Genomic DNA, 56,093 nt, shown 5'->3' with positions numbered 1-56,093 from the left:
GACTACCAGCCCGTACCGCCGACCGGTGCGCCGTTCGAGGCGGTGGAGTTCGAGGGCATGACGGTCACGCCGTACGTGGCGAGCAACGGCCGGATGGCGTACTCGCTGCGGGCTACCGCGATGCGTGCCCCGGCCGGTGTTGCCGGCAAGCAGAAGGCGGCTGCGTAGCCGCTTCAAGGTGGGCGGGGCTGTCTGATCTTGGCGGAACGGCAGCCCCGCCCCTCTCTGTCTTCCCCCTGCTCGTGACGAGAGAGGTAGTGACGTGTCCAAGCGTAGGCGTCCGGCTGGCCGTGACTGGCCCCGGTGCAGCGTGTGTCAGTCCCGGTTCGACCCGGCCACCGGTGGTGAGGGCCGGTGCGGTAGTTGCGTCAATCAGCTCGTCCTTCCGCTGCCTGCGGTGCGGGACGCATCGGGCCGGTTCGTGTCCCTGCGGGGTGCCAAGTGATCGGGCGGCCTCGCGGTGAAGTGGTGACGACTTCGGCGGGTGACCTGTTGATCGCCCGGCCGAAGCGGTTCGAACTGCCGGTCTGGGCGGTGCTGCTTGGTCTGCTGCTGCGCTGGTCCTGGCGGGCGGCCTGGTGGTGCCTGCGTCACCCGGTCGCCACCGGCACGGCGATCCTGGCTGTCTGGCTCTACGTCGAGCACGGCTGGCCCGGCCTGGTCGTTCCGGCGGTCCTGCTGTCGGCGGCCTCGGCGGTGTGGCGCTGGCGGCACGAATCATCGTGGTGGACCTGGTTCGCGGGTCCGCTGCTGGGCTCGTTCCGGCGGGTGTTCGTCTACCGCCGGGTGTGGCGCGAGGCAATGACCCTGTGCGGGCTGTCCGCGAAGTACGACCATCGGATCGTCCTGCCGGAACTGTTGGCCGTCCGCTCAGATCCGGCGCTCGACGTGCTGACCATCCGGATGGTCCGAGGTCAGACGCCGGAAGAGTTCCAGGCGGTCACGGCCAACCTGGCGTACGCCTTCGGCCGGCGGCATGCCCGTGTCTACGCCGAGCGCCCCGACGATCCGCCGATCCGTACCGGCCGGGCCGCGTGGCTGCTGCGGGCGGTCGACCGGGTCCGGTTCCGGGACCGTCCGACGGTCGTCTACCTGGCCCTGGTACGAACCGATGCGCTGCGTACCGTCGTCCCACCGTTCCCGGTCCCGTCGGTGCCGGACTTCACCGCGCTTCCGCTGGCTCGGCGGGAAGATCTGCGTACCTGGTCGCTTCACCTGCTGGCGACACACGTCCTGGTCGGCGGTGCGACCCGGCGCGGCAAGGGCTCCGTGCTCTGGTCCCTGGTTCGGGCTCTCGGCGGCGGCGTCGCCTCCGGGCTGGTGCGGCTTTGGGTCATCGACCCGAAGGGCGGGATGGAGTTCGCCATCGGCCGGCCGATGTTCGCCCGGTTCGCGTGCAAGTCCTTCGAAGCGATGGCGGACCTGCTCGACGAGGCCGTAGAGGTACTGCGGGAACGGCAAGCCCGGCTGGCCGGCCTCGTCCGGGTACACACCCCGACCGAAGCTGACCCCCTGGTCGTGGTCGTCATCGACGAGATGGCCGCGCTGACGGCATACCTGCAAGACGCCGACCTGCGCAAGCGGATCGCGTCGTCGCTGGGGGTGCTGCTCTCCCAGGGGGCCGGCGTCGGGGTCCTGGTCGTCGCCGCGTTGCAGGACCCGCGCAAGGAGGTACTGCCGTTCCGTGACCTGTTCCCGACCCGGATCGCGCTCGGCCTGACTGAGGCGTCGCAGGTCGACATGGTTCTCGGTGACGGTGCCCGGAACCGGGGTGCGCTGGCCGACCAGATGCCCCGATGGGCCAAGGGCGTCGGGTACGTGATCCTCGACGGCACCCCGGAACCGATGCGGGTCCGCTTCTCCTACGTCACCGACGACGACATCCGGGCCATGGCCAGCCAGTACCCGGCACCGGCCGATGCGGCGGACATCCTCGCCCAGGTCGGCCGGGAAACCGCCACCGAACCGGCCCGCGTGCCGCTGCCCCGGCGCCCGTCCGGGCCGCTACTGCCCGAATCGCTGCGGAACCTGCTCGACCGGGACAACGGCGGTGAACGCCGATGACCGCCCCGTCCCGACGGCGGTTCTACCGGCTCCGCACCCCGGAACCCACCACGGCGGTATCCGTCCGCGTCGACCCCGACCGGCCCGACCCGTACCCGATCTATCTCGCCGTCGGCGCGGGCCGGCGCCGGATGTCGCTGACCCCCGACGAGGCGTGGGCGCTGTGGCGCTGCCTCTCCGAAGCGGTCGCCTCCCTCGGCGACCCACCCGACCACATCCGCACCGACGTCCGCCCGCACCGGAGGTAACCGTCGTGAACCCCTTCACCCGACTCGCCAACAGACTCCGTCGCCCGATGCGTGTGCAGATCACTGGGCCGGCTGACCAGGTCGCCGCCGCGCTGCACGGGATCGCGGGAATGGTCAACCGCCGTGGCGACATCGTCGGTCCGCGCATCCGTCTCGACCTGACCATCCGGGAGAAGTCGAACGGAGGTCAGCAGTGATTCGCCACCGGGTCGAATCCGTCGCACGGGTGCTGATCCTGCTCGCCATCGGCGGGATGGCCGGCGCCGCTGCCTTCACCCACGTCCACGACCTCACCGTCGCCCACGGCCAACCCGACTGGATCGGCTGGGCCAACGCGGTAGCCGTCGAGCTGATGGCCATCTACCTCGGCCTGGAGATTCGCGCTCGGCGTCGCAACGGCCGGCCCGTCGGCCTGGTCGGCGTACTCCTGGTCGGGTTCGCCCTGCTGTCCCTGGCGGCCCAGGTCGCCGAAGCCGAACCGTCGGTGTGGGGCTGGATCGTCGCCGCCGTTCCCTCGCTGGCGTTCCTCGCCCTGGTCAAAGTCGTACTGTCCAGCGCACCCGTGACAACGGAACCCGCTGCCGACCCGGCGCCCGTCGAACCGGTGGCGGCCGTCGTCGAGCAGCCCGACCCAGAACCGGAACCCGTTCGGCAAACCGAGCCGACCGACCATCTACCCGTCCCCGTCCCCGTCCCCGTCCCCGTCGTCACGTCCGAACCGGTCCCGTCGGCGGTCCGGCCTCCGCTGGGCGTGGTCCGCGCGGATCGTCCCCAGGTCGTCGGGATCGTGCGATGACCGCTCCGACGTTGCCCGGCCTCGCCCCGGCCGCCCCGGTCGTCGAGCCTCCTCGACCGGGGTCCCGGGCGGCACGGATGGGCCTGCCCCGTGCGGTGGACGTACTGCGCGACATCGCCACCGAATACGGGGTCTGCATCCGCCCCCTGGCCATGCGCCGCACCGACCTCGCCACCGGGTTGACCGAGGTGATCGACCTACCGTGCGGCGCGACCCGGGAAGACAAATGCCCACCGTGCGCCAAGAAGAACCGCCGACTGCGGCAGGCGCAGATCCGGGAGGGCTGGCACCGCGACGACGAGCCGCTACCGCCCCCGGAACCTGCGACAGAGGAACAGAAGGCGCTGATCCTGCTGCGCGGGCACCTGGAGTTCTCCCGCGACGAGGCATCCCGGGCGTCCCAGCTGGACCAGGTGGCCGACCTCGACGAGGCAATCCGGGAGGTGGAAGAGGCGATCGCAGCGGAAGGGCTCCGGGGACGGGTCGCACCCCCGCACTCGACCGGCGACGACGACCAGGGCGACGAGGACACCGGCCGGCGACGGAAGCGGTCGACCAAGCGGCGGCAGGATACGCCCGAGCTGCCTCGGCGCAAGGTCGAACGGCGCACGGTCGGGAAGACGTACACCGCCCCGGACGGCTCGACTCACCGGCCGTCGATGTGGTTGACGCTCACGCTGGACTCGTATGGCCCGGTCCGCTCGGACGGCACCCCGGTCAACCCTGGCCGGTACGACTACCGCCGGGCGGCCTGGGACGCTGTCCACTTCCCCCGGCTCCTCGATCGGTTCTGGCAGAACCTCCGGCGCTGTGAGGGCTGGAACGTCCAGTACGCCGGGTGTGTCGAGCCGCAACGACGACTCGCCCCACACGCGCACTTCGCCATCCGGGGCACCATTCCCCGGGAGGTACTGCGGACCGTGGCGGCGGCGACTTACCACCAGGTGTGGTGGCCGTCGACCGACGTGCAGCGGTACACCCTCGACCGGCTCCCGGTCTGGGATGAGCAGGCGTCGGCGTGGGTCAACCCGGACACCCACGAGCCGCTGACCACCTGGACGGAAGCGCTGGACGCGCTCGACGACGACCCGGACGCGGAACCGGTACACGTCGTGCGCTTCGGCGCCCAGGTCGACGCGCGTGGGGTCATGCCTGGCACCGAGGACGCGGAACGGACCATCCGGTACGTAACGAAGTACATCACCAAGCACACGGGCGACTGCCACAAGATCACGACTGGTCGGCAGCGAGCCCACCTGGACCGGCTGTGGCAGGAACTCCAAGTGACCCCGTGTACCGACCGGTGCGCGAACTGGCTGCTCTACGGCGTCCAGCCAAAGAAGGCACACGCGCGACTGAAACCGGGTCGCTGCAAGGGCAAGGTGCACCAGCGGGACACCCTCGGCATCGGCGGCCGGCGCATCCTCATCTCCCGTGACTGGTCGGGCAAGACGCTCTCCGACCACAAGCACGACGCGCGGGCCTGGGTGCGGGCGCTGCTCGGCGTGACGGTCGGCCTGGACGGGGTCGACGACCAGGGCGCCACCGTCGAACCGGTCCGGCACGCGTGGGAACTCGCCCGACCCGACGATCCCGACGTAGGGCCGCTCGCTCACCGGTTGCTGCGGTCGATCAGCGAGCGTGCCCGCTGGCGCTCCGAACTCCTCGCCGCGCGGGACCGGGCTGCCCAGCTACCGGGGGACGGAGCGGCGACGGCAGCAGACGGCACAACGGGGGAGGGGCTGTGATGGTGGCGAACGATGGACTCTGGACGATCCGGGAAGTGGCGGCGTACCTGCGGGTGCCGACGGAGACGCTTTACCGCTGGCGCAAGGTCAAGTACGGTCCGCCGGCGGCCCGGGTCGGTCGACACCTGCGGTACGAGCCGGAAGCAGTCCGGTCGTGGGTACGTCAGCAGGCGGCGGCCTGATGGGACACGTGGAAGATCGCTGGTACGACGTCGTCCGGCACCCTGGCGGCCGTAAGGAACGGGTCAAGTCCGACCGGTTCGGCAAGGGACTCCGGTACCGGGTCCGCTACATCGGGCCGGACGGCCGGGAGCGAAGCCAGTCATTCCCCGACCGGGCTAAGCGGGACGCTGAGGCGTTCCTCGTCTCGACCGAGACGGACAAGCTCCGTGGCTCCTACGTCGATCCCGTCGCCGGTCGGATGACCTTCGCCGAGTACGCCGAAACCTGGCTGCGGACGAGGTCGTTCGACGAGTCGACCCGGGAGGTCACGGAGTTTCGGGTACGCAAGCATCTGCTGCCATTCTTCGGCTCTCGGCAACTGGCCTCGATCAAGCCGGGCCACGTCCGGGAGTGGGATGCCAGCATGGTTGGCAAGCTGGCCCCGGCGACCCGATCCGTGATCTTCGCGCACCTGCGGACCATCCTCGGCGCGGCGGTCGATGACGAGCGGATCGCCAAGAATCCGTGTTCGGCAAAGTCGGTCAAGGCCCCGCGACCGGTGCAGCGTCGGGTGGTGCCGTGGCGGTACGAACAGGTTTCGGCAATCCGCGGTGCCCTCGCCCAGCGGTACCGCGCCATGGTCGACCTGGGCGCCGGCTGCGGGCTGCGGCAGGGTGAGATTCTCGGCCTCGGGGTCGATGACATCGACTTCGACGCGGGATGGGTGCACGTCTGCCGTCAGGTCAAGCTCGTCCGTTCCCGGCTGGTGTTTGGCCTTCCGAAGAACGACCGGGACCGCCGGGTACCGCTGCCCGACTCCGTTGCCCAGGCACTGAGTCAGCACATCGACGACTTCGCCCCGCTGTCGCTCACGCTGCCGTGGGAGAACCCGGCCGACGACGAGCGGGTCACGGTGCCGTTGCTGTTCACCACCACCCGGCGCGGTGCGATCAACCGGCGCACCTTCGACGGCAAGAGCTGGCGCCCGGCTGTCGAGGCGGCCGGCATCACGCCGACCCGGGCGACCGGGATGCACGCGCTACGCCACTTCTACGCCTCGGCGCTGCTCGACGCGGGGGAGAGCATCAAGGCGCTGGCGTCGTACCTCGGCCACGCTGACCCCGGGTTCACGCTCCGGGTGTACACGCATCTGATGCCGGCGAGCGAACAACGCACCCGCCGCTTTATTGATGCCGCCTTCCGACAAGAAGACGAAACTGATTCTTGATTCGATGTTGGCTTCGGCGCTGCGCGTGCCCCTGCTCGCCGAGCTTGTCGGTCATCCTCAGTAGCATCCCGCTGCGGTAGCCGTTGCGGCTGGAGAGGATGAGTTGTGGGTCGTTCGCGTAGTGGTACGCCGAGCCTTTACCGGATCGCCGAGTACTGGATGAACGGCGATCGTTGGAAAGAGGTGTTCCCGGGCATCTCTGACAAGGGCGGGGCTTGGGCGCATCCCTTCTGCTTCAGGTGCTGCTGGCCGGCGCCTCGCCAGGCATCCAACGCTACCCTGGGCGGCCGGTGGAACTCGGCCAGTGGTTGGTTGGAGAAGGCGCACCTACATGCTCACAAACGTGGAGGGACCGTCCTTCCAGAGAATTTAGTGCCACTCTGCCCTGTCTGTCACAGGCTGATGAGGAGTATTGAGGATCAACGAGAGAGTGTCTCGTTCGTCAGAGACGGTCCTGCTGCGGATCCTTTGTGGTCGTGCTACTCAAGGTCGGTCTTTGAGCGCGACTTCGGTCCCCTCGGACTGTCGAAGTCGGTCCTTGTGCGTGAAGCCTACGGAAGATTCATCGAAGTTCAGCGATTTATGTGGACGTTGGATCCCCTTGATCCGGAATCCCTCGATCGAGGCAAGAGAATGATCATCAGCCTGCACGGTGCTCTCGGGGTGTCGCTGGCTCGGGAGGTTGACCCAGAGTGGGCTAAGGGATCTGGGATCTGAGCGACCCTTCGGTAGCCCAACGGCCCGGCGACGGCCCACAGTGGTTGTCGCCGGGCTCCGCCCCTGGCCAGCAAGGCTGTCACGGTCATAATCCGGCGTACAGGTCGACTCGTCCGTCGCTCACCAGGTCAGAGCCGTGATCATGGCTCTGACCTGGTCGTTTGTTCTGGCGCTGGTTGCCGTTTGATGGTCAGCGTTGGGCGTCGTTTGACGCCCTGAGACGCCCGGGGCCCTGATCTTGGCGGTGTTACGGTCCGGATCGACTCGACTCAGGCGATGACCTGATAGCGGGCGAGTATCGACAGGACCGTTTCGACGCGGGCTGTCAGGACTTCGTCGGCCGGGTGGTGGACCTGTACGGAGGTGATGGTGGAGCCGGAATCGTTGGCCAGCTCCAGACGGAGCGTGCTGGTTCCGACGAGGGAATAGCCGTACCACCCCTGCGGGTCGTCGGCGTCCGTATCGTTCAGACCTGCTTCGACGGCGTTCCAGTCCCAGTCGTCTGCCTCGTAATCGACCAGGGCGGCTAGCGACTCGATCAGGGCGCGGACGTTCGCCGTGAGGATCCAACTGACGGTGCTTGCAGATGCGCTCGTTTCGAGGCTGCCGGTCATCTGGCCAGAGTAGATCGGTGGGAGGTCGGCCCTGCGGTCCATCCGCACCGGACATGCGCGGACGATGGGCCGGCGGGCCGGTGGCAAGCCAGCCGGGGGTGTGGACTGGCGCGGGCACCCGGAAGCCGGCACCGCGACGGCTACCAACCTCTCCGTACCGCCTGGCGGTGGTCGAACACGCCGAGTTGCGGTCTGATCCCTCCTCGGCTCGAACCTGGGCCGACCGGCAGGATGACCGGGTGGAACGGGACACCCTGGTCACGCTTCCCGTGCGGGGACAGGCTGACACTTCCAACTCTTCCTCACGCCTGACGGCACCCGTGTCGTCGCCTGCCTCGCGGTCCGCCGGGCTGGGCGGAGAGGCTGCACGCCCGTAGCTCGCTGCCCGACCGTCCCAGCTCGGCACGCGCGGGCGGCTGCCAGATTCTTGTCGCCGGCTACCGGCGGCTGCCAGGCTTCCCGAATGACCTTGCTTCTGATGATCGAGACTACTCCCGGTGAGTATTCGCTGCTGTTGAATGCAGGGACGACGCCGGTTGACGACCTGGTCGAGGAGCTCAATCACGAGCCCAACGGATATTTCTGGGAAGGCGTGGCGCAGGTTCTCGTCAGCACCGAGGCTCAGTCGCTCGAAGGTCGATTCGCCTATGCCTCCGAGGGGGGCACGTTCTGTGCTCACGGCACCGATCGAGGGGCGCTGGAAGAGCTGGAAGCGCGGATGAACGCGGTCGCCACCGACGCCGAACGCATGCGTCGACTGGTCACGGAGGCCGAGGCGAGCGGTTTCGAGTTCGACGACTGACAGTCAAGGTAGCCAAGTCCCCACCGCATAGCCCGGACGCCCTGGCGACGCCCCGAGTACGCCCTGATCTTGCGCTCAAGTGACCTTGCCTCGGCCCCGCGGCGGTGGATCCAAGCTCAGTACGGCAGGTCGATACTCCGGCGGCGGGCGAACTCGCGGTGGACGGTCATGATCGTGTCGAGCCAGCAGGCGAGCATCTCGTCGGCGCGGTGCACCCGGGCCATGCGCACCTCGTATTGTCTCGCGTCGACTCCGCAGGCGGTGTCGACGCCGGGCCAGGCGGCCAATGCCTCCTCGACCAGGTCGGGGTCGGACTCCTGGCGGGACTGGGATGGCTCGACGAGTAACCCCACGTCCTCAAAGAAGCTCAGCCCCCAGAGCAGGCCGTCGCCGGTGCCGACCCCGATAGCAGCGCAGAGCTGGGCGCGACTGATGCGGAGGGTGTGACCCGGCCACGGCTCCTCGACCGTCGTCAGGGCCGCTGGGATACGGTCGAGGACCGCGCTGACCGGTGCACAGGCGGCAAGCTGGGAGCCCCAGTACCAGACCCTACGCGGATCGTCGGTGCCGCCGGCTGGCTTTGCATCGGGCACCGCATAGGCGGGCAGTGCAGAGGTCATGCACCGAGTCTTCCGCATCCCGACGCAAGGGCCCCGACGTGCCCGGCGACGGCCCAGGGCGCCACCGATGCCGATGCCGATGCCGCCGGCGCACCGAGGCAAGCTGACGCGGCCCAGGGCCCATCGTCGTCCTCACCAGCGTCATCGCTCTGATCATCTGCAACATCCCGGTCGGCATACTGCTCGTCGATTCGGCTGACTGGGGCGAGGTCGCCTTCGTCCTGATCGTCTTCGGCCCCGGCGCTCTGGTGGCACTCGGTTGGCTGGTACGTCTGGTGCAGTGGCGGCTCGCCGCGCGTGCCCCCGGTACCCCCGTCCTGGTCACCGCGCATTTCACGCAGTCCCCGATCCCGTTCGGCCAAGCCGTACCGGCATCGGTACCCGGAGCGGGCTGCGCAGCGAGGCGAAGGGGGTACGCCGTCTGGCTGACCTGGCGCCGGTCCGGACGGCGTGTACCGGCACCAGCGTGTCGTCTGGGAACCCTGGCTGCGCGAGCTGACCCGGCCGCATTCCGGGTGAACGCGTGCCGTTCTCCGGCCGGGGCAGAGTCGACGGTGGCCGGGGCGAGCCCCGGGGCCGTCTGCGTAGTCCGATCACAGCGGACTCACGCTTTCCGCACAACCCCTGCCTATGCTTCAGCCGGTGTCCGAGGCGACAGCGGGGGCGGTCATGGGCAGGAAGACGGTCACGGGCCTGGTCGGGCTGGTCGTCGCGGTGCCGCTGGTCGCGGCCGGCGTCGTCGGGCTGCGGCTGCTGCACCGGCTCGCGGAGCCGCCGGGCCGGCCGGTCTGCTCGGCCGCCGAGGCGGCCTTCGCGGCCACGTTCGCGACCGATCCGATGCTGACCCGGGCGCCCGCCGGGATGGAACTGGAGTCGACCGGGTACGCGCAGCCGTGCGAGGGCCTCGGCGGTGACCTCGGCGCCGGCGACTGGCGTGGCGGTGCGGTCACCATCTGGGCGTACCCGGCCGGTGCCGGGCCGGACCGGCAGGCTGTCGAGGACTTCTACCGGAAGCTCGCCAAGTGGCGCGGATGGCCTGCCGGTGACGACGACGCTCCGGCGGGACCCTGGTTCATGACCATCGACGGCAGGCGGGTCGAGTTGCGGATCGACCCCGGCCATCGGCACGACGGGCGGACGGTGTTGCGGGTCTCGATGACGTACCGGATCGAGCCTCGGGACGGTGCCGTCCGGGCCACGGATCGGGTGGTTGAATGACGGCCGGACGAAACCGCCGGTGAGGAGGGCCATGGCGCTGACCAGTCGTCTTGCCCGGCACGCTGACATACCGGAGCTCCTGCCGTTGATCGACGCCGCGATCAACGAGTTGCAGAAGGGCTTCCTCGACCCGTCGCAGATCGCATCCAGCCGCTCGATCATGGGCATCGACACCCAGTTGATCGACGACGGGACGTACTTCGTGGTCGAGTCGGCCGGCCGCCTCGCCGGCTGCGGTGGATGGAGTCGTCGGGCCACCCTCTACGGCGGTGACCACTCGCAGGGCCGCGACTCCGCAATGCTGGACCCGGCCCGGGATCCGGCGAAGGTCCGCGCGATGTACACGCATCCGGACTGCACCCGCCGTGGCGTGGGCCGGCTGATCCTCGCCCGCTGCGAGGAGGCCGCCGCAGCAGAGGGTTTCCGCACCCTCGAACTGATGTCGACGCTCGCCGGCCGGCCACTCTACGAGGCGGCCGGCTTCGTACCGGTCGAGGAGGTCGAGGACCCGGCCGGTGGCGTACCCGTGCGACTGGTTCGGATGCGTAAGCCGATCGCGGCCCCGGCACCCTGAAGGGCGTGCCGGGCCGGCCGGCGGCCGCCGACGCGCGGAGCACGCCGACGGCCGCCGGATCACTCAGCCTGCGCCGACGGCCGCCGGATCACTCAGCCTGCGCCGACGGCGCGTTCGAGCAGGGTACGGTGCCGGATCATCCATCCGGCGGCCCGCGCCCGCCAGGCGAGTGCCCAGACCGGTGCCGGGTCGGTCGACTCCGGCGTGATCCCGGCCCGGATCGCCTCGGCGGCACAGTCCCGGATCGCCAGCTCGATCATCCGGCTGACCAGGCCGACCCGAACCGCCGCCGGCAGCTCGTAGCCGTCCAGGAACAGCCGTAGCTGCCTGGCCCGGCCCGCCGCGTCCGGCAGGTGGTGGCGTTCGGCGATGTCGTCGTCGTGCAACTGGGCGTTCCACCACGCCGTCACGGCCACCTCGTCGAGCCGGTCGACCGGCCCGGCCAGAGTCCAGTCGATGAACGCCACCGGTCGGCCGGCCCGGGCGACGATGTGCCACGGTCCGGCGTCGCAGTGCCCGATCACCGGGTCGGGACCCTCCCGGTGCATCCACCACGGCTGCCACCTGGCGTCCGGCGGTGGCCGGAAGCTCGCGGTGGCGGTGTGCAGTTCGCGCAGCAGCGTGCCGACCTGCCAGATCCCCTCGTCCGTCCAGGCCCGGGGGTGCATGGTGTCGCCCTCGACGTACGTCAGCATCTCGTTGCCGTTGTCGTCGATGCCGGTACCGACCACCCAGGGGGAGCCGGCGAACCCGACCTCCTCCAGGTGGTGCAGCAGGGCGTGCACGGTACGGGTCCACGGCCTGGCGGCACGCCGCACGATCGGCCCGGTACGGATGACATGACTTGGTCCGCCCTCGGCCGCGGTCAGCGGCTCGAAGGATGTAGCGGAATCCACGGGTACTCCTCGGTTCAGCGCAATTAGCGGTGAGAGACAACGCCGGATGAGGGCGCGAAAGGCCGGCGGCGGCAGGGGCTGCCACGGCCAGCGGGACCGCTGACGACGCGAGGAGCCGGCGGATCAGCCGGCGCAGGTGGCCGGCGGAAGCCGATGGGGTGAGTGTCCGGAGGTCAGCTCGCGGCGTGACCGCGCGTCGTGGCGGTGGTGGCTACTGCGCCAATGACCGTGCCTGCCATCATCGACCTCCTCGAAGAGTCGGGTGTCGGGAGGCTACGACACCGCCCCACATCCCGCCACCGAATTTCGAGCGCGATCCGGGGGAGGCGGAACCTCCACCGCCGATCCGCAGTGGACCGCGACAGCGACCCGTCGGTGTACCGGAGCAGTGGCCCGTCGGGAGCCCTGCTGGCGGGGCGGGGAGGTGGTGGTCGTGCCGGTGTCGGGCCAGCGGGGTCACGCCCGGGGACCGCCGGGGAGGGCGGCGGAGAGGGCGGCGGAGTCCGGGGCGAACCAGGCGGCGGTGGTGGCCGGGGCGAGCGCGTGCGTGATCGTGACCTGCCCGTGCTCGTCGAGCGGCGGCAGCCGGTCGGGGGCGAACCAGCCGACCGCGACCGACTCGTCGTCGTTGACCCGGGCGACACCGCCGAGCAACCGGCACCGGAAGCCGATGTTGAGAAACTGGCACCGGTCGCCGTTGGGATAGGTGTGCGGGCGCGCCAGTACGCTCGTCACCCGCTCCGGCAGCACGCGTACGCCGGTCTCCTCGAAGACCTCCCGGACCAGCGCCTCGGCGGGCTGCTCGCCGGGCTCGACGATGCCGCTGACGACCGACCAGCGCCCGTCGTCGGCCCGCTGGCCCAGCAGCAGCTCCCCGGCGTCGTTGCGAACCACCGCACTGACACTGGGCAGCCAGAGCAGGTCGTGCCCGACGAGTCTGCGGATCCGTGCGACGTACTCCGGGACGGCCATGCCGAGGACCATAACCACCCGCCGGTCGACGGTGTGGTTCAGCCGCCTGGTCCGGCCGCCGGGCTGGGTGCGTCGGCCGGGTTCGGGGCGCCGGCCGGGTCGGTACCGGGTGCCGGCGCGGGACGGTCGGCCGGATGGCTCGGTGCCGCCGTCGGCGTCATCCCGGGCAGCAGACTGTCCGGGCAGGGCACCTCGACCCGGGTGAAGTCCGCCCGTTCCTGGTCGACGACCTGACGGAAACAGATCCGCACCTCGGTCTGCTTCCGTCCGGCCATCCCGGGCCGGGACATCGCCACGTGCACCCGGAACACCAGCCGCACCCCGGGGGAGTGGCGCCGGTCGGTGCCGTCGACGCTGAGCACCTCGACCCGTCCGCCCCGCGCGGCGGCCTGCCCGAGTGCGGCGGCGCTGTCGTCGACACCGTGCACGAGTGCGTCACCGATCTGGGCGGCCTGGCGTACCGCTTCCTGTCGGGCCTGCTCCTCGATCGAGGGCTGCGTCGCCATACCCATAATGGTGTGCGCGGCGCTGCCGACGAGCAGCAGCAGAATGGCCGACGCGACGATTGACAGGACGCGGCCCAGCCGCCCCGTCACACCCGCCTGTCGCATGCCGCCCACACCGCGAATTGTGCTTCATTCCGCGCCGCGAAGTGCCAGGTCAGCCCGATGAGGCGGGAGTCGGAGCCCTCGGCGGGGGAAATTTTTCCGGCGCCCGCGCAGCAGGTCGTCGTCGCCTTCCCGGGCCGCTGACGGCGGTGAATCCCTTGTCGCAGAATGCCTTTCCCCCGTACGGCGGTACTTTGCCGTTTACCCGGTGACGGTTATCCGGTCGGGTCTACTGTGGAAGTCGCTCTGTCATTTTGCGCGAAACGGTAGCGCCTGGGCGGTTTGCCGTGCACAGTTACCCCATGAGCGACAGCGGGAGTGATGTGCAGTACTTCTGGTGCATCCGTCATCACCGGGTCGAGACCGGTGCCGACGTTTGCCCGGCGAGGTACGTACTCGGTCCGTACGCCTCGGGAGCCGACGCGGAGCAGGCGCTGCAGCGGGTGCGGCAGCGCAACGAAGCGTGGGACGCCGAGGATGCCCGCTGGGCCGGGGAGGAGCGCTAGACCGGCGCGGCGACAGCCCGCGTCGAGGAACTCCGTGGTGCTCCGCGAGGAGACCCCCGAGAGCATGTCCCGCAAGGAGGAACACAGATGGCCGAAGCAACAAGGGCCACCCGCACGGTAGCCAGAAGCGCTGCCGGCAAGAAGACCGCGGCGCGCAGCCGGACCGCAGGTGCCAGCAAGGGCACCTCGGCCCGCAAGGCCGCCAGTTCGTCGGTGGCCAGGAAGGCACCCGCGAAGAAGGCCCCGGCCAAGCGCGCGACGGCGGCGAAGAAGGCGCCGGCGAAGAAGGCAACGGCAAAGCGGGCACCGGCGAAGAAGGCCACCGCGAAGACCACCACCACGCGGGCGGCGGCGGGCCGCACCGGTACGGCGAAGCGCACCACCGCAGCGGTGAAGAAGACCACCGGTACGGCGAAGCGCGCAACCTCGGCGGCGGCGAAGAAGACCGCCGCCGCGGCGAAGCGGACCACGGCCGGCAGGAAGACCACCGCCGCGGCGCGGAAGACCGGCACGGCGGCGAAGCGGACCACCACGGCGGCGAAGAAGGCTCCCGCCAAGCGCGCGACCGCGAAGAAGGCCCCGGCGAAGCGGGCGACCGCGACCAAGGCCCCGGCGAAGCGCGCGACCGCGAAGAAGGCTCCGGCGAAGCGGGCGACCGCGGCGACGAAGCGGACCAGCACGGGGGCGAGCAAGGTCACCGCCCGCAAGGCGCCCGGCAAGCAGGCCGCGGCGCGGAAGGCTCCGGCCAAGGCACCGGCTCGGAAGGCCACCAGGGCGACCGCCCGGAAGATTATGGGTTGAGGTCCGTACCGGAACGCCTCCAGGGGCGTTCCGGTACGGTGCCAGATCCCCGGGTACGCAATCGGCGCCGAGGTCGCCGATGTGCCGGACGGTCTGCGAGGATTCCGGCATGGCATATGACGCGAGTGTGCTGCCGGACGTCACCGGACTCACCGTCGGCATCATCGGTGGCACCGGCGACCAGGGGCGGGGACTGGCCTACCGGCTGGCCCGGGCGGGTCAGCCGGTACTCATCGGTTCCCGCTCGGCGGGCCGGGCGGAGCAGGCGGCGGCGGAACTGCGTACCCTGCCGGGGATGCCGGCCGACGCCTCCATCTCCGGCGGCGACAACGTCGAGGTGGCGAGCCGCTCCGACGTGGTGGTGATCGCGGTTCCCTGGGAGGGACACCGGGACACCGTCGCCGGACTGCGCGAGCCACTCGCCGGCAAGGTGGTCGTCGACTGCGTCAACCCGCTCGGCTTCGACAAGCAGGGGCCGTACCCGTTGCGGGTCGAGGAGGGCAGCGCCGTGCAGCAGGCGGCGGCGCTGTTGCCCGACTCCCGGGTCTGCGCGGCCTTCAACCACGTCAGCGCACCGCTGCTGGCCGATCCGGAGGTCGACCGGATCGAGTTGGACGTGCTGATCTGCACCGAGGAGCGCGAGCTGGTCGGGCTGGTCGGCGCGCTGGCCGCGCGGATCCCCGGAATGCGCGGCATCTACGCCGGGCGGTTGCGTAACGCGCACCAGGTCGAGGCGTTCACCGCGAACCTGATCGCGATCAACAAGCGTTACAAGGCGCACGCCGGCATCCGCGTCACCGACGTCTGACCCGCTGGCGCCACGCGCCGAGTGTAAGGAAGGGCCCCCGCATATCGTTTTTTGTTGTAGCGGGGGCCCTTCCTTACAACCGGTCAGAAGGTGTGTTCGGCGGTGGGGAACTCGGCTTCCCGGACCTCGGCGGCGAACCGTCGGGTCGCCTCGGCGAGGATGCCGGAAAGGTCGGCGTAGCGCTTGACGAACCGGGGCATCCGACCGGACCGCAGCCCGGCCATGTCCTGCCAGACCAGCACCTGGGCGTCGGTGTCCGGGCCGGCCCCGATCCCGATGGTGGGTATCGCCAGCTCGTGCGTGATCCGCTTCGCCACCTCGCCCGGCACCATCTCCAGGACTACCGAGAACGCACCGGCCTCGGCGACCGCGAGCGCGTCCGCCACCACCTCGTCGGCGGCGTCGCCCCGGCCCTGCACCCGGTAGCCGCCGATGGTGTGCTCGCGCTGCGGGGTGAAGCCGATGTGCGCCATCACCGGGATGCCGGCTGCGGTGATCGCCCGGATCTGCCCGGCCACCTGCCGGCCGCCCTCCAGCTTGACCGCGTGGCAGCCGCCCTCCTTCATGAACCGTACGGCGGTGCGCAGCGCCTGGGTCGGCCCCTCCTCGTACGAGCCGAAGGGCAGGTCGCCGACGACCAGCGGGTAACTGGTGGCGCGTACCACGGCACGTACCAGCGGGAGCAGGTCGTCGACGGTCACCGGCACCGTCGTCTCGTGCCCGAAGACGTTGTTCGCCGCCGAGTCGCCGACCAGGAGCACCGGAATTCCGGCCTCCTCGAAGATCGCGGCAGTGTACTGGTCGTACGAGGTGAGCATCGGCCACCGCTCACCGCGTTCCTTCGCGGCCACCAGGTCGCGGGCGCGTACCCGTCGGGTCGCCGGACCGCCGTAGAGCGTCGCCACCTCGGCCGGGACGGACGCCATCTGCTGCTCGGACATCGTCGTCTCCTCTCGCCTCGAGGCCGCGTTCGCGGTCCCCGGGTCACTGCCGATCGTCCCACCGTCCGGGGCGGCGACGGCAGGGAAGAGTGCAGGTTTTCACACCGAGGAGATCGGTTGCCGGAAAGCCGTCAGGGACGCTCGCGCCACCGGTTGGTGATCGGCACCCGACGGTCCCGACCGAACGCCTTGATCGAGATTTTCGGTCCGGGCGCGGACTGCCGGCGCTTGTACTCCGCGATGTCCACCATCCGGAGCACCTTGTCCACCACCTCCGGATCGTGCCCGGCCGCGACCAGGTCGTCCCGGCCCTGGTCGCCGTCGACGTAGCCGACCAGGATCGCGTCCAGGACCGAATAGTCCGGCAGGGTGTCGGTGTCGAGCTGCCCGGGGCTCAGTTCGGCGCTCGGCGGCTTCCGGATCGAGTTCTCCGGGATCGGCGGGGTCTCGCCGCGCCGCCCCGCCTCCGCGTTGCGCCAGTTCGCCAGCTTCCAGACCAGGCTTTTCCAGACGTCCTTGAGCGGGTTGAATCCGCCGACCGAGTCGCCGTAGAGGGTGGAGTAGCCGACCGCGAGCTCGCTCTTGTTGCCTGTGGTGAGCACGAGGTGGCCCTCCTGGTTCGACAGCGCCATCAGCAGCACCCCGCGTACCCGGGCCTGGAGGTTCTCCACCGCCATCCCGGAGAGCGACAGGTTGGCCAGGAAGCCGTCCACCATCGGCTGGATCGGCTCGACCCGGTAGTCCAGGCCGGTCCGCTTGGCCAGGTCGGCGGCGTCGTCCAGGGAGTGCTCCGACGAGTGCTGGCTAGGCATCGAGACCCCGACCACCCGCTGCGGGCCGAGCGCGTCGACCGCGATCGCGGCGACGAGTGCCGAGTCGATGCCGCCGGAGAGGCCGAGCACCACCGAGCGGAAGCCGTTCTTCTCGACGTAGTCGCGCAGCCCCAGCACCAGGGCCTGCCACACCTCGCCCTCGTCGACCACCGGCTCGGTGACGCCACCGGTGGCCCGGGGGCCGGTCGGGGCGGGCAGCCCGTCGCTGACCCGGATCCGGGTGACGGCCATCTCCTGCTGCCCGTCGGCCGGTACCGGTTGCGCCGGCTCGGTGCCGCTGGGTGCTTCGGCACGGCCCTCGGGCAGGTCGACGTCGTGCAGCATCAGGTGCTCGACGAACTGCGGGGCGCGGGCCAGCAGGGTGCCGTCGGCGGCGACGATCATCGAGTCGCCGTCGAAGACCAGCTCGTCCTGACCGCCGACCATGTTGACGTACGCGACTGTCGCCTCGGCCTCGGCGGCCCGGCGGCGGACCAGCGGCAGGCGTACGTCGTCCTTGTTCAGCTCGTACGGCGAGCCGTTGATGTTGACGACCAGCCCGACCCCGGCGCGGCGGGCGACAGTGAACGGACCGCCGGCCTGCCACAGGTCCTCGCAGACGGTGAGCGCGACGTCGACCCCGCCGATCCGGACCACCGTCAGGGTGTCGCCCGGCACGAAGTAGCGGTCCTCGTCGAAGACGCCGTAGTTCGGCAGGTGGTGCTTGAAGTAGCGGGCCACCACCCGCCCACCGTGCAGCACGCCAAGCGCGTTGCGCGGCCCCCGGGTCGGGGTGGCCTCGGCGTTGGCGCTGGCCGGGCCGTCGGCGTCGAGGTAGCCGACCAGCACCGGCAACCCGCCGAGCCCGTCGGCGGCGAGCTCGGCGGCGAGCTGGTCGAGGGCGGCCCGGGAGGCGGCGACGAAGGAGTCCCGGAAGACCAGGTCCTCGACCGGGTATCCGGTGAGCATCATCTCCGGGAAGGCCACGAGATGCGCGCCGGCTGCGGCGGCGTCCCGGGACCGCTGGCGGATCAGCGCCGCATTGCCGGCGATGTCGCCGACGGTGGGGTTGACCTGGGCCAGGGCGATGCGCAAGGTCGGCATGACTCCATCTTGCCGCAGCCGCCCCCGGCCGGCTCGGTGCGGCGGCCGGTGCCGGCGGTGGCGGCGCTCACCCTCTGCCGGCACCCGCCGGCAGGGCGATGGGGGCGCGCCTCCCGCCGCCGATGTTCGCCCGGTGCGCGCCGGACTCGGTCTGCGGGCTATGTTTGGGACGAACGCCCAGCAAGTACGCAGGCCGTGCGAGCATACGCATCGGTATCGGTCTAGTTCCCGTAACGTCTGCGTAACGGAACCGGTGAAGACTGGACCGCTAGGCCGTGCGCCGGCTGGGCCGGTCCGAACAGAGTGTGCGAGGGGTTGAGGTGGACCGTCAGCAGGAGTTCGTGCTCCGCACGCTGGAAGAGCGTGACATCCGTTTCGTCCGGTTGTGGTTCACCGACGTGCTCGGCACGCTGAAGAGCGTCTCGGTGGCCCCGGCCGAGCTGGAAGCGGCCTTCGACGAGGGGATCGGCTTCGACGGCTCGGCCATCGAGGGCTTCGCCCGGGTCTTCGAGTCCGACATGGTGGCGATGCCTGACCCCACCACCTTCCAGGTCTTCCCGTTCGAGGGCGGTGTCTCCGGCGAGAGCGCCCGGATGTTCTGCGACATCCTGCTCCCCGACGGCAGCCCGTCCTGGGCGGACCCGCGGCACGTGCTGCGCCGGGCGCTGTCCCGGGCCGCCGAGAAGGGCTTCACCTTCTACACCCACCCGGAGATCGAGTTCTTCCTCCTGGAGAACGGCCCCAACGACGGCTCGCTGCCGGTACCGGTCGACGACGGCGGCTACTTCGAGCACACGACCCACGCGGTGGCCCGGGACTTCCGCCGGCAGGCGGTACTGGCCCTGGAGCGGATCGGCATCTCGGTCGAGTTCAGCCACCACGAGGTCGCGCCCGGACAGCAGGAGATCGACCTGCGCTACGCCGACGCGCTCACCACCGCCGACAACATCATGACCTTCCGGCACATGGTCAAGGAGGTCGCGCTCTCCACCGGGGTACGGGCCAGCTTCATGCCGAAGCCCTTCACCGACCAGCCGGGCAGCGGGATGCACACCCACCTGTCGCTCTTCGAGGGCGAGCGCAACGCCTTCCACGACGCCAGCGACCCGATGAAGCTCTCCAAGGTCGGCAAGGCGTTCATCGCCGGGCTGCTGGTGCACGCCAGGGAATACACCGCGGTCACCAACCAGTGGGTCAACTCCTACAAGCGGCTCTTCCCGCAGGCACTGCCGGACCGGATCACCGAGTCCCCGGCGTACGTCTGCTGGGGGCACCTGAACCGCTCCGCGCTGGTCCGGGTGCCGGCGTACGGCAAGCCGAACTCGGCCCGGGTGGAGGTCCGCTCGCCGGACTCGGCGACCAACCCGTACCTGGCGTTCGCCGTGCTGCTCGGCGCCGGGCTCAAGGGGATCGAGGAGGGCTACGAGCTGCCCCCGGGTGCCGAGGACGACGTCTGGTCGCTCTCCAACGCCGAACGCAAGGCGATGGGGTACGAGTCGCTGCCGGAGAACCTCGCCGAGGCGATCGACGTGATGTCCGGCTCGGAGTTGGTGGCCGAGGTGCTCGGCGAACACGTCTTCGACTTCTTCCTGCGCAACAAGCGCGCCGAGTGGGAGCAGTACCGCCGCGAGGTCACCCCGTACGAGCGGCAGCGCTACCTCGGTCTGCTCTAGGCGGGCGGGGCGACCGACGGCACGGGCTCGGAGAGCAGGCCGGCGGTCGCCAGCAGGCGCAGCCAGGTGTCCTCGTACTCTCCCCGGAACCGGCCACGGTTCACCCGGCGTTCCAGTACTCCCGGCCCGAGGACGGTCTCGACCAGTCGCGGGTACTTCCCGCCCAGCACGTACTCGTCGAAGAACGTGACGATGTCGGGGGCGAAGACGTGGATGTCGACGTCCTGTTCCGGATGCGTGTAGAGGAAGACGTAGTCGTCCGGCTGGATGTGGTAGACATCGCCGTCCGTCAGGTCGAGCAGTATGGCCTCGCCGCCGTCGATCTCGGCGCGCAGCCGTGTCGGGATTCTGTGCAGTTCGCAGCCGATCGACAGGGCGGGGCCGAGCGGGTCGTGCGGATTGTCCGGCAGCTTCCGCAGCGCCGCCGGGTCGCCGACCTCCGGCGGCCGCTGGAAACGGAAGAGGCTTCCCTCGATCCTGTCGATGATCTGGAACACCTCCCTGGCCCCCTCGGGGATGCCGGGAACGGACTCCAGCGCGATCCCGTCGGCGAGGTGCACACCGAAGCCGTGCTCCGCCTCCAGTGCCTTGAGCCGCTCGAAGCGGGTGCGGATCCGGTCGAGCCGCGCCGTGGCCGCCGCCTGCGGCCGGTCGTCGGGCATCCGACCAGGATAGGGAGGCCCGGCCGCACACTCCTGATCGGCGCTTCCTGTCGCGGTTCCGGGTCGCGCGCCGGCACGGCGCGCGACCCGGTGACTGGGACTACCAGCCCGGGTGACTACTTGTCGGCCGGGGTGTCCGACTCGCCGCCGTCGGCCGGAGCGTCGGCCGGCCCACCGTGCTTCGGGCCACCGTGCTTCGAACCGCCGTGCTTCGGTCCACCCTCACCGTGGCCGCCCCAGGCCGGGAAGACGCCCGCCTCGACCGCCGCGACGATGGCGTCGGCCTGCTCCTGGGTCAGCTTGCCGTCCGAGACGGCCTTGTCGAGCCGCTCCTTCAGCATGGCCTCCCGGTCGGCCTTCGACGGCGCGTCGGGCCTGTCCTTGCCCCGCTGCTCGGCCCGGTCCTTCCACTCGGCCCGGTGCTGCTCCTTGATCTTCGCGAGAGCCGCCTCGACCTTGTCCTGGGGTACGCCCAGTTCCTCGGCGAGCTGCTCGGCCAGCTTGCCGCGCTGCTCCGCCAGGCGCTTGTCGTGCTCGGGCGCGGTCTTGCCGCCCTCCGTCGAGGTCGACGGGGTCGGTGTGGGCGTCGCGTCCTCCGCGAACGCCACGGCCGGAGCCGCGAGACCCACCGTGAGTACTCCGGCGGCCAGCAGACCGCCGACGACCTTCTTCCGGGAAAGCAGATTGTTCATGCTGCTGTTTCCTCCTCGGGTGCGAATGCCAAGCTGGCGCGTACCAGTACCAATCACCCAGATTGCGGCAGCAGACTGGGCTGCACCCCGGAAGGGCCTGGCAGCCGGCTGGCAATCTTGGCGTCCGCTGGCAGCCGGCTGAGAATCGCCCCCGAACCGGGTGGAGGTTTCCGCCCTCGGTCGTCACCCGCAATGCGGACCGCCCACTGCCGCCGGTTGTCCGCAGGCACCCCACTCTGGGGGTGATTGTCGTTCCTGACGGAATCGTCTATCACGGGTCGCCGTTCCCGGTGCCCGACTCATATGCTCTTCGCGCCCGCCGGTCCGCCCTCGTAGGTCGCAGTGGCAACCCGCTGCGGCAACCCGGTAAGCCGCGGTGACCCGGTAACCGTGCTGGAAGGGGACAGATGGCGGATCGGTCGGTCCGGTGGTCACGGCGGACGACACTCACGCTCTTCGGCGTCGGCGCACTCGGCTCGCTCGGCACCGCCGGGGCGTACGGCGTCCTGACGGCCCGCGAGGCGGCGAAGGCGACCGGCACGGGTAGCTGGGGCGGATCGGTGCCGACCGCGGCCGGAGCCTCCGGCTCGCCCTCGCTCTCCGCCGCCCCGTCGACCGACCCCTACTATCCCGGCGACGCCGAACCCGGACCGGTCGAGGCGCCGCCGCGACGTGTCTCCGGCACCGGGCAGTCCGCGGTCGCCCGGGAGAACTCCCGGCCCGGTGCCGCGGGGTTCAGTATCGAACGCCGCCGGTTCGGCGACGACGTACGCAACCAGATCGCCGGCTACACCTCGTCGAGTGGGGTGGAGATCGGTGCCGAGCTGGGCTTCCACGTCTCGGTCGCACCGGCGCAGTCCTATCGGATCGAGGTCTACCGGCTGGGCCACTACGGCGGGCTCGGTGCCCGACTCGTCACCACGAGCCCGTGGCTCGACGGCCACCGGCAGCCGCCGCCGAAGGTGTCGACGGAGACCGGGATGGTGCACTGCGACTGGCCGGTCGGCTGGCGACTGCGGGTGGGCCGGGACTGGGTCAGCGGCTTCTACCTGGCGCTGTTGACCAATGCCGACGGCTGGTGCCGGTGGGTTCCGTTCGTGGTCCGTGACCCGGGTCGGCTGGCGGCCGGGCTGGTGGTCGTGCCGACCAGCACCTACCAGGCGTACAACATGTGGCCGGACGACGGGCGTACCGGCACGAGTCTCTACAACGGTTTCGACCCGGCCGGTCGGCGCGACTCCGAGCTGCGGGCCACCGCCGTCTGCCACGACCGGCCCTACCGGGGCAGCGGAATTCCGAGTCAGAGCCGACACGACATCGGCTTCGTGCAGTGGCTGGAAAAGCACGGCTACGACGTCGCCTACGCCACCAGCGAGGACCTGCACACGGGCCGGGTCGACCCGCGACGGTACTGGGCGGCTGTCTTCTGTGGACACGACGAGTACTGGTCCGTCGAGATGCGCCGGCTGGCCGCCGCCGCCCGGGACGCCGGGACAAGCCTCGTCTTCCTCGCCGCCAACAACTGCTACTGGCGCATCAGGTACGACGGCCCGGAGAGCCGCTCGGCGGAACGGGTGATCGACTGCGCCAAGAGCCTGCCGCCGTACCCCGGAGAGGTCCCGCTGACGACCCGGTGGCGCAACGCGGGCAGCCCGGAGCAGGATCTGCTCGGCGGGCAGTACGTCAGCATCGTCGACGGGCAGGCCCCGCTCGTCGTCCGCGACAGCCGGCACTGGTTCTGGGCCGGTACCGGGCTGCGCGACGGCGACCGGATCCCCCGGGTGGTGTTCGGCGAGGCCGACCGGGTGCAGTCGAGCCTGCGCGGTCCCCGGGCCACCGACCGGACCCTGCTCGCCGACTCCCCGTACCGGCGCCGGGGCCGCGCCTACCAGCAACAGACCTCGCTCTACCGGGCAGAGTCCGGGGCATGGGTGTTCGACGCCGGCTCGCTGGGCTGGACCCGCGCCCTCTACGCCACCGGTTTCGTCGACGCCCGCCTACAGCGGGCGACCCGCAACCTGCTCAACCGGGTACTCCGTCCGCCGGGCTGAGCGCCCCCGGCTGCCGGCCGGCTCAGCGCCCGTCGGGAGGCTCAGCGCCCGTCGGGAGGCTCAGCGTACGGCGGCCGTCACGGTAAGGGTGCCGGCGTCCGCGTCCATGGTCGCCGTTACGCCCACCGGCACGGTGAGCTGCCCGACCCCGTGCCCGATCGGCAGCCCGCCCAGCACCGGCACCCCGAGATCGCCGAGCCGTTCGGCCAGCACCTCCGCCACGCCGACCGCCCAGTCGTCCGCGCAGTCGGTGAACTGGCCCACCGCCACCCCGGCCACCCCGGCCAGCACACCGGACCGGCGCAGGTGGGTCAGCATCCGGTCGACCTTGTACGGCGGCTCACCGACATCCTCGACCAGCAGGATCGCGCCGGTCAGATCCGGCATGTCCGGGGTGCCGAGGGAGTGCGCGAGCAGGCAGAGGTTGCCGCCGAGCAGCCGGCCGGTGGCCGTACCGGGCACCAGCACCGCTGCGGTCTCCTCGGTCGGCAGCCGGTGCACCACCACCGGCTCGGGGCACATCAGCGCGGTGCGCAGCGACTCGGCCGAGACCGGTGGGGTCCGCTCGTCGAGCCAGGCCGCTCCCGGGCCGTGCACGGTGGCCAGTCGGGCACCGCGCCAGAGCGCGAGTTGCAGCGCGGTGATGTCGGAGAACCCGGCCACCACCTTCGGGTCGCGGCGCACCGCCGACATGTCGATCGCGTCGACCACCCGCTGCGCGCCGTAGCCGCCCCGGGTGCAGAGCACGCCGCGTACCGCCGGGTCGGCGAAGGCCGCGTTCAGGTCGGCGGCGCGCAGCGCGTCGTCTCCGGCCAGGTAGCCGCGCCGGGCGTACGCGTTCGGGGCGAGGACGGGACGAAGGCCCCAGCCGGTGAGCAGTTCCATCCCCCGGGCGACCCGTTCCGGCCGGGTCGGTCCGGAGGGCGACACCAGCAGCACCGTGTCGCCGGGCCGCAACGCCGGTGGTCGTACCGCCTCGTCGTCGGGCACCGCGCCTCCTCGCTCCGTCCGGCCCCGAGCCTATCGGTGGCCGCCGGGCGCACCGGATAGCCTCGACACCGTGGCAACCGAGACCGGAACCGAGAGCGACACCGGCAGCGCGGGCGGCGCCGCCACCGCGCTGGTGATCGAGAACGACCCGACGGACGACGCCCGCCGGCTGGGGGAGTGGCTCACCGAGGCCGGCCTCGACCTGGCGGTGCTCCGGCCGTACGCCGGGGACGCGCTCCCCGACGACCTGACCGGGTACGCCGCGCTCGTCGTACTCGGCGGTTACCAGCACCCGTACCCGGGACCCGACGGCAGCCCCGGAGCGCCCTGGTTCCCGGCGCTGGAAGGGCTGCTCCGCAAGGCCGTACGGCACCGGGTGCCGACCCTGGCGGTCTGCCTCGGCGCCCAACTGCTGGCCACCGCGCACGCCGGTACGGTGCAGCGGAGCGCGGCCGGGCCGGAGGTCGGGCCGAGCGTCGTCGGCAAGCGGGACGCCGCCGAGCACGATCCACTGTTCCGGTACGTGCCGATGATCCCGGACGTGCTCCAGTGGCACGTCGACGAGATCACCGAACTGCCGCAGGGCGCCACCCTGCTGGCCGCCTCGACCCGCTATCCGCACCAGGCGTTCCGGCTCGGCGACCGGGCCTGGGGGCTCCAGTTCCACATCGAGTGCGACGCCGAGATGATCGCCGACTGGGCGACCGACTCGGCGACCCTGGCCGAGCTGGACTACGACCCGGAGCTGGTGGTGGCCGCCTGTGCCGAGGTGCTGCCCGACATCGAGGAGGTGTGGCAGCCGTTCGCCGCCCGGTTCGCCGCGCTCGCCCAGGGCCGGCTCGACGGCGCCCCGTCCCGGCCCACCCTGCCGCTGCTCGGGCACTAGGGGGTACCCGCCGATGACCGACACCCCGGCCCGCCGCCGATGAGCCGGCCGACCAGCGCGTCCGGCCGGCTCACCCGGCTCGCCCGGTACGGCTTCGGGGTGGGCGACGCGGAGCGGACCGGCGACAACGGTGTGGCCCGGGCCGCCGAGCTGCTCGGGCCGGACGGGCTCGGGCTCTGGGACCCGGACACCCAGGAGCCGGTCGACCCGCCGGCCGGCGAACTGCTCACTGCGCTCTCCCGGACCGCCGATCCGGACCTGACGCTGCGCCAGCTGCACCGGATCGTCGAGGCGGAACGCCGCTCCACCGCCCCGACCACGGCCACCGCCCCGACCACGGCCACCGCCCCGACCACGGCCGGCGGCACGGGAACCGGCGGTGGCGGGGAGGGCCTGCTCGCCGCTCTGCACGCCGATCCGGGGCTGCGGCGGCGGGTGCTCGCGATCCTCGGCGCCTCCTCGGCGCTCGGCGACCACCTGGTGGCCAACCCGGAGCAGTGGCGGGCGCTGCGTACCGGGGTCGACGGGGTGGCGCCGAACGCCGACGGGCTGCTGCACCCGGACACCACCGGACGACCGGCGGACGGGCCGGAGGACGGACCGGCACCGCTGCCGGCGGTGGCGGAGCTGCGCCGGGCGTACCGGCTGGCGCTGCTGCGGATCGCGGCGGCCGACCTGACCGGCGGGCGCGGCCTGGAGCAGACCATGGCGGCGCTCTCGGCGCTCGCCGACGCCACCCTGGCCGACGCGTACGGCATCGCGGTCGACGAGCTGCCCGAGGGGACTCCGGTGCCCCGGCTGGCGGTGGTGGCGATGGGCAAGTGCGGCGGCAACGAGCTGAACTACGTCTCCGACGTCGACGTCATCTTCGTGGCCGCCACCGACGAGGACCTGCCGGCCGGTACCCAGGTGGCGACCCGGATGATCGAGATCTGCGGGCTGGTGGCCTGGCCGGTCGACGCCGCGCTGCGGCCGGAGGGCAACCGGGGGCCGCTGGTGCGTACCCTCGCCAGCCACCTCGCCTACTACCGCCGCTGGGCCCGGACCTGGGAGTTCCAGGCGCTGCTCAAGGCCCGCCCGGCGGCCGGGGACATCGGGCTGGCCCAGGAGTGGATCGACGCACTCGCCCCGCTGGTGTGGCGGGCGGCGGAACGGCCGGAGGCGGTCGAGGACGTCCGGGCGATGCGCCGGAAGATCATCGACAACATCCCGCCGCGCGAGCTGGAACGGGAGATCAAGCGCGGGCCGGGCGGGCTGCGTGACATCGAGTTCGCGGTGCAGCTCCTCCAGCTCGTACACGGCCGGGTCGACGAGTCGCTGCGGGCCCCGGGCACCCTCCCGGCACTGCGGGCGCTGGTCGCCGGCGGCTACGTCGGGCGGGCCGACGGGGAGGCGCTGCTGCGCGGGTACCGCTTCCTGCGCGGGGTCGAGCACCGGCTCCAGTTGCAGGCGCTGCGGCGTACCCACACCGTGCCGGCGGACCGTCCCGCGCTGCGCTGGCTCGCGCACGCCCTCGGCTACACCGCGCTGCCCGGCCGGGACGCCGTCGAGGCGTTCCGGGCCGACTGGGTCGGCCACGCCACCGAGGTACGCCGGCTGCACGCCAAACTCCTCTACCGGCCGCTGCTGGAGGCGGTCGCCCGGGTACCCGCCGACGGGTTGCGGCTGACCCCGGAGGCGGCCCGGAACCGGCTGGAGATCCTCGGCTTCGCCGACCCGACCCGGGCACTGCGGCACCTGGAGGCGCTGACCGGCGGGGTGACTCGGACCTCGGCGATCCAGCGCACCCTGCTGCCGGTGCTGCTCCAGGAGTTCGCCGACGCACCCGAACCGGACCGGGGGCTGCTCAACTACCGCCAGGTCTCCGACAAGCTCGGCGGCACCCCGTGGTATCTGCGGCTGCTCCGCGACGAGGGGCCGGTGGCCCGCCGGCTGGCCCGTACCCTGGCGGTCTCCCGCTACGTCGCCGACCTGTTGGCCCGGGACCCGGAGGCGCTCCGGCTGCTCGCCGACGACAACGAGCTGACCCCGCGCGATGCCGAGGTGCTGCGCGACGGATTCACCGCCGCCGCCGACCGCCACCTCGTCGGTCGTGGGCCGACGCCCGCCGACCCGGTCGAGGCGATCCGGGCGGTCCGGGCACTGCGCGGCCGGGAACTGGTCCGGATCGCCTGCGCGGACGTGCTCTACCGGGCGGGTTCGCTGGCCCCGGCCGGCCGGACCGGGGTGGCCGCCACCGTCACGCCGGAACCGGCCCCGGACGGCGTCGTCGGCGACTCCGACGTGCTCACCGTCGGCGCGGCGCTCTCCGCCGTCACCGACGCCACCCTGGGGGCGGCGCTGCGGGTGGCCCGGGCGACCCAGCCGACGATGCCCGGACTGCGGTTCGCGGTGATCGGGGTGGGCCGGCTCGGCGGGTACGAGATGAACTACCTCTCCGACGCCGACGTGCTCTTCGTCTACGACCCGCCGCCCGGGGTGGCCGAGGACGCGGCAAGCGCGGCGGCCCGGGCGATCGCCGAGGAGATGCGCCGGCTGCTCGGCATGCCGGCCGCCGACCCGCCGCTCGGAGTCGACGCCGACCTGCGTCCGGAAGGCCGGCAGGGGCCGCTGGTCCGCAGCCTCGGCGCGTACGCGCAGTACTATGCCCGCTGGTCGAAGGTCTGGGAGGCGCAGGCGCTGCTGCGCGCCAGGCACGTCTGCGGCGATGCCGACCTCGGGCGGGAGTTCGAGGCGGTCGCCGACCCGGTGCGCTATCCGGAGCGGGGACTGAACCGGGAACAGGTGGTGGAGATCCGCCGGATCAAGGCCCGGGTGGAGACCGAACGGCTGCCCCGGGGTGCCGACCCGGCCACGCACACCAAACTGGGCCGAGGCGGACTGGCCGACGTGGAGTGGGCGGTACAGCTCACCCAGCTCCGGCACGCCGGCCGGCTGCCCGAGCTGCGCTGCACGCGTACCCTCGACGCGCTGGCCGCCGCCCGGGAGGCCGGGGTGGTCGACGGTGCCGACGCCGCCGCGATGGCCGCCGGATGGAGCATGGCCGCCCAGGTACGCAACGCGCTGATGCTGGTACGCGGCCGGGCCGGCGACCAGTTGCCCCGGCACGGCGTGGAACTGGCCGGCGTGGTACGCCTGCTCGGCGGCGACGACCCCGGCGAGTTCCTGGACCACTACCTGCGCACGGCGCGGCGGTGCCGGGCGGCGGCGGAGCGCGTGCTGGATGCCTGACCGGCGCCGCGTTTCGAGGGTGCTGTCCGGTGCGGTCGGCCTGGCCGGCGTGCTCGCGGTCGCCCTCCTGCTCGCCCCGCCGCTCGGCACCGACCTCTCCGCCCAGGTGGCCCGGGCCAACTTCTTCGGCCGGCACGGATCCGCCGTCCTCGACCTCGGCTGGTACGCCGGCACCTCCCCGTACGGCTACAGCCTCCTCACCCCGCCACTGATGCACTGGCTCGGTGCCGACGCGCTCGGTCCCCGGCTGGCGGGCGCGCTCGCCCTGCTGGTCTCGGCGGCGGCGCTGGCGTTGCTGATGCTGCGTACCGGTGCCCGGCGGCCCCTGCTCGGCGCGCTGGTCGGCGCCGTCTGCATCGCCGGCAACCTCGTCTCCGGCCGGATCACCTACGCGATCGGGGTCGCCTTCGGCCTGCTCGCGCTGCTCGCCCTGACCAGCTCGGCCCGGCCGGCGCTGCGGCTCGGCGCGGCCGGGATCGCCGCCGCGCTGGCCGGGGCGGCGAGCCCGGTGGCGGGACTCTTCGTGGTACTCGCTGGCGCGAGTAAGGAAGGGCCCCCTCTTATCGCTTTTTGTAGAAGAAGGGCCCCCTCCTTACACCTCAACCTCGACGGGCTGGTGCTGATGGCGGGTGCCGGGGTGCCGACGGTGGCGCTGGGGCTGGTGTTCGGCGCGGGTGGCTGGATGAACATCAGCCTGGCGGACACGGTGACGGCGGCGGTGGCGAGTGTGCTGGTGGCGGTGCTGGTGCCGCGCCGGGAGGTCCGGGTCGGGGCGGTGCTGGCCACGCTGGGCGTGCTGGCCGCGTTCGCCATCCGTACCCCGGTGGGATTGAACGCCACCCGGCTGGCCGCGATGTTCGCGCTGCCGGTGCTGGTGGGCTATGCGACGATGCCGGCCGCACTGGTCCGGAGGCGGTCGCGGCGGGCCGGGCTGGTCCGGGGCTGGTCGCGGCGGGCGACCGGAGCCGCGCTGGTCGCGATCGTGGCGCTGGTCGCCGTGGTGGAGCCGCCGGTCTCGGTGGCGGACCTGCGCGCCGCCGGGGACCCGACGGCGTCCCGGAGCTACTTCCAGCCGCTGCTGACCGAGCTTGCCCGGCGACCACCCGGCCGGATCGAGGTGGTGCCGACGGCGAACTACTGGGAGGCGGCGTACGTGCCGGAGGCCGCCCCGCTGGCCCGGGGCTGGCTGCGCCAGGCCGATCAGGCGTACAACCGGCTCTTCCTGGACGGCAGCGTCGACGCGGAGTCGTACGGCCACTGGCTGCGGGACAACGGCGTGGCGTACGTCGCCGTGGCCGGGGCGGAGCCGTCCTGGGTCGGCCGGCGGGAGGCGGAACTGATCCGGGGCGGGCTGCCGTACCTGACCCCGGTCTGGCAGCACCCGGACTGGACCCTGTACGCGGTTGCCGATGCCTCGCCCCTCGTGCAGGCGATCGGGGCGGGTGCGCCGACGGGTGGCGGCGATCCGCCGGACGGTGCCGAGGGGGCGGGACCGGGTACCCCGGGTGCCGAACTGGTGCGGGCCACGTCGGTGGAGCTGACCGTCGACGTACCGGCAGCGGGGGAGACCCTGGTCCGGCTGCGCTGGTCGCGGTGGCTCCGGGTCGACGGCGAGCCGGGCGCCTGCCTCGCCCCGTACGCCGACTGGACCGTGCTCCGGGTGACGCAACCGGGCAGGTACTCGATCAGCGGCAGCCTGACCGGCGCGGGACCGCGCTGCCCCGACTGAGTGGCGGGCCGGGCCAGTTCTGCCTGGGGCGGGACCACGCGCACCTTCGACGCGGCCTGCCGGCGGGTCAGCGCTTGAGCCGCACGCCGTCGCCGTTGCGGAACGTCTGACCGGGGTTCGCCCAGACGGTGAGCCGGCGATTCCCGACGAACGGCCCGAGGTCCAGTTCCGGGACGTCGTGCAGGTAGAGATCTGTCAGGTGTGGAATGTCGGCCAGCGGTGCGAGGTCGAGCACCTGGGAACGGTTCCGCAGGTCGAGCGACCGAAGCGTGGGATGGCCGCGCAGCGGTCGAAGGTCGAGCGGGGCCGCGCAGGAGTCGAGATCGAGCATGTTCAGCGGCAGCGGTGCGATCGTCCCGAGGTCGACACTCGGCGTCTTCAGCCACATCAGCCGGAGGGCCCGCAGCTGCGGCTGGAAGGCGGCGATCCGGTCCAGTACCTCGGGGTCCGTGCAGCCGTTGAGTTGCAGGTCGATGAGGGTGGGCAGCCGACTCAGGAAGCTGGTGTCGCCGAGGCCCTTCGGCACCTGGTTCGCGGTCAGTGCGAGGGCGGAGAGCTGCCGCAGTTCGGCCAGTGGACGGTAGCTGCGAGGGTTGCCCCCAAAGCCGGACAGGGTCAGGGTGGTGAGCTGCGGAAATCGGGTGACCCAGCCGAGATCCGCGCTCGGGGTGGGGTTACCGCCGAGGAAGAGGTTGAGGGTCGTGAGCTGGGTCAGGGTGGCCGGCAGCTGTGTGGGATCACAGGACCAGGCGAGGAAGAGCTGTTCCAGCTGAGGCTGGTCACGCAGGAACGAGAGGTCGATCGATCGCTCGGAGAAGGCAAGGCCGAGGGGCCGGTACACCAGGAGGGTCCGTAGCGGAGGCACGTCCCGGAGCGCGGACACGGGATCGGCGACGATGAGCTCCAGGTGGTGCAGCTGACGCAGGTACCGGAGCATCGGCGCCGTCCACTCGTCCACCCTGATCCGGCCATCCCGCAGCGGTGAGTCGGCGAGGACGGTCTGGGCGTACTCCTCGGGTTCGAAGTGGTTGGCGGCCCGGACCAGCGCGTCGACCACCCGGCTACGCGCGTCCCGGCCGTACCGGCCGAGCTTGCGCAGCGCCGCCGGGCCCCCGACGAAGGCGGCGGTGTCGACAGTGGCGGCGGCGACGCTCTCGGAGAGCGTGTCGAGACCGTCGGGGAGGAGCCGGAGCACCCGCTCGCCGGCCAGCGCCAGCGACCGGGACTCGACGGCGTTGCGCGGGGGTACGAGCGCGGCCAGGTTGGCGTCGATCCGGTCGAGGGTACGGACCGGCAGCGCGGGTGCGGTCTCCACGCAGGCCCCGGCGAGCAGCCGGAGCCACCGGCCCTGCCGGGACGGTCCCGTCTCGGCCCGGTCGAGCAGCCGGTTGACCAGGCGCCGCCGGTATTCGCTGTTGGCCAGTCCGGCGGTCATCACCACCGTCTCCCGCCACATGTCCCGGGTGGCGTGCTCGGCCAGTACGTCGATGTAGTTCTCCTCGGCGATCTCCTTCGCCGCCAGGTATTCCTGGAAGGTGCGGTGTACGAAGGAGATCCGGTCCTCGGCGACGTCCTTGAGCACACCGCTGCGGTCGAGCAGGTGCTCGAAGACGTCGTCCGGCTCGGCTGTCACCTTCGGCATGGTGGTGAGCCTCCGGCGTACGTGCTCCCGGGCCTGCCCGGTGTCCAGTTCGGACTGGTTGCCGAGGGTGAGTCGCCAGGCGAGGTCCTGCAACAACGACATGGCGTGCTGCGCGCCCAACCCGACCCGCTGGTACGCCGGCACGTTCCGGGCGGTGTCCCGGCGTTCGAGCAGCATCTCCAACGCGGCGCGATAGAGGCTGATCCGGTCGTGCGGCAGGTCGTCGCCCCGGTCGAGGTTCAGCGCGCAGAGCATGGCGCACATCAGCGGGTTCGTGGCCATTCCCCGCAGGTGGTGGTTGGCGTCCAGCCGGGTGAGCAGCCGGCGTTCGTAGCGGGGCAGCTCCGCCGACTCGCACGGCAGGTGCCGGGCGCCGCCGATGGCGCGGTGCCAGCGCCGGACGAACTCGACGATGTCGACCGGGCTCATCCGCTCCAGCATCACCGCGAGGAAACCCTCGTTGGTGAGCCAGCGGGCCGGTGCGCCGCTCGGCCGGGAGGTCACCACCACGATCACGTCCGGGTACCGGTCCAGCAGCCGGCGCAGCCACTGGCGTACCGCGGCACGCTGTGTCCGGACGAGTTCGTCCACCCCGTCGACCAGCAGCAGAGCCCGGCCGGTGGCGAAGATCCGTTCCACCATTCCGGCCGGTGCCTCGGTGGCGAACTGCGCGATGTCGTCGCCGAGCAGCGCCCCGACCGCCGGCAGCGGGCGGTCGGCATAGCCGCGCAGCTTCACCAGGAAGGGCGTACGGCCGTTCCAGTCCTGCAACTCACCGGTGAAACCATGCCGGGCGGCGGTTATCGCCAGCCAGCGCAGCAGGGTGCTCTTACCCGAGCCGGCCACGCCCCGGATCAGCACCCGTCGGCCCTGCCCGAGCGCGGCCTCCACCCGCAGCCCGGTCTGCTGGTCGCGGTCGTCGTCCTTGCCGTTCCGCAGGAAGGAACCGCGACCGGGGGAGAGTTCGACGGACCGCCGGCGCCGGCTGGCGGGTCGGGCGCCGTCGAGGTCGGTGACGGCCAGGCTCAGGTACGCGATGCTGAGCGTCGTCTCCGGCGTGTAGTTGCGGACGTCGACGCCGAAGAGTTCGAGCTGGTCGTAGTGCTCGGAGACGAACCGCAGGTAGCGGGAGATCAACTCGTCCTCGTCCGCCACCGGCTCGCCGGTGCGTGGCGCGGGTAGCCGGGCCAGGATCTCGGCCAGGTCCACGGAGATCCGGGAGAGCCGGCCCAGTGCCTCCTGGCTGGCCCGGTTGGTGAACTGCGGCAGGTGCCGGACAAGCTGCACATAGCAGAGTACGCAGTCCTCCAGCACCCGTACGGCCAGGCGTTCCGCCGCCTCGCCCAGTCCGGCCGTCCCCGCGTTTGTCATCAGCACCGGACGGAGCCGCCGTACCAGCTCGGCTGGGTCGGCGTCGACGGCGAGGAGTGTCTCGTCGGTGAGGGCGTCGGCGGAGAAGGTCCGGGCGACCGCCTCCAGCGCCGCCGCCGACTCGTGCTCGGGAAGGTCCACCCCGTCGGCCTCGAAGAGCCGCTCGACCCGTCCGGCGATGTCCGCCGCGAGGCTCTCGATCTGGAGGTCGACCTTCCGGCGTACGAAGCGGTCCCGGAAACTCAGCGTCAGCAGCTCGGACAGGTCACGGGAACTGTCGGCGCGATCCCGGCGGGCGGCGAGCCACTGTGTCGCCGCCTGGGTGGCCACGACTTTCGCCAGGCCGGTCGCCGCGCTCTCCAGCACCGGCATCCGTCGTCCTCCCGGTCGTCGGCAGCGAGACAGCCACGGAATCTTACGTCCGGCAGCGGAGCGCCGGGACGGCAAAGCCGAGTCGGTTACGCGACTCGCCGGTCGGCTGCTCGCCGGTCGGCTGCTCGGCGGGTCGGCTGCTCGCCGTTGACACCGCGCCTCCCGTGGCTGGTGCCGTGCTGTTTCGCAGAGCGTCGTCGCGGATGGTTCCTGCGGCCACCGCAGGCCGATTGGCTGTGCCGGAGCTGGCACGCCAGTGCCAGGCTGGCCCCTGACACTGCTCGCGAGACCGGTTTCGGAGGTTGGCATGGGTGATCCACTGCACGAGCGGGACTCGATGACGGCGCTGGAGCAGGTCTGGGCCGCGGCCGGCCCGTACCTGGACTCGCTTGCCGACCGCCCGGTCAGCGACCCGGCCACCGAGAAGCTGCTGCGGGAACTCGCCGAGGTGGGCGGTCTCGACGGCGGGCTGCCGGAGCGGGGCCTCGGATCCGCCGCCGCGCTGGAGCGGTTACTCCGGATCGGCACCGCCGCCGCGACCCACTCCGCCGGCCCGCGCTTCTTCCACTTCGTCATCGGCGGCGCCACCCCGGCTGCGCTCGCGGGGGACTGGACCGCCGCGCTGCTGGACCAGAACGCCGCGTTCCGGGCCTCCTCCCCGCTCGCCGCCGAACTGGAGGCGATCGCCCTGCGCTGGCTGCGGGAGCTGTTCGGGCTTCCCGACCGGTACGGCGGGGCACTTGTCGCCAGCGCCACCTTCGCGAACTTCACCTCGCTGGCCGTCGCCCGGCACTGGTGGGCCGAGCAGCACGGCGTGGACGTCACGGCGGACGGGCTGTCAGGACTGCCCCGGATGCCGGTGCTCTCCGGCGGCTACCTGCACGCCAGTGTTCGCAAGGCGTTGCAGATGCTCGGGCACGGCCGGGACAGCGCCGAGGTGTACGCCCGGGACGGGGTCGGCCGGGTCGACCTGCCGGCGATCGAGCGGCGGCTCGCCGAGCTGGACGGACCGGCGGTGTTGGTCGCCAACGCCGGTGAGGTGAACGCGGGCGACTTCGACCCGGTCGACGCGCTCGCCGACCTCGCAGAGCGGTATGGCGCCTGGTTGCACGTGGACGGCGCGTTCGGGCTCTTCGCCGCGCTCTCGCCCCGGACCGCCGGGCTGGTACGCGCGATCGAGCGGGCCGACTCGATCGCCTGTGACGGGCACAAGTGGCTCAATGTGCCGTACGAGAGCGGGTTCGCCTTCCTCCGCGAGCCGGACCGGCTGCCGGTCGCGTTCGGGATGCCCGGCACGACGTATCTCCCCGGGCCAGGGAGTCCACTGTGGTCGGGGCAGCCGGGGCCGGTCGACTACGCCCTGCACGGGCCGGAGTCGTCGCGCCGGGCACGGTCGATGCCGATCTGGGCGACCCTTGCCGCGTACGGGCGCGAGGGGTACCGGGCGATGGTGGAGCGGCAGATCGACCTGGCCCAGCGCCTCGCCCGGGGAGTGGACGAGGCACCCGAGCTGGAACGGCTGGCCGAGGTGCCGCTCTGCATCGTCTGCTTCCGAGCCGCTCCGGAGCACGTACCGCCGGACCAACTCGACGACCTCAACCGGCGGCTCGGCGCGGCCCTGCTCGCCGACGGCCGGGTCTTCGTCGGCACCACCGTCTACGACGGCCGGGTCGCGCTCCGCCCGGCGTTGGTGAACTGGCGGACCACCGAGGCGGAGATCGACCTGCTGATCGAGGTGGTACGCGAGCTGACCGCCAAACTCGCCGGAGGGTCGACAGCGAGGGGTTGAGCCGTCGTCAGGGCAACCATGAACCGTGCCGCGAGCAGCAGGTATTCCGGCAAGCGGCTAGTTTGAGTGGTATGAGCGCGGAGGTCCCGCAGTACTGGACCGTCGACCAGGACCCGGCCCAGACCGTCACGATGAATCGGTTCGACGGCAGCCACTACCGGGCGCGGGTCACGATGCCGCTCGCCTGGGTGCTCAACACCCCGAGCACGACCTCGACTGAATCCGCGATTCCGACCACCGTGCAGGAGCGGTACGACAAGACCGTAGCCAGGTATGCCCATGGGTGCGTGGGTCAGACCTTGCCCGAGGGCCGCCGGACGTAGGTTCCCTTTCCTGGAACGACGTACGCCAAGCCTTCCTCCACCAGCAGGCCGATCGCCCGCAGCGCCGTGCCACGCGCTATGCCGTACTCCTGGACCAGTCGGGTAGCCGACGGGACCATGCGGTCCGGCGGGAGAGTGCCGTCCGCGATTTGCTGACGAAGGACGTCCGCTACCTGCTGATACAGCGGAACCGGGCCCTCCGGGTCGATTGCCATGTGCGGAACATAGGTTGCCTCGCTCTGCCATGATCAGGCAGGGCGGACTATGGCAGACTATAGACCACCCTGTACCAGGTCCTCTAGCCTGTGTGGCAGCACTGCGTCTAGGTGTGCGTGATTGTTCGTGACTGAGACGCTCCATGACAGGTCAGCGAGGTCGGTGCCGTGGAGATGGCTGGCTACACCCAACCGGACCAGCGCAGGAGGCTACGTCGTGAGGTGGGCCGGATGACGTCGATCGAGAACGTGCGACAGGAAGGGGAAGCGCAACAGCACGAGAACGCCCAACCGGATGAGGTGGCGCGGCAGAACCCGGAAGAGTGGCGGCGGGTTCGGATGGCGGAGCACGCGGCCTGGGTGGTGGAGCGGGGCATCGACGAGTTGCGGCAGGCGTACGCGGGACTTGTCTTGAGTCTCGACCGGGCTCGGGCGGCGACGACCGGCTCGCGGCATCCGCTGCCGACTCGCGCGCTGCGGTGCTGGGACAGCGCGTTGGAGCAGGCCGGTCAGGTGCAGCGGCGGCTCAGCGGCGGGGTCGCCGAACTGTGTCGGGTGCCGGGGCTCGGGCCGCTCGGCGGCGTCGGCGAGGCGGTCGCCGCGCTGCGCCGGGCCGTCGACGAGGTGCGCGCCAGCACCGCCAGCCTGGTCGAGTTGCGTACCCGGATCGCCGCCGCCACCGCCACCGAGTCAGGCGAGGCGCTGCCGGTTGCCACCCTGACGCGGCTGCGGATCGGAGCGGGCGAACTGGAGGAGTTGACCGCACGGATGCAGCAGGGCTGCGCGGCGCTGTCCGCGTACACGGATGGGGTTTCCGGGGTCGACCTGGTGCCCGGCCGAACCGCCCGGGCCGGCGCGCTGGCGCGGGTGAGCTGGCACCCGCCCGACGGCGTCGGCGTGGGCGCGGAGCTGGCGGGGCGATTGGTGGCCGCCGCCGGTCGCCGGTCGCAGGACCCGTCCGCGCCGGCACACCTGCGGGTGCCGTTGCGGCGCCGGGCGGCGTGGCGCGCGTCGCGCGGCTTCTGGGTCTCCGGCGGGTCGCGGGTGACCAGCCCGCACACCGACGGCGCCCTCTTCGCCGACTGCCTACGCGTCATGCTCCTGCTGGCCAGGGGAAACACCAGCTGGTACGCCGACCGCCTCGACCTGTTCCGCCGGGCCGGAGCGCTCGACAGGTATGTCGACGCGCTGGCCGCCGCAGTGGTGGTGGCGGTGGATCGGCGGCTGACCCGGGGTGACGGCGCGACCGTGCGGCGACTCGCCGCCCGGATGCACGACCGCTACGACGGCGGTACCCAGGAGGTGCCGCCGGAGGTGGCCTCAGCGCTGATCCGGGCCGCGCTCGGGTCGGCACGCCCGCCGGCAGCCGATCCAGTCCGGCTGATCCTGTTGCAGACTCTGCTCCTGGTGGATCTGCTTGGCGACGAGCGGCTCACCTGAGCGGGCCAGGCCGCCTTCCGGGCCGAGGCGGTCGAGCTGGCGTTGACGGTCGGGCCGGCTCGGCTGACCGCGACGCCGACGGAGCGGGAACGCGACTGCGATGGCTGACCATGCCGCGTCGGACGGCTGGCTGCCGGAGCCGGACAATGGAATGTACTGGATGCTGCGCGCCCTCGCGATCGAGCGGGACGAGCTCTACCGGCAGCTCGGCGCGGCCCGGGGCGAGGCGGACCGGCTCCGGGTCATGCTTCGGCGCTGGCAGGCCCAGCACCATCACTGCGTGCGACGCGGACCGGCCAACCAGGGACGTTGGGGCGACCTGCACAGCTGAGCCGAGAGTTGCCGAGTGCGGTCCGGTGCAGCCGGACGACCCGACCGGCTGACACCGCCCCGGTTGTCCAGCACGCCGGGCTGGTCAGGTTCATTTTCGGGCCCGCCAGCGGCTCAGCGCGAGGGTGGCGGAGTAGCCGGACAGCACGATCACGTGGAAGAGGTACAGCCACAGCAGCACCGCCACCCCGGCGCCGATCTCGTCGAACCCGCCGAACGGCACGCCCAGATCGAGCGGCAGCGAGCAGAACAGCACGAAGCCGTGCAGGAATCCGGAGAGGTTCGCGGCGGTGAACGAGCCCACCCCGAGGGCCGATAGCCAGTCCGGGGAGGCCGGCCCGACCACCCGGAACACCCAGAGCAGCACCGGGGTGAGCACCACCCAGACCGCCAGGAAGGAGAGCACGATGCCGACCGTGCCGATCAGACCGCCCTGCTGGACCAGTCGGGTGGTGGTTGGCAGGGCCATCAGGATGAACAGCAGCAGCGCCGGCGCGGGGGCGAGCAGTGGTAGCAGGAGCAGCCGCCCCCGCCAGCCGACCAGGGCGCCCGACTCGTTCTGCTGGGCCACCGAGACGAACGCCCGGCGCAGCCCTTCGCCGTACAGCGAGGCGGGCAGCAGCGAGGCGAGCGCCAGCAGTGGGGTGAGGCCCAACCCGGCCTCGACCAGCGCGGCCACCGCCCCGGGCGCGCCGATCTCGGTCGGCAGGGTTTCCACCGCGTACGCGGTGAGCTGGCGGACCCGGCCGGCGCCGGCTGCCAGGCCGGTCAGCCAGATGGCCAGCAGCGCCACGGGTACCACCGCGATCGCCCCGTAGAACGTGATCGCGGCGGCGTGCAGGGAGAGATCACTGTCCCGGATCGGCCGGAACGCCGCCCGGGTGATCCGCCTTGCCGTCTGCCATTTGCCGCCCATCGGGGTCCTCTTCCCACCCGAGCGCTCCGCCACGCACTGAACGACGTTCGAGTGAGCTGAACGACCTCAGCCGCAGGCCACAGCTGAGCCGAGAGCTGCACCTGCACAGCTGAGCCGAGAACTGCCACCGCGCCGGTGGGTGCGGTCACTGACGAGCAGTCGACCGCAGTGCTGGAGTTGGTTCTACGCCGCGTCGGCCTGGTTTCCTGTGGTGCGGGTGGTGACGATGCGGCGGAGCACGTCGAGGGCGTGTTCGGCTTCGTCTTGGCTGACGGGTGTGGTGCGGGCGGTAATGTGCCTGTTCAGGGCGTCGCGAATGATGTCGGACCGGCGGGTTGCGCTCTGGTCGGCGGGGCGGTCGATCTTTTCCACGATCGCGACGGGCAGCCGGATGCTGACTGCCCGGTACCCGGTGTCGTTGCTGGTTGGAGGCTGCTGCGTTGGTCCGGTGCGTTGGTCCGGTGTCAGCCGGGCAACCCGACCGGCTGACACCGCCCGGGTTGTCCACCGCGCCTGGCTGATCAGGGCGCTACCCTGCCTTCCCCGACGTCGGCCCGGGTTGCGACATCGGCGACGTGTCCGCAGGTCGGGCACGGGCCGCCGGCCGAGCGTGCCCGGACCGCCCGGTACCGGGCGCCGTGCCAGGCGACCACGGCCAGCAGGAGGCCCACGCCGACCAGCGGGAGTACCACGGCGGTGGCGGCGAGTTCTGGCCAGGTCGGGGCGCCGCCCCAGTACCAGCGGGTGACGGGGTAGATCCCGAGCAGACTGGCCGGAGTCACCAGCAGTACGACCGACCACAGTGCACGGCTGTCGCCGGTGACCGCCCGAACGAGGCCGAAGGCCAGCGCCAGCCCGAGCAGCCCGACACTCGCCATCCCCAGGACCTCGACCGTGGAGTAGTAGCTGGCGAACCAGTTTCCGCTGCCTTCGGCGACCTCGAACAGCGCGGCCACGGCCGCCCCGGTCAGCGCTCCGAGCAACGGCGTGATCCGGCCCGCCCAGCCGGGACGGGCGGGCAACGCCAGCGCGGTCAGGCCGAATGCCAACACCGGGACGAGCACATAGAGCGGGGGCCGGGACAGCCCGGACAGTAGGGCAGCCGGGATCATGGTCAGCGTCAGCAGGATGGCGGCGGCGACGCCCCGGCGTGCCCAGCGGGCCGGCAGCACCACCGTGGCGAGCGCGGCCAGCAGCCAGCCGACCCAGAGGAACACGCCGAGGGTCTGCGCCGGGCCGACCTGCGCGGGCAACACATCGGCGGGCAGCTTCGTGAACTCGATCTGGATCAGCAGGAACGCCGCGAGCGCCGCCAGCGTGCTCACCGCGATCGTCGCGGCGACCGGCAGGCCGGCGGCGAGCCCGGAGGCGCCCTGCTCGCGCAGCCGCTGGCGTAACCCACCACGTAGCACGTCGACGGCGTCGTGCCGGGAGGGCCAGCGCCGATCCTGATCCACCAGATCGAGGTACGTCCCGACCAGTTCGTCGCCTCGGCTCGACCGGTAGCGACCCGGGTACGCGTACAGCAGTCGCCGGTAGCGTCGCTCCAGCGGATTCACCTCGGTGGTCGAACCCTCCTGCCCGGTCTCGTCAGGTTGTTCGCTCGTGCCGGGTTGTTCGCTCATGCCGGGCCTCCGGCGAGCCGGATGGCGGGGCGGGTTGCCGGTGCCGGACGGGCGGTCGAGTCCTCCGACGCTCGGGCGGTACGGGCTCGCAGGCGTCGGCTCGCCGCCTCGACGTTGCGGCGCAACCGCTCGGTTTCGGCGGCGAGCGCGTTGCCACCGGCGTCGGTGAGCCGGTAGTAGCGGCGGAGCCGGCCGCCGACGATTTCCTCCCGGTCCGGCTCGACCAGGCCCTCGTCGGTGAGCCGGTCGAGCGCGCCGTAGAGGGTGCCGGGTCGTAGCGCCAGCCGGCCGTCGGAGAGCGCGGCGACCTCGGTCACGATGCCGTAGCCGTGCATCGGCTCCCGGGCCAGCGCAGTGAGGATCAGGAACGTCGGTTCCCGCAACGGGACAGGTGTACTCATGCCGGGAACTATATACCGCTGACCAAGCTATAACGGTGAAGAAGCTATCCGGCGTGGCGCTCAGTTGGCCTGCGCGTCGAAGCGCTCAGTTGGCCTGCGCGTCGTAGTGCTCGCGATTGGCGAGCACCTCGTCCATGTGCATCTCGGCCCAGTTCTTGATCCCGCGTATCACGCGGTGCAGCGAGAGACCCAGGTCGGTCAGCTCGTAGGTGACGGTGACCGGCACGGTCGGCGTCACGGTGCGGGTGAGCAGGCCGTCGCGCTCCAGGGAACGCAGCGTCTGGGTCAGCATCTTCTGGCTGATCCCGGCCAGCCGGCGGGACAGCTCGGAGTAGCGCATCGGTCGCGGTTGCTCGACACGGTCGCATCCGGACTCGTGCGGACCGTCGCTGCCGAGCGCGGCCAGGACCAGCGCCACCCACTTGTCGGAGATCCGGTCGAGCAGTTGGCGGCTGGGGCAGCGCGCCAGGAAGGCGTCGTAGTCCGCCTTGACCTGTGACCGTCGCTGGGCCGCCGTCATCGTCGCCATCGATCGCCTCTCTCCACATTCGCACCGCCGGGTGTTCTACGCACTTTCAGGTGCGTACTTCCCGTTGGAGAGTAACCCATCCATCGTGGTGCAGGACAGTTCGTCGAAGACAGCAGGAGCAGACCCATGCACACATCCACGTTCCGTACCGCGGTCGTCCGTACCGCCGACGGACCCGACTCGATCGAGATCATCGAGCTTCCCGTTCCCGCACCCGGGCCGGGCGAGGTTCGGGTCGAGATCGCCGCCGCGTCGGTCAACCCCGTCGACCTCGGGGTCGCGGGTGGCTTCTTCCACACCATGGGACTGATCAACCAGCCCGAGCACACCGGCCTGGGGTGGGACTTCTCCGGCACCGTCGTCGCCACCGGCCCCGAGGTGGAGTTGGCCGTCGGTACCCGGGTCGCCGGCCTGGTGCCGGGCTTCGACCGCGACTTCGGCACGTACGCCGAGCAACTCGTCGTGCCGGTCACCGACCTCGCCGTCGTACCCGACGGGCTGGACCTGGTCGCGGCGTCGACGGTGCCGCTCAACGGGCTGACCGGGGCGCAGATCGTCGACCTGCTCGGCGACGCGCCCACCGGCGCTGACCGGCTGCTGGTGACCGGTGCGGCCGGCGCGGTCGGCGGATACGTCGCCGCGCTCGCGCCGGACCGTGGCTGGCGGGTGACCGGCCTGGCCCGAGCCGAGGACGAGGCGTTCGTCCGCGGCCTCGGCGCTGATTTCACCACCAAGGCCGAGCCGGGCTGGGACGCGGTCGCCGATGGAGCGGTACTCCAGGAGCAGGCTCTCGCCCTGGTCCGCGACGGCGGGGCGTTCGTCGGCGTCCGGCCGAACGCCGTACCGGCCACGGAACGCGGGATCAGCGTGGCCGTCGTGGAGGTGCACCCGGACGGCCCACGGCTGGCCGACCTGCTGGTCCGGGCCGCGTCCGGCGAGCTGCCGGCCCGGGTGCACGCCGTCCTGCCGCTGGAACGGGTCGCCGACGCCCACCGGGCGGCGGCCAGGGGCGGGGTGCGGGGTCGCTACGTGCTCCAGCCCTGACCAACGACATCCCTGAGAAGGGGTGGCCCGGCGCCGCCCGAGTGGCAATATTCCGTACCGGACAGGAGTGCACATGATCTGGACAGCCGGCTTCCGTACCGCCGTGATCAGTCCCTACGAGCAGATCAAGCTCAGCGAACCGCGTGGCTTCGCGGACCAGACGGTACGTCAGGTGCTGCACATGGCCGGCGGCGGAGAACGTCTCCGCGTACGCCTGACGAACCGCTATGGCCGTACCCCGCTGACCATCGCCGCCGCGACGGTCGCGGGCGAACACGGTCAGGCCACCCTCACCTTCGACGGTGCCGAGAAGATCGTGATCCCGCCGGGGGAGGAGGTCGTCGGTGACCCGGTCGACCTGCCCGTCGCCCCCGGCGCCGACCTGTCGCTCAGCCTCTATCTGCCCGAGGAGACCGGTCTGGCCACCTACTCCCACTTTCCGATGGAGGTGGCCCGGATAGTCGGCGGGAACCATGTCACGTCCGCCGAACTTCCCGGCGCGGAGCAGGTGGAGGCCAGGTTCTTCGTCTCCGGGGTGGACGTGCTCGCCCCGGACGACACCGCGATCGCCGTGGCGTTCGGCGACTCGTGGTTCGAGGGGGTCGGCTCCACGACCAGCGCGAACAACCGCTCCGTGGACTTTCTCAACCGGCGCCTCGGGCGGGGCTGGGTCGTCAACCAGGGCATCGCCGGGAACCGCCTGCTGCGGGGCGAGATCGGCGAGCACGGGCTGGCGCGCTTCGACCGCGACGTGCTGGCGACTCCCGGCCGTACCCACGTCCTGGTGCACTTCGGCATAAACGATCTCGGCCTACCCGGCATGTCGGGCGAGACCCTGCCCGGCACCGACGACCTGGTCAAGGGCTTCGAGGCGCTGGCCGGGCGCGCCCACCAGGCCGGCCTGAGGATCCTGGTCGCCACCATGGGTCCCTTCGCGGGCGCCAGCTATGCCGGGATCAGTACCCCCGAGGGGCTCGCCGTCCGGCGCGAGGTGAACGACTGGATCCGCAGTACCGACGTCTTCGATGCCGTGTTCGACGTGGCCCGAGCGGTCGAGAACCCCGAGGCCCCCGACTACATCCATCCCGCGCTGGACAGCGGCGACGGCATGCACCTCAACGACGACGGCGCCCGGGCCATGGCCGAGGCCGTAGACCTGGAAACCCTCGCCCTGTAGGGGTCCGGCCACGAAGCGCGGCGCGGCGTGGCACGAAGCGCGGCGTGGTACGAAGTGTGGCGCGCCGCCGACCGGGACTGGTCGGCGGCGCGCCGGAGGTGCCTGTGTCGGGCGGCCGAGGGGTGCGTGGGCACCCCCGGGCCAGACCGGCGTCTGGTCCTAGACGTCGAAGTACATCGCGAACTCGTGCGGGGTCGGCCGCAGCCGGACCGGGTCGACCTCGTTGGCGCGCTTCCACTCGACCCAGGTGGAGATCAGGTCGGGGGTGAAGACGCCACCCTCCAGCAGGAAGTCGTGGTCGGCCTCCAGCGAGTCGAGGACCTCGGGCAGCGAGCCGGGCACCTGCTTGACCGAGCCCCACTCCTCCGGCGGGAGGTCGTAGAGGTCCTTGTCGATCGGCTCCGGCGGCTCGATCTTGCTCTTGATGCCGTCCAACCCGGCCATCATCATCGCCGAGAACGCCAGGTAGACGTTGGCCGACGGGTCCGGCACCCGGAACTCGACCCGCTTCGCCTTGGCGTTGCTGCCGGTGACCGGGATACGGGTGCAGGCGGAGCGGTTCCGCTGCGAGTAGACCAGGTTCACCGGGGCCTCGAAGCCCGGGACCAGCCGGCGGTACGAGTTGACCGTCGGGTTGGTGAAGGCCAGCAGCGACGGGGCGTGGTGCAGCAGGCCGCCGATGTACCAGCGGGCGGTGTCGGAGAGGCCGGCGTAGCCGGTCTCGTCGTAGAAGAGCGGCTCACCGTTGAGCCAGAGGCTCTGGTGGGTGTGCATGCCGGAGCCGTTGTCGCCGAAGAGCGGCTTCGGCATGAAGGTGGCGGTCTTGCCGTTCGCCCAGGCGGTGTTCTTCACGATGTACTTGAAGAGTTGGAGCTGGTCGCCGGCGTGCAGCAGGGTGGAGAACCTGTAGTTGATCTCAGCCTGGCCGGCGGTGCCCACCTCGTGGTGCGAGCGCTCGACGGTGAATCCGGCGGCGAGCATCCGCTGGACGATCTGGTCACGCAGGTCGGCGTAGTGGTCGACCGGCGGGACCGGGAAGTAGCCGCCCTTGTACGGGGTCTTGTAGCCCCGGTTGCCGCCCTCTTCCACCCGGCCGGTGTTCCAGGCACCCTCGATGGAGTCGATGTAGTAGTACGCCTGGTGCGCCGAAGTCTCGTGCCGGATCGAGTCGAAGATGTAGAACTCGGCCTCCGGGCCGAAGTACGCGGTGTCGGCGATGCCGCTGGCCGCCAGGTAGGCCTCCGCCTTCTTCGCCACGTTCCGCGGGTCCCGGGAGTATGCCTCGCGGGTGAACGGGTCGTGGATGAAGAAGTTCAGGGCGAGGGTCTTCTGCGCCCGGAACGGGTCGATGAAGGCGGTGGCGACGTCGGGGAGCAGCAGCATGTCCGACTCGTGGATCGCCTGGAAACCACGGATCGACGATCCGTCGAAGGCGAGACCGTCGGTGAAGACCGATTCGTCGAACGACTCGACCGGCAGGTTGAAGTGCTGCATCACGCCGGGCAGGTCACAAAAACGAACGTCGACGAACCTTACGTCCTCGTTTTTGAGGTATCGCAGGAGTTCCTCGGGGTTGGCGAACACACGTCCTCCTGGCACGTCCACTGATGGCTAGGCTGGTGGCGACGCTATGGCCATGCGATTGCCCGAGCATGTCTCTGATGTTTCTGCCGTGTTACGTCGTCTGCGGAGCGTGATCCCCGCAGGTGATCGGCCCGGGTCTACTCCCGGATGATACTCCGATCTGACTGGTTGACCGCGTTTGTCGCGTTTCGATTCGGTGAGCCGACGCTTCGGCAGCGTGGTCGGGCGGGCGAGTGTTGGGCCAGCCAGGGTCTCGGGCGGGCCGGGTGTCGCGCGTCGCGGTCGGCGGAGCCGGCGGGCGGGTACCCGTCGCGGGCGGATACCCTGGTCGACCGTGGCAACCCCGCGCAACAGTGACGCTCCGCTCGCGCCGGCGGTCGACCCGACCGGCCCGCTGCCGAGCCTGGTGCGCCGGTTCGGTGCGCTGAGCATCGACTGGATCCTCTGCCTGCTGGCCACCAACCTCTACGCCGACCCGATTGTCGACAGTTGGGCGCCGGTCTTCACGCTGATCCTCGTCTACGGCTTCTTCATCGGCCTCTTCGCGCAGACCCCCGGCATGTGGGTGTGCCGGATCAGGTGCATCGGGTACGCCGACGGTGGCCGGATCGGTATCCTCCGCGCACTGCTCCGGGGCGCCCTGCTGGGGCTGGTGGTGCCAGCGGTGATCATGGACGACCGACGGCGTGGCCTGCACGACCGGGCGGCCGGCTCGATCGTGGTACCCGTGTCGCCGCCCGCCCCCACCGACGGATCCGCACCCACCCGCTGAGTCCGGCGCCGACCCGCTGGGCCTGGCACCCACCAGCTGAGCTCGGTGCCGACCCCGCCGGTTTCGTTCCCCCTTGTTCCTTCCCGCTCCCTTCTCCGCAGTCGCAGTCGCAGTCGCAGTCGCGAACCAAAGGCTGGCGGATTCTCGTCGAGCGGCGTACTGTATCGATCCAGAAGGTCTACTGGATCGATACAGAAGGCGAGTCCGGTGAAGCCGACGTTACAGACCGTGGCCGACGCCGTCGGTGTATCCCGCAGCACGGTCTCCAACGCCTACAGCCGGCCCGACCAGTTGTCACCGGCCCTGCGCGAGAAGATCCACGAGGCGGCCCGCAAGCTGGGCTACCCGGGGCCGGACCCGACGGCACGGTCGCTGCGGCGCGGCCGGGTGGGCGCGATTGGCGTCCTCTTCACCTCCGCGCTCTCCTACGCCTTCACCGACCCGTACGCGGTGCAGTTCCTTCGGGGCATCGCGGAAACCGCCGAGCGGCACGGCAGCGGCCTGCTGCTGGTCCCGCTCTCGGAGTCGGAGGAGGAGGTTGGCATCCAGGCGGTCCGTAACGCCGCGGTCGACGGTTTCTGCGTCTACTGCGTACCGGCCTGGCACGGGGCGCTGGAGGTGACCCGGTCACGCGGGCTGCCGACGGTCGCCGCCGAACGGCCTGCCGGTGCCGGGCCGGAGACGATGTACGTGGGGATCGACGAGGCGGCCGCCGCCCGTACCGTCGGCAGTCACCTCGCCCGGCTGGGGCATCGCCGGGTGGCGGTGGTCTCCGACTTCCTCGTCGCGGAGCGCCTCACCGGACAGGTCACCGTCACCGACCCGGCCGAGATCCGGTACGACGTCACCCGCGAGCGGCTGCGCGGCTTCGCCGAAGGGCTGGCCGAGGGCGGAGTCGAGTGGAGCGATCTGCTGTTGTGCAACGCCGCCGCCAACAGTCGTGCGGCCGGGGCCGACGCGGCGGCGTACGCGCTCGATCGCGTGGACCGGCCGACGGCGGTGCTCGCCGTGACCGACCTGCTGGCGCTCGGGGTGCTCGACGCGCTGGCCGCCCGGGCCCTGCGCCCCGGCCGGGACGTCTCGGTCACCGGCTTCGACGACATCCCGGAGGCCGCTGCCGCCGGGCTCACCACGATCCGACAACCGGCGGTGGAGAAGGGCGCGATCGCCGGCCGGCTGCTGCTTGAGCCACCGGAGGATCCCGCCGACCGTCAGGTGCTCCTCCCCACCGACCTGGTCGTTCGCGCCTCGACCGGTCCCGTCGAAAGGAAGTGACAATGGATCTCGTCGGTTACCACCTCGCGCTCGGTGCGACCGAGCGGCACGTCCGGTCCGCCCGGCCGGAGGCACCGGTCCGGAAGCCGGTTCCGGGCGGTGGCCCGGGCCGGCTGCGGCGCGGTACGGCGACGATGCTGCGGCAGGTCGCGGACCGGCTCGCCCCGACCCAGCAGGCACGGCCCGCCGCCACCACCCAGCCCTGCCCGTCCTGACGGGCTACCGGCCGCGCATCTGCCGGAAGGCTCCCTTGGGCGGGCGCATGTTCTTCGGGATCGCGCCCTTCGGCAGTTGCGGCCGGGCCGCGGAAAGTGCCTTGAGTCGCCTGTCCAGGGCGTTCACGTCCTTGCCCTTGAGGTTCGGCGGCAGCCGCAACAGGGTGGTACGCAGCTTGCGGATCGACAGCTCGTCCTCGCCCTGGCCGATCAGGTAGTCGTAGAGCGGCGCGGTGCCGATCACCTTGGCGAGCCGCCGCTTCTCCTGGCCGAGCAGGCTGCGGGTCCGCTGCGGGTTGCCCTCGCCCAGCAGGATCACCCCGGGCTTGCCGACGACCAGGTGCACCATGTCCATCTGGGTGGTGGAGCTGACCGCCGGGGTGACCCGCCAGTCACCCCGCATGCTCTCCAGAATCTGGGCCGCCGCACCCGGCTGCCCCTCGGCCGCGTTCATCATCGCCCGGTTCGAGCGCAGGTTGAGCACGATGAGCAGGGCGAGCAGGGCGACCAGGATGCCGATCGGCAGCCAGAGCCAGCCCCAGGACAGCACCGCGACCACGGTGAGCGCGATCGGGACCAGCACCGCGACGACGGCGAGTGGCACGAACCACTTGTCGCGTTTGGCGGTGAACGAGAACACCATCCCGATCTGCTTCAGCCGCTGGCCGAACGACACCTTCTCCTGCGCCTTTGCCATGCGACGGAGTCTAGTGGGCCGGGACCGCCGACCCGATCCCCGGCCGGGCACCGCACCCCGGAGCGGCCGGCCGGCGGGGCGGTGCTGGTGGTTGGCGGCCGGCTGGCGGACCGGGTCGGGGTAAGGACCTTACGGCCGTACCGCACCGCGGGTGGGCGGAACTAAGGAGGCTGGCCGGGCGGAGATGAGGCACAACGCCAATGTGGCGGGGGTGCCTTCCGGCGAAGAGTGGACATCAGCGACGAGAACCCGAACGAGCGAAGGAGCTCAGCGATGTTCAGCACCGACCCGCACTTCCTGCTCACCCTGCACCGTACCCACGCGGCCGAACTGTGGGCCGAGGCCGACTCGGAGCGGCTGGCCTCCTCGGTCGGTCGCGGTTCCCGGCGCGGCTCGAGGCGCACCGCGCGGAAACGGCGGTCCGACTCCGCCGCGTCCCGGGCCCCGGCCGAGAGGTGAACCCGGACCGGGCGCTCGCAGTCCGGCGACCCCCTCGGGCCGCTGGACGGCCAGCCGCCCGGGCCGGGCATCCCGGCCCGCCGGCCGGTGCCGACGTCCGGATCTTCGAGGACGCCGTCGGGCGTGGCATCCTCGAACCCGTGACCACTCGCGCCGCCAGCAGCGTCCTCGTCGGCCGTCAGTCCGAACTCGCCGTCCTGCGGGACGCACTCAAGCGGGTCCGCAACGACGAGCCGACCGCGCTGCTGGTGGGCGGCGAGGCCGGGGTCGGCAAGAGCAGGCTGATCGAGGAGTTCGGCCGGCAGGCCGTCGCCGACGGCAACCAGATCCTCGTCGGACAGTGCCTGGAACTCGGCGAACAGGGCCTACCGTTCGCGCCGTTCGCCGCCGCGCTCCGCCAGGTGCTGCGCCGCGACGGGCCGGCGGCCTTCGAGGGGTACGAGCGGGAGTTCGCCCGCCTGCTGCCCGAGCTGGACCGACTCGGGGCGGTACCAGCCGGCGCCGACACCGGGCGTACACCGGACGCGCCAGGGCTCTCCCTGGACCCGCACCGGGGCTACCTCTTCGAACTGGTCGCCGGGCTCTTCACCCGGCTCGCCGCGCAGCGCCCGCTGGTACTGGTGATCGAGGATCTGCACTGGGCCGACCGGTCGACCCGGGATTTGATCGCCTTCCTGGTCCGCGCGGTCCGGCCGCCCCGGGTACTGCTGATCTGCACCTACCGTTCCGACGAACTGCACCGGGGACACCCGCTCCGCCCGTTCCTCGGCGAACTCGACCGGGCCCGGGGCGTCGAGCGGCTCGAACTCGACCGGCTGGACCGGGAGGGTACCGGTCAGGTGCTCGCCGACCTGTTCGGCTTCGAGCCCACCGACCGGGCCATCGACACCATCCACGACCGGACCCAGGGCAATCCGTTCTTCGTGGAGGAACTCGCCGCCGCCAGCGACCCGAGCGGCTGCGCCGACCTGCCGGACACCCTGCGCGACCTCCTGCTGGCCCGGGTGGACCGGCTGCCGGAACCGGCCCAGCGGGTGCTCCGGATCGCCGGGGCCGGTGGCACCCGGATCGCCCACGAACTCCTCGCCAAGGTCGCCGGAGTGCCGGAGACCGAGTTGGAGGAGGCACTCCGGGCCGCCGTCGCCGCCCAGCTCGTCGTCGCCGACCCGGACGGCGGCTACGAGTTCCGGCACGCGCTGGTCCGGGAGGCGGTGCACGAGGACCTGCTCCCCGGCGAGCACGCCCGGCTGCACGCCCGGTACGCCGCCGCGATCGAGGCGCAGCCGCAACTCGTCGCCGACGGTCGGGCACCGGCCGAACTGGCCCACCACTGGTACGAGGCACACGACTATCCCCGGGCGCTGACCGCGGCCTGGGCCGCCGCCGAGGCGGCCGGCTCCCGGTACGCGTACGCCGAGCAGGGGCGGCTGCTGGAACGGGTACTCGAACTCTGGGAGCAGGTGCCGGACGCGGAACAGCGGCTCGGCCGCAACCACCTCGACATGCTGGAGGCGACCCTCTCGGCGACCTCGACCGCCGGTGACTACAGCCGGGCACTGACGCTGACCCGCGCCATGCTCACCGAACTGGACGGTGCGGGCGAGCCGGTCCGGACCGCCCGGGTGCGGCTGCTGCGCGGGCGGCTGCTTCGGATCCTCGGCAAGTCCGACGGCGCCGAGGACCTGCGGGCGGCGTACACGCTGGTCGCCGACGTCGACGGCGACCCGCAGCGGGCGCGGCTGCTCGCCGAGATCGCCTTCCAGCTCGCCCGGGTCGACCGTGCCGAGGGCGCCCGGGTCGCCACCCAGGCGGTGGCGGCCGCGACCGGACTCGCCGACGAGGACGCCGTGCTGAGCGCGACGCTCGCCGCCGGCTGGGTGTGCAACCGCGCGGTCTCCTCCGATGTCGGGCTGGCCGACCTGCGCCGCGCGGTCGAGCTGGCCAGAAAGGCGGGCGACCCGCAGGCCCTGGTGACCGCCCTGGTGGCCAGCTCCGACGCGCTCTGCGAGGTCGGCCGGTACGCCGAATCGGCGGAGGCGGCCGCCGCCGGGTACGCCGAGGCGAGGCGGGTCGGGATCAACCGTTCCACCGGCGCCTTCCTCCTCTCCAACCAGGCCGAGGCGCTCATCGCACTCGGCCGGTGGGACGAGGCCGACGAGCTGTGCGGGCAGGCGGCCCGGCTCGACCTGCCGGGCATCAACAGCTACCACTGGTTGCAGTTGCGGGCCGGACTGCGGCTCGCCCGTGGTCAGACCGGTGCCGACGAGCTGGTCGCCCGGGCACTTGGTTTCCTCCGCCGGCCGTACCTGCCGCTGGAGTTGCCGTTGCACGAGCTGAGGGTCGAGGCGGCCCTTGCCAGCGGGGAGATCGCGGTGGCTGTGGAGGCAGCCCGGAACCTGCTCGGCCGGCGGCTCGACAGTGACCCCCGGTACGGCTGGCCGGCGCTGGCCGCCGCCGCCCGAGCCGCCGTGGCGGGCGAGGACCCGGAACTCGCCGAGTGGGTACGGGCGGGGCAAGCCGGACTCGTCGCCCGCTATCCGGCCGAGTTGGCGTACGCGGCACAGGTCTCGGCAACTCTCGCCACCGCCGCCGAGGCGGTGCCGCGCTGGCAGGAGACGGTGGCGGCGTGGCGGGTGGACGGTCAGCGGTACCCACTCGGCCGGGCACTCTTCTGGCTGGCCGAGGCGGCGGCCGCGGCGGGGGACCGGACGCTGGCGGCGAGCGCCGTCGAGGAGGCCGCGACGATCGCGGGTGAGCTGGCGGCCGTACCCCTCGGGGAGCAGGCGGCGACGCTGGCCCGGCGGCTCGGGTTGCGGGCCGGACCGGGCGCGGCGCCCGGCACCGATCTGCTCACCGCCCGCGAGCGGGAGGTGCTGCGGCTGGTCGCCGAGGGGCACAGCAACAGCCGGATCGCACAGCGGCTCTACATCTCGCCGAAGACGGCGAGCGTGCACGTCTCCCGGATCATCGCCAAGCTGGACGTGGCGAACCGGGTGGAGGCGGCCGCGGTGGCACACCGACTTGGCCTGCTCGACCCGCCGCAAACCCGCGACGGCGTGTAAGGAAGGGCCCCCGCTTATCGTTTTCTGTTGTAGAAGGGGCCCTTGCTAACTCAGCTCGGTACGGGGTCGCGGGGCAGGACCGGCGCGGCGCGGCCGGTGCCGTGCTCGCCCGGCCCCTTCTCCTCGTGGTACTCCTCCTCCACGTTGACCGTCCACACGTCGTGGTCGGTGCCGTCCAGGATGTTCGACACCGAGAGCAGCGCCGTCATCATCGAGTGGTCGGCGTTGTTGTAGCGGTGCATCCCGTTGCGGCCGACCGGATGCACGTTCGGCACCTCGGCGGCGAGCCAGTCGCGGATCGTCGCCACGTTCTCCTTGTAGGCGAAGTCGTAGAACGGGTAGGCGCGGGGCATCCGCACCACGTATCCGGTCTCGACCGAGCCGGGACGGACCAGACCGAGCCGTTCCAGTTCGGCGGTACCGAGGGCGACCAGGTCGGCGTCCGGGCTGTTCCACAGCTCGTCGCCGATGTTGAGGAAGTACTCCAGCCCGAGGCAGGTCCGCCCGTCCTTGACCAGGTACGGCGACCAGGAGCCGAAGTTCTGGATCCGCCCGACCTTCACCTCCGGGGCATGGATGTAGATCCAGTTGTCCGGAAAGCTGAACTCGGCCGGCACCACAAGCGCGACCGTCAGGAAGTCGCGGTAGAACAGCTCCTTCGCGGCGGCGCGTACCGCCGGTGGGGCCGGCGGGTCCATCGCCAGCACCAGGTGTGAGATCGGCATCGACGACACCACGTGGTCGGCGTCGACCCGGCGCGTCCCGTCCGGCCCGGCGACGGTGACCGCGACCGCCCGGCCGCCGGCCCGGTGCACGGCGGTGACCCCGGTGTTCAGGGTGACCCGGCCGCCGCGCTTCTCGACGTGTTCGGCACAGCGCTCCCACATCATCCCGGGGCCGTACTTCGGGTAGTTGAACTCCTCGATCAGGCTGGTGATGTCCTTCTGGTTGCGCCTCGGCAGCAGCGCGTTGAACACCGCGTTCGACAGCGACAGGTTCTTGATCCGCTGCGCCGCCCAGTCGGCGGAGAGCTCCGTCGCGGGTACGCCCCAGAGCTTCTCGTTGTACGTCTTGAAGAAGTGCTCGAAGAGCCGTCGGCCGAACCGGGCGGTGACCCAGCCGGCGAGGTGGGACTGGTCCCTGGGTGGCGCGACCTTCGCCCAGAGGTACGAGCCGACGCAGCGCAGTGCCTCGAAGATGCCGAGGTTGCGCAGGGCGTTGCCGGCCTTGAGCGGATAGTCGTACAGCTTTCCCCGGTAGTAGATGCGGCTCATCCGGGGGCGGAGCAGGAAGTCCTCGGGGGGCAGGATCTCGTGCCAGAGCGCCTCGACCTGGGGCACCTTGGTGAAGAACCGGTGCCCGCCGATGTCGAACCGCCAGCCGTCCCGTTCGACGGTACGACTGATCCCGCCCACCACGTCGTCGGCCTCGAACACTTCGACGGTGGCGTTCCGCTTCGTCAGCTCGTACGCCGCGGTCAGTCCGGCGGGGCCGGCGCCGATGATCACGGTGTGGGGTGCTGTCATGCTTCTATTCATCACCTTCGACGTGTTGCCGGCAAGCACCTCCCGGCTGACGGCCGGAATCTAACACGCTGCGACAGCTCGACCGCGCTTCGCCACTGAGCGTGGGCGAGCCCGAGCCAAGACGCGGACGCGTGACGGCGTGGCGAGCCCGGGTGACGGCGTGGCGAGCCCGAGTTACGGCGTGGGCGAGCCAGGTGAAGGTGGAACAGAGCCTGCGGAATACCCCGCCGGAGTTACCGGGCCGTGGTGGCGGCCGGCACGGTCCGGGCCTCGACGGCCTGCTGGTAGAGCCGGCCGGCGCGGTACGACGAACGCACCAGCGGCCCGCTCAGTACCCCGGCGAAGCCGATCTCCTCGGCCTCCTCACGCAGCTCGACGAACTCCTCCGGGCGGACCCACCGCTCGACGGGGTGGTGCCGGGGCGTCGGGCGCAGGTACTGCGTGATGGTGACCAGTTCACAGCCGGCCGCGTGCAGGTCGCGCAGCGCCTGGGAGATCTCCTCGCGCTCCTCGCCGAGCCCGAGGATCAGGTTGGACTTGGTCACCAGCCCGGCGGCCCGGGCCTGGGTGAGCACGTCGAGCGAGCGCTCGTAGCGGAACGCCGGACGGATCCGCTTGAAGATCCTGGGCACCGTCTCGACGTTGTGCGCGAGGACCTCCGGCCGGGCGCCGAAGACCTCGGCGAGCTGCTCCGGGTTGCCGTTGAAGTCGGGGATCAGCAGCTCCACGCCGCAGTGCGGCAGGCCCTCCAGGACCCCGCCGTCGGCACCGGCCGGCCGCTCCCGCCGGGTAAGCCCATGGATCTGCCGGACCGTCTCGGCGTAGAGCCAGGCGCCGCCGTCCGGCAGGTCGTCCCGGGCCACCCCGGTGACTGTGGCGTACCGCAGGCCCATCGCGACCACCGACTCGGCGACCCGGCGCGGCTCGTCCGCGTCGAAGTCGGCCGGCTTGCCGGTGTCGATCTGGCAGAAGTCGCACCGGCGGGTGCACTGGTCGCCGCCGATCAGGAAGGTGGCCTCCCGGTCTTCCCAGCACTCGTAGATGTTGGGGCAGCCCGCCTCCTGGCAGACGGTGTGCAGACCCTCCCGGGAGACCAGCCCACGCAGCTGGGTGTACTCGGGACCCATCTTCGCCTTGACCTTGATCCACGGCGGCTTGCGCTCGATCGGCGTCGCCGCGTTGCGGGCCTCGACCCGCAGCAGCCGACGCCCCTCCGGCGCGACAGGATGGCCGGTACGGATCTCCGGTGCGGTCACGACGCTCACCCCTCCGGCTTCGGCGGCGGGGGATGGCGCGGAGTGCTCGATGGTCACGAATCCGAGCCTACGCGCAGGGGGTCGGCCGATCGACCAGAGGCGACCGGACTCACGTGCCGGACCAGGTGATACCACTCACGCCGCCCTCTGCGCAGCCGCAGCCCGGCAGCATCAGCGGCGGATATTCGGTGTCAGGGTTCCACCTGCCCCGGTTACCCTCCCGGGCAGAGCGTGGACGGAGCCGAGTACCACTGCCGACAACCGGAGTCCAGAGAGTCACCGTCGCTGGAAGGTGATCTCCGGCCGGAGTGGGAAGACCCTCCCGAGCTGCGGGAAGAACGGCGCATCGGCGCCTGGTAGAACCCGCCGTCCGGCCCGCGACACGGGCCACGAACGAGGCCGCCGGCCGGATCGCCGGTGGCGAAGGTGTGGTGGCACCGCGAGTACCCGCTCGCCCACACTCCCCGGGGCCGTACGGCGCGATCCGCCTCGGGCGCGCCGAGACACGACAGGAGTGCACGCAGGTGCCACGGGTCCTCTCCACGTCCCTGCCCGCCTACGTCGGCACGACGGTGACCGCCGCCGGTTGGGTGCACCGGCGCCGGCAGCTCAAGTCGGTGACGTTCCTGATCCTGCGGGACGCCGCCGGCCTCGCCCAGGTGGTGGTGACCGATGCCGACCTGCGAGCCCGGCTGGCCGAGCTGCCGGAGGAGTCGGTGCTGGAGGTGACCGGCCGGGTGGTCGGCAACCCCGCCGCGCCCGCCGGGGCCGAGCTAGTCGACCCGACGGTACGCCCGCTCGGCGATCCGGCCGTGCCGCCACCGTTCGACGTGTACCGCCCGGAGCTGACCGCGAGCCTGCCGACCCAACTGGACAATGCGGCGGTGGCGCTGCGCCATCCCAGCCGCTCGGCGGCGCTACGGGTCTCGGCAGCCCTGGTGGCCGGGTTCCGGGCTACTCTCGACCGGCTCGGCTTCGTCGAGGTGCACACCCCGAAGATCGTCTCCGCCGCCACCGAGAGCGGTGCGAACGTATTCGCGCTGGACTACTTCGGCCGGCCCGGCTACCTGGCCCAGTCACCGCAGTTCTACAAGCAGATGCTGGTCGGGGTGCTGGAACGGGTCTACGAGGTGGGACCGGTGTTCCGGGCCGAGCCGCACGACACCACCCGGCATCTGGCCCAGTACACCTCGCTGGACGTCGAGTTCGGCTTCGTCACCGACCACCGGGACGTGATGCGGCTGCTCCGCGAGGTACTGGCCGGGATGCTCGGGCGCCTCGCGGAGCATCCCGCGCCGGAGCCTCCGCCGGGAGCGTCGACAACCCGGATCCCGGCGGTACCGGTCGAGATACCGTCGGTTCCGGTCGTGCCGTCGGCGATTCGAGCGGCGCCGGTGGAGATCCCGGTAGTGCCGGCGGAGATTCCTGCGGTGCACTTCGTCGAGGCGCTCGCCATCGCCGGGGCGCCGCCGGACGAGCCCGACCTCGCCCCGGCGCACGAGCGTGCACTCGGCGAGTGGGCCCGGACCGAGCACGGGTCGGACTTCCTCTTCGTCACCGGCTATCCGCTGGCCAAGCGCCCCTTCTACACCCACCCGGCCACCGGGGACGGTCCGTCGGGAGGCTCGCTGCGGGCGTACTCGAACGGGTTCGACCTGCTGTTCCGGGGCGTCGAGCTGGTCACCGGCGGTCAGCGGCTGCACCGGTACGCCGACTACCTCGCCGCGCTCGCGCAGCGGGGCGAGCCGGTCGAGCCGTACGCCGGCTATCTGGACGCGTTCCGGCACGGCATGCCGCCGCACGGCGGGTTCGCGATCGGGCTGGAGCGGATGGTCGCCCGGCTGCTCGGGGTGGCGAACGTCCGCGAGGTGACGGCCTTCCCCCGCGACCTGCACCGCCTCACCCCGTGACAGCACCTCC

Annotated in this window: 53 protein-coding genes (1 of these 53 only partly in view); 31 read left to right on the top strand and 22 right to left on the bottom strand. The window is 71.6% G+C overall.

Going from position 1 to position 56,093, the window contains the following annotated elements; genetic code table 11:
* The 9 genes from CLT71_RS13050 to CLT71_RS36460 all read left to right on the top strand — a co-directional run.
* Positions 1–168, top strand: partial view of a transcriptional regulator gene (locus tag CLT71_RS13050; protein ID WP_101367335.1) — the end only. It extends 234 nt beyond the left edge of the window; the window shows 168 of its 402 coding nt (coding positions 235–402); its start codon lies off the left edge, out of view; the stop codon is at positions 166–168.
* A gap of 297 nt (positions 169–465) precedes the next feature.
* On the top strand, positions 466–2,064 hold the full coding sequence (locus CLT71_RS13045; RefSeq protein ID WP_101367334.1) for an FtsK/SpoIIIE domain-containing protein: 1,599 nt from the start codon (positions 466–468) through the stop codon (positions 2,062–2,064).
* Positions 2,061–2,312, top strand: coding sequence for a hypothetical protein (locus tag CLT71_RS13040; protein WP_101367333.1), 252 nt, complete (start codon positions 2,061–2,063; stop codon positions 2,310–2,312). Before CLT71_RS13045 ends, CLT71_RS13040 begins: the two co-directional genes overlap by 4 nt.
* Positions 2,313–2,359: 47 nt before the next feature.
* Complete coding sequence (locus CLT71_RS13035) at positions 2,360–2,509, top strand: hypothetical protein (RefSeq protein WP_486483236.1); 150 nt, start codon at positions 2,360–2,362, stop codon at positions 2,507–2,509.
* Complete coding sequence (locus CLT71_RS13030; RefSeq protein ID WP_101367331.1) at positions 2,506–3,108, top strand: DUF2637 domain-containing protein; 603 nt, start codon at positions 2,506–2,508, stop codon at positions 3,106–3,108. Before CLT71_RS13035 ends, CLT71_RS13030 begins: the two co-directional genes overlap by 4 nt.
* Positions 3,105–4,856 (top strand): replication initiator, encoded by a 1,752-nt coding sequence (locus CLT71_RS13025; protein ID WP_101367330.1) that lies wholly within the window; start codon positions 3,105–3,107, stop codon positions 4,854–4,856. Before CLT71_RS13030 ends, CLT71_RS13025 begins: the two co-directional genes overlap by 4 nt.
* Positions 4,856–5,038 (top strand): helix-turn-helix domain-containing protein, encoded by a 183-nt coding sequence (locus CLT71_RS13020; protein WP_101367329.1) that lies wholly within the window; start codon positions 4,856–4,858, stop codon positions 5,036–5,038. The genes CLT71_RS13025 and CLT71_RS13020 overlap by 1 nt, the downstream gene beginning before the upstream one ends.
* Positions 5,038–6,246, top strand: coding sequence for a site-specific integrase (locus CLT71_RS13015; protein ID WP_101367328.1), 1,209 nt, complete (start codon positions 5,038–5,040; stop codon positions 6,244–6,246). Before CLT71_RS13020 ends, CLT71_RS13015 begins: the two co-directional genes overlap by 1 nt.
* 159 nt (positions 6,247–6,405) lie before the next feature.
* Complete coding sequence (locus CLT71_RS36460; RefSeq protein ID WP_486483675.1) at positions 6,406–6,963, top strand: HNH endonuclease signature motif containing protein; 558 nt, start codon at positions 6,406–6,408, stop codon at positions 6,961–6,963.
* A 269-nt stretch (positions 6,964–7,232) separates the two neighbouring features.
* On the opposite strand, the gene CLT71_RS13010 is transcribed toward CLT71_RS36460, so the two are convergent.
* Positions 7,233–7,577, bottom strand: a complete 345-nt coding sequence (locus CLT71_RS13010) for a hypothetical protein (protein WP_143743454.1) — start codon at positions 7,575–7,577, stop codon at positions 7,233–7,235.
* Positions 7,578–8,040: 463 nt separating this feature from the next.
* Here CLT71_RS13010 and CLT71_RS13005 point away from each other — a divergent pair, with 463 nt between their 5' ends.
* Complete coding sequence (locus CLT71_RS13005; protein WP_101367326.1) at positions 8,041–8,379, top strand: Imm51 family immunity protein; 339 nt, start codon at positions 8,041–8,043, stop codon at positions 8,377–8,379.
* Between the two features lie 116 nt (positions 8,380–8,495).
* Here CLT71_RS13005 and CLT71_RS13000 read toward each other — a convergent pair whose 3' ends face one another.
* Positions 8,496–8,999 carry a hypothetical protein gene (locus CLT71_RS13000; protein ID WP_143743453.1) on the bottom strand — a complete coding sequence of 168 codons (504 nt, stop codon included), beginning with the start codon at positions 8,997–8,999 and terminating at the stop codon, positions 8,496–8,498.
* Positions 9,000–9,641: 642 nt separating this feature from the next.
* Here CLT71_RS13000 and CLT71_RS12995 point away from each other — a divergent pair.
* Both CLT71_RS12995 and CLT71_RS12990 read left to right on the top strand, forming a co-directional pair.
* Positions 9,642–10,217 (top strand): hypothetical protein, encoded by a 576-nt coding sequence (locus tag CLT71_RS12995; RefSeq protein WP_143743452.1) that lies wholly within the window; start codon positions 9,642–9,644, stop codon positions 10,215–10,217.
* Between the two features lie 31 nt (positions 10,218–10,248).
* Positions 10,249–10,791, top strand: a complete 543-nt coding sequence (locus tag CLT71_RS12990) for a GNAT family N-acetyltransferase (protein ID WP_101367323.1) — start codon at positions 10,249–10,251, stop codon at positions 10,789–10,791.
* 92 nt (positions 10,792–10,883) lie between these two features.
* On the opposite strand, the gene CLT71_RS12985 is transcribed toward CLT71_RS12990, so the two are convergent.
* The 3 genes from CLT71_RS12985 to CLT71_RS12975 form a co-directional block, all read right to left on the bottom strand.
* A complete protein-coding gene (locus CLT71_RS12985) occupies positions 10,884–11,687 on the bottom strand; it encodes a protein kinase family protein (protein ID WP_199187588.1) in 804 nt (267 codons plus the stop codon).
* Positions 11,688–12,143: 456 nt separating this feature from the next.
* Positions 12,144–12,659, bottom strand: a complete 516-nt coding sequence (locus CLT71_RS12980; RefSeq protein ID WP_101371409.1) for an NUDIX hydrolase — start codon at positions 12,657–12,659, stop codon at positions 12,144–12,146.
* Between the two features lie 38 nt (positions 12,660–12,697).
* Entirely contained in the window at positions 12,698–13,165 is a 468-nt protein-coding gene (locus CLT71_RS12975) for a hypothetical protein (protein WP_101367322.1), read from the bottom strand.
* A 404-nt stretch (positions 13,166–13,569) separates the two neighbouring features.
* Between CLT71_RS12975 and CLT71_RS12970 the strand changes: the two genes are divergently transcribed.
* Positions 13,570–13,773, top strand: coding sequence for a hypothetical protein (locus CLT71_RS12970; protein ID WP_101367321.1), 204 nt, complete (start codon positions 13,570–13,572; stop codon positions 13,771–13,773).
* On the opposite strand, the gene CLT71_RS36970 is transcribed toward CLT71_RS12970, so the two are convergent.
* A complete protein-coding gene (locus CLT71_RS36970; RefSeq protein ID WP_158242223.1) occupies positions 13,770–14,471 on the bottom strand; it encodes a hypothetical protein in 702 nt (233 codons plus the stop codon). The genes CLT71_RS12970 and CLT71_RS36970 overlap by 4 nt on opposite strands.
* Positions 14,472–14,683: 212 nt before the next feature.
* Between CLT71_RS36970 and npdG the strand changes: the two genes are divergently transcribed.
* On the top strand, positions 14,684–15,382 hold the full coding sequence (npdG, locus tag CLT71_RS12960; RefSeq protein WP_101367319.1) for an NADPH-dependent F420 reductase: 699 nt from the start codon (positions 14,684–14,686) through the stop codon (positions 15,380–15,382).
* Positions 15,383–15,465: 83 nt separating this feature from the next.
* On the opposite strand, the gene panB is transcribed toward npdG, so the two are convergent.
* Positions 15,466–16,308: a 3-methyl-2-oxobutanoate hydroxymethyltransferase gene (gene panB / locus CLT71_RS12955; RefSeq protein ID WP_101371408.1), complete on the bottom strand. Its 843-nt coding sequence runs from the start codon at positions 16,306–16,308 to the stop codon at positions 15,466–15,468.
* A 146-nt stretch (positions 16,309–16,454) separates the two neighbouring features.
* The gene (locus tag CLT71_RS12950) at positions 16,455–18,239 is read right to left on the bottom strand and encodes an NAD+ synthase (protein ID WP_101367318.1); all 1,785 of its coding nucleotides are present in this window, start codon (positions 18,237–18,239) and stop codon (positions 16,455–16,457) included.
* A gap of 320 nt (positions 18,240–18,559) precedes the next feature.
* Here CLT71_RS12950 and glnA (CLT71_RS12945) point away from each other — a divergent pair, with 320 nt between their 5' ends.
* Entirely contained in the window at positions 18,560–19,912 is a 1,353-nt protein-coding gene (gene glnA / locus CLT71_RS12945; protein WP_101367317.1) for a type I glutamate--ammonia ligase, read from the top strand.
* Here the strand turns inward: glnA (CLT71_RS12945) and CLT71_RS12940 are convergent.
* Entirely contained in the window at positions 19,909–20,574 is a 666-nt protein-coding gene (locus tag CLT71_RS12940) for a hypothetical protein (protein WP_101367316.1), read from the bottom strand. The two genes, glnA (CLT71_RS12945) and CLT71_RS12940, sit on opposite strands and share 4 nt — an antisense overlap.
* A 116-nt stretch (positions 20,575–20,690) precedes the next feature.
* The gene (locus CLT71_RS12935) at positions 20,691–21,266 is read right to left on the bottom strand and encodes a hypothetical protein (protein WP_486483235.1); all 576 of its coding nucleotides are present in this window, start codon (positions 21,264–21,266) and stop codon (positions 20,691–20,693) included.
* 407 nt (positions 21,267–21,673) lie between these two features.
* On the opposite strand from CLT71_RS12935, the gene CLT71_RS12930 reads away from it, so the two are divergent.
* A complete protein-coding gene (locus CLT71_RS12930; protein ID WP_101367315.1) occupies positions 21,674–23,317 on the top strand; it encodes a N,N-dimethylformamidase beta subunit family domain-containing protein in 1,644 nt (547 codons plus the stop codon).
* 60 nt (positions 23,318–23,377) lie between these two features.
* Here the strand turns inward: CLT71_RS12930 and CLT71_RS12925 are convergent, their stop codons facing one another.
* On the bottom strand, positions 23,378–24,307 hold the full coding sequence (locus CLT71_RS12925; protein ID WP_101367314.1) for an LD-carboxypeptidase: 930 nt from the start codon (positions 24,305–24,307) through the stop codon (positions 23,378–23,380).
* Between the two features lie 70 nt (positions 24,308–24,377).
* Here CLT71_RS12925 and CLT71_RS12920 point away from each other — a divergent pair, with 70 nt between their 5' ends.
* The 3 genes from CLT71_RS12920 to CLT71_RS12910 are packed head-to-tail and all read left to right on the top strand — an operon-like array spanning position 24,378 to position 30,153.
* On the top strand, positions 24,378–25,193 hold the full coding sequence (locus tag CLT71_RS12920) for a type 1 glutamine amidotransferase (RefSeq protein WP_101367313.1): 816 nt from the start codon (positions 24,378–24,380) through the stop codon (positions 25,191–25,193).
* Between the two features lie 39 nt (positions 25,194–25,232).
* Positions 25,233–28,424, top strand: a complete 3,192-nt coding sequence (locus CLT71_RS12915) for a bifunctional [glutamine synthetase] adenylyltransferase/[glutamine synthetase]-adenylyl-L-tyrosine phosphorylase (protein ID WP_101367312.1) — start codon at positions 25,233–25,235, stop codon at positions 28,422–28,424.
* Positions 28,417–30,153, top strand: coding sequence for a hypothetical protein (locus CLT71_RS12910; protein WP_101367311.1), 1,737 nt, complete (start codon positions 28,417–28,419; stop codon positions 30,151–30,153). Before CLT71_RS12915 ends, CLT71_RS12910 begins: the two co-directional genes overlap by 8 nt.
* 67 nt (positions 30,154–30,220) lie before the next feature.
* Here the strand turns inward: CLT71_RS12910 and CLT71_RS12905 are convergent, their stop codons facing one another.
* Positions 30,221–33,538, bottom strand: coding sequence for an NACHT N-terminal Helical domain 1-containing protein (locus CLT71_RS12905; protein WP_101367310.1), 3,318 nt, complete (start codon positions 33,536–33,538; stop codon positions 30,221–30,223).
* A 307-nt stretch (positions 33,539–33,845) separates the two neighbouring features.
* Between CLT71_RS12905 and CLT71_RS12900 the strand changes: the two genes are divergently transcribed.
* Together CLT71_RS12900 and CLT71_RS37440 are read left to right on the top strand one after the other, a co-directional pair.
* Positions 33,846–35,327 (top strand): pyridoxal-dependent decarboxylase, encoded by a 1,482-nt coding sequence (locus tag CLT71_RS12900; protein WP_101367309.1) that lies wholly within the window; start codon positions 33,846–33,848, stop codon positions 35,325–35,327.
* A 71-nt stretch (positions 35,328–35,398) separates the two neighbouring features.
* A complete protein-coding gene (locus CLT71_RS37440; RefSeq protein WP_199187587.1) occupies positions 35,399–35,650 on the top strand; it encodes a hypothetical protein in 252 nt (83 codons plus the stop codon).
* Here CLT71_RS37440 and CLT71_RS12890 read toward each other — a convergent pair.
* Entirely contained in the window at positions 35,620–35,865 is a 246-nt protein-coding gene (locus CLT71_RS12890) for a GntR family transcriptional regulator (protein WP_101367308.1), read from the bottom strand. The genes CLT71_RS37440 and CLT71_RS12890 overlap by 31 nt on opposite strands.
* Before the next feature lie 231 nt (positions 35,866–36,096).
* Here CLT71_RS12890 and CLT71_RS12885 point away from each other — a divergent pair, with 231 nt between their 5' ends.
* Together CLT71_RS12885 and CLT71_RS12880 are read left to right on the top strand one after the other, a co-directional pair.
* Positions 36,097–37,305 (top strand): hypothetical protein, encoded by a 1,209-nt coding sequence (locus tag CLT71_RS12885; protein ID WP_143743450.1) that lies wholly within the window; start codon positions 36,097–36,099, stop codon positions 37,303–37,305.
* 100 nt (positions 37,306–37,405) lie between these two features.
* Positions 37,406–37,636: a hypothetical protein gene (locus CLT71_RS12880; protein ID WP_143743449.1), complete on the top strand. Its 231-nt coding sequence runs from the start codon at positions 37,406–37,408 to the stop codon at positions 37,634–37,636.
* A 90-nt stretch (positions 37,637–37,726) separates the two neighbouring features.
* Here CLT71_RS12880 and CLT71_RS12875 read toward each other — a convergent pair whose 3' ends face one another.
* The 5 genes from CLT71_RS12875 to CLT71_RS12855 all read right to left on the bottom strand — a co-directional run bounded on the left by CLT71_RS12875 (position 37,727) and on the right by CLT71_RS12855 (position 41,106).
* A complete protein-coding gene (locus tag CLT71_RS12875) occupies positions 37,727–38,551 on the bottom strand; it encodes a YhjD/YihY/BrkB family envelope integrity protein (protein WP_101367305.1) in 825 nt (274 codons plus the stop codon).
* Positions 38,552–38,734: 183 nt separating this feature from the next.
* Positions 38,735–38,923 carry a hypothetical protein gene (locus CLT71_RS36455; protein WP_143743448.1) on the bottom strand — a complete coding sequence of 63 codons (189 nt, stop codon included), beginning with the start codon at positions 38,921–38,923 and terminating at the stop codon, positions 38,735–38,737.
* A gap of 149 nt (positions 38,924–39,072) precedes the next feature.
* Positions 39,073–40,176, bottom strand: a complete 1,104-nt coding sequence (locus CLT71_RS12865; protein WP_486483234.1) for a diguanylate cyclase family protein — start codon at positions 40,174–40,176, stop codon at positions 39,073–39,075.
* Positions 40,173–40,577, bottom strand: coding sequence for a PadR family transcriptional regulator (locus CLT71_RS12860; RefSeq protein ID WP_101367303.1), 405 nt, complete (start codon positions 40,575–40,577; stop codon positions 40,173–40,175). The genes CLT71_RS12865 and CLT71_RS12860 overlap by 4 nt, the downstream gene beginning before the upstream one ends.
* A gap of 85 nt (positions 40,578–40,662) precedes the next feature.
* Complete coding sequence (locus tag CLT71_RS12855; protein WP_101367302.1) at positions 40,663–41,106, bottom strand: winged helix-turn-helix transcriptional regulator; 444 nt, start codon at positions 41,104–41,106, stop codon at positions 40,663–40,665.
* Between the two features lie 126 nt (positions 41,107–41,232).
* Here CLT71_RS12855 and CLT71_RS12850 point away from each other — a divergent pair, with 126 nt between their 5' ends.
* Positions 41,233–42,150 (top strand): NADP-dependent oxidoreductase, encoded by a 918-nt coding sequence (locus CLT71_RS12850; protein ID WP_101367301.1) that lies wholly within the window; start codon positions 41,233–41,235, stop codon positions 42,148–42,150.
* Positions 42,151–42,223: 73 nt separating this feature from the next.
* Complete coding sequence (locus CLT71_RS12845) at positions 42,224–43,327, top strand: GDSL-type esterase/lipase family protein (RefSeq protein ID WP_101367300.1); 1,104 nt, start codon at positions 42,224–42,226, stop codon at positions 43,325–43,327.
* A 159-nt stretch (positions 43,328–43,486) separates the two neighbouring features.
* On the opposite strand, the gene glnA (CLT71_RS12840) is transcribed toward CLT71_RS12845, so the two are convergent.
* Entirely contained in the window at positions 43,487–44,911 is a 1,425-nt protein-coding gene (gene glnA / locus CLT71_RS12840; protein ID WP_101367299.1) for a type I glutamate--ammonia ligase, read from the bottom strand.
* A 334-nt stretch (positions 44,912–45,245) separates the two neighbouring features.
* Here glnA (CLT71_RS12840) and CLT71_RS12835 point away from each other — a divergent pair, with 334 nt between their 5' ends.
* The 3 genes from CLT71_RS12835 to CLT71_RS12825 all read left to right on the top strand — a co-directional run bounded on the left by CLT71_RS12835 (position 45,246) and on the right by CLT71_RS12825 (position 47,173).
* Complete coding sequence (locus CLT71_RS12835) at positions 45,246–45,683, top strand: RDD family protein (protein WP_101367298.1); 438 nt, start codon at positions 45,246–45,248, stop codon at positions 45,681–45,683.
* A 207-nt stretch (positions 45,684–45,890) separates the two neighbouring features.
* Positions 45,891–46,958, top strand: coding sequence for a LacI family DNA-binding transcriptional regulator (locus CLT71_RS12830; RefSeq protein ID WP_101367297.1), 1,068 nt, complete (start codon positions 45,891–45,893; stop codon positions 46,956–46,958).
* Positions 46,959–46,960: 2 nt separating this feature from the next.
* A complete protein-coding gene (locus CLT71_RS12825) occupies positions 46,961–47,173 on the top strand; it encodes a hypothetical protein (protein ID WP_486483233.1) in 213 nt (70 codons plus the stop codon).
* A gap of 4 nt (positions 47,174–47,177) precedes the next feature.
* Here CLT71_RS12825 and CLT71_RS12820 read toward each other — a convergent pair whose 3' ends face one another.
* Positions 47,178–47,870, bottom strand: coding sequence for a DUF4191 domain-containing protein (locus CLT71_RS12820; protein WP_101367295.1), 693 nt, complete (start codon positions 47,868–47,870; stop codon positions 47,178–47,180).
* 273 nt (positions 47,871–48,143) lie between these two features.
* Between CLT71_RS12820 and CLT71_RS12815 the strand changes: the two genes are divergently transcribed.
* Positions 48,144–48,329, top strand: coding sequence for a hypothetical protein (locus CLT71_RS12815; RefSeq protein ID WP_101367294.1), 186 nt, complete (start codon positions 48,144–48,146; stop codon positions 48,327–48,329).
* Positions 48,330–48,469: 140 nt separating this feature from the next.
* Positions 48,470–51,391, top strand: coding sequence for a helix-turn-helix transcriptional regulator (locus CLT71_RS12810; protein WP_486483232.1), 2,922 nt, complete (start codon positions 48,470–48,472; stop codon positions 51,389–51,391).
* A gap of 50 nt (positions 51,392–51,441) precedes the next feature.
* On the opposite strand, the gene CLT71_RS12805 is transcribed toward CLT71_RS12810, so the two are convergent.
* Both CLT71_RS12805 and lipA read right to left on the bottom strand, forming a co-directional pair.
* Entirely contained in the window at positions 51,442–52,917 is a 1,476-nt protein-coding gene (locus CLT71_RS12805) for an NAD(P)/FAD-dependent oxidoreductase (RefSeq protein WP_101367293.1), read from the bottom strand.
* A 233-nt stretch (positions 52,918–53,150) separates the two neighbouring features.
* Entirely contained in the window at positions 53,151–54,230 is a 1,080-nt protein-coding gene (gene lipA / locus CLT71_RS12800; RefSeq protein ID WP_486483231.1) for a lipoyl synthase, read from the bottom strand.
* Positions 54,231–54,697: 467 nt separating this feature from the next.
* Between lipA and CLT71_RS12795 the strand changes: the two genes are divergently transcribed.
* Positions 54,698–56,083 (top strand): aspartate--tRNA ligase, encoded by a 1,386-nt coding sequence (locus tag CLT71_RS12795; protein WP_101367292.1) that lies wholly within the window; start codon positions 54,698–54,700, stop codon positions 56,081–56,083.
* Positions 56,084–56,093 lie beyond the last annotated feature (10 nt).

It is taken from the genome of Plantactinospora sp. CNZ320, assembly GCF_002846275.1.
The sequence above is the reverse complement of the archived record's forward strand: the minus strand, read 5'-3'. Positions and strand labels throughout refer to the sequence as shown.

Bases quoted from the DNA above. Each gene is read 5' to 3' on its own strand.
- CLT71_RS12970 (WP_101367321.1), top strand. From the start codon at position 13,570: ATGAGCGACAGCGGGAGTGATGTGCAGTACTTCTGGTGCATCCGTCAT.
- CLT71_RS12880 (WP_143743449.1), top strand. From the start codon at position 37,406: ATGGCTGACCATGCCGCGTCGGACGGCTGGCTGCCGGAGCCGGACAAT.
- CLT71_RS13040 (WP_101367333.1), top strand. From the start codon at position 2,061: ATGACCGCCCCGTCCCGACGGCGGTTCTACCGGCTCCGCACCCCGGAA.
- CLT71_RS12850 (WP_101367301.1), top strand. From the start codon at position 41,233: ATGCACACATCCACGTTCCGTACCGCGGTCGTCCGTACCGCCGACGGA.
- CLT71_RS12805 (WP_101367293.1), bottom strand. From the start codon at position 52,917: ATGACAGCACCCCACACCGTGATCATCGGCGCCGGCCCCGCCGGACTG.
- CLT71_RS13005 (WP_101367326.1), top strand. From the start codon at position 8,041: ATGACCTTGCTTCTGATGATCGAGACTACTCCCGGTGAGTATTCGCTG.
- CLT71_RS12915 (WP_101367312.1), top strand. From the start codon at position 25,233: ATGAGCCGGCCGACCAGCGCGTCCGGCCGGCTCACCCGGCTCGCCCGG.
- CLT71_RS12980 (WP_101371409.1), bottom strand. From the start codon at position 12,659: ATGGCCGTCCCGGAGTACGTCGCACGGATCCGCAGACTCGTCGGGCAC.
- CLT71_RS12890 (WP_101367308.1), bottom strand. From the start codon at position 35,865: ATGGCAATCGACCCGGAGGGCCCGGTTCCGCTGTATCAGCAGGTAGCG.
- CLT71_RS13015 (WP_101367328.1), top strand. From the start codon at position 5,038: ATGGGACACGTGGAAGATCGCTGGTACGACGTCGTCCGGCACCCTGGC.
- CLT71_RS36460 (WP_486483675.1), top strand. From the start codon at position 6,406: ATGAACGGCGATCGTTGGAAAGAGGTGTTCCCGGGCATCTCTGACAAG.
- CLT71_RS12855 (WP_101367302.1), bottom strand. From the start codon at position 41,106: ATGGCGACGATGACGGCGGCCCAGCGACGGTCACAGGTCAAGGCGGAC.
- CLT71_RS12820 (WP_101367295.1), bottom strand. From the start codon at position 47,870: ATGGCAAAGGCGCAGGAGAAGGTGTCGTTCGGCCAGCGGCTGAAGCAG.
- CLT71_RS13035 (WP_486483236.1), top strand. From the start codon at position 2,360: ATGCGTGTGCAGATCACTGGGCCGGCTGACCAGGTCGCCGCCGCGCTG.
- CLT71_RS12990 (WP_101367323.1), top strand. From the start codon at position 10,249: ATGGCGCTGACCAGTCGTCTTGCCCGGCACGCTGACATACCGGAGCTC.
- npdG (WP_101367319.1), top strand. From the start codon at position 14,684: ATGGCATATGACGCGAGTGTGCTGCCGGACGTCACCGGACTCACCGTC.
- CLT71_RS12845 (WP_101367300.1), top strand. From the start codon at position 42,224: ATGATCTGGACAGCCGGCTTCCGTACCGCCGTGATCAGTCCCTACGAG.
- CLT71_RS12910 (WP_101367311.1), top strand. From the start codon at position 28,417: ATGCCTGACCGGCGCCGCGTTTCGAGGGTGCTGTCCGGTGCGGTCGGC.
- CLT71_RS12825 (WP_486483233.1), top strand. From the start codon at position 46,961: ATGGATCTCGTCGGTTACCACCTCGCGCTCGGTGCGACCGAGCGGCAC.
- CLT71_RS37440 (WP_199187587.1), top strand. From the start codon at position 35,399: ATGAGCGCGGAGGTCCCGCAGTACTGGACCGTCGACCAGGACCCGGCC.
- CLT71_RS12905 (WP_101367310.1), bottom strand. From the start codon at position 33,538: ATGCCGGTGCTGGAGAGCGCGGCGACCGGCCTGGCGAAAGTCGTGGCC.
- CLT71_RS12940 (WP_101367316.1), bottom strand. From the start codon at position 20,574: ATGCCCGACGACCGGCCGCAGGCGGCGGCCACGGCGCGGCTCGACCGG.
- CLT71_RS12860 (WP_101367303.1), bottom strand. From the start codon at position 40,577: ATGAGTACACCTGTCCCGTTGCGGGAACCGACGTTCCTGATCCTCACT.
- CLT71_RS12815 (WP_101367294.1), top strand. From the start codon at position 48,144: ATGTTCAGCACCGACCCGCACTTCCTGCTCACCCTGCACCGTACCCAC.
- CLT71_RS12865 (WP_486483234.1), bottom strand. From the start codon at position 40,176: ATGAGCGAACAACCCGGCACGAGCGAACAACCTGACGAGACCGGGCAG.
- CLT71_RS12950 (WP_101367318.1), bottom strand. From the start codon at position 18,239: ATGCCGACCTTGCGCATCGCCCTGGCCCAGGTCAACCCCACCGTCGGC.
- CLT71_RS12975 (WP_101367322.1), bottom strand. From the start codon at position 13,165: ATGGCGACGCAGCCCTCGATCGAGGAGCAGGCCCGACAGGAAGCGGTA.
- CLT71_RS12875 (WP_101367305.1), bottom strand. From the start codon at position 38,551: ATGGGCGGCAAATGGCAGACGGCAAGGCGGATCACCCGGGCGGCGTTC.
- CLT71_RS13020 (WP_101367329.1), top strand. From the start codon at position 4,856: ATGGTGGCGAACGATGGACTCTGGACGATCCGGGAAGTGGCGGCGTAC.
- CLT71_RS13010 (WP_143743454.1), bottom strand. From the start codon at position 7,577: ATGACCGGCAGCCTCGAAACGAGCGCATCTGCAAGCACCGTCAGTTGG.
- CLT71_RS13025 (WP_101367330.1), top strand. From the start codon at position 3,105: ATGACCGCTCCGACGTTGCCCGGCCTCGCCCCGGCCGCCCCGGTCGTC.
- CLT71_RS12930 (WP_101367315.1), top strand. From the start codon at position 21,674: ATGGCGGATCGGTCGGTCCGGTGGTCACGGCGGACGACACTCACGCTC.
- CLT71_RS12935 (WP_486483235.1), bottom strand. From the start codon at position 21,266: ATGAACAATCTGCTTTCCCGGAAGAAGGTCGTCGGCGGTCTGCTGGCC.
- CLT71_RS12885 (WP_143743450.1), top strand. From the start codon at position 36,097: ATGACGTCGATCGAGAACGTGCGACAGGAAGGGGAAGCGCAACAGCAC.
- panB (WP_101371408.1), bottom strand. From the start codon at position 16,308: ATGGCGTCCGTCCCGGCCGAGGTGGCGACGCTCTACGGCGGTCCGGCG.
- CLT71_RS13000 (WP_143743453.1), bottom strand. From the start codon at position 8,999: ATGACCTCTGCACTGCCCGCCTATGCGGTGCCCGATGCAAAGCCAGCC.
- CLT71_RS12900 (WP_101367309.1), top strand. From the start codon at position 33,846: ATGGGTGATCCACTGCACGAGCGGGACTCGATGACGGCGCTGGAGCAG.